Source organism: Bacillus benzoevorans, assembly GCF_014207535.1.
In the GTDB taxonomy this organism is placed as follows: domain Bacteria; phylum Bacillota; class Bacilli; order Bacillales; family Cytobacillaceae; genus Bacillus_BD; species Bacillus_BD benzoevorans.
The window spans coordinates 173,015-230,685 of record NZ_JACHGK010000002.1 but is presented as its reverse complement, the minus strand read 5'-3'; the positions used below and the strand labels follow the sequence as shown (position 1 = coordinate 230,685).

Here is a 57,671-nt window from a genome sequence, read left to right as displayed (position 1 = left end):
TGATGGCTGTCATTGCCGATACAGACCGCCCCGTTACTCCCTGCGGCGCCTGCCGCCAAGTGATAAGCGAATTATGTCCAAGCAGCATGATTGTCATCTGCTCAAATCTTCAGGGCGATGTGGCGCAAACATCAGCAGAAGCTTTATTGCCAGGGGCATTTTCGAAAGCGGATTTAGACTAATTAAGTATTACACTATGAAAAAGGTGTCTGCAAATATTTTCATCGCAGACACCTTTTACTTAGGGCAGCAGATAAAGTACAGCAAAGAAGTGGCAGACTGTCCCGGCGAGGACAAAGACATGCCAAACAGCGTGGTGATGTTTGAATAATTGCCATATATAAAAAACAGCACCGAATGTATAGCAGAGACCGCCAGCTGCCAACAGGATTAAGCCTGTTGGATGAAGACTGGAAACTAAATCATTCCAAACAAAAACAATCAACCAGCCCATCACGACATAAAGCAGCGTAGAAGTATAAAGATATTTTTTTACGAAAAAAGATTTAAATACCGTACCACCAATAGCCAGTCCCCAGACGATACCGAAAAGCGTCCAACTGATCCACCCCTTCACCGCAATAAACAAAAACGGTGTATAGGTTCCGGCGATAAAGAAATAGATCGAGGTATGATCCATAATTTCGAAAAAGTCTTTCGCCCGTCCCGGTTTCAGTGCATGCAGCAAAGTGGACGAGGTATATAAAAGAACCATTGTCACCCCAAATAAAGTAAAGCCGACAATATGCCAGGCATTCCCATACAGTGAGGCAAACACGATTAAAATGACGAGTGCAGCGATACTAAGCAGTGTTCCGATTCCATGAATAATGGAATTCGATAGTTCTTCTTCTTTTGAAAAAACATGGGTATTGGCCAACTCTGTAACCTGCCTTTCGTGTTTCTTGATAGATTTAGAATTTCTCTCAGTAATGAGAAATGTTTTGATTCTGCAAATTTTTTCCATTCTAAAAGGAAGAGCATTTCAACATTATAATCCTTTGCGGGAAGGATGGATAGTGACACTTATCATGAGCCGGATCATGATTTTGGACAGAAAAAATAGTATATAATAGTATAATAATGATTCATGATCTGGAGTGAAAAGGATAAGATGAGTGAGAATTTTGCCAAATGGTATGATCCATTAATGAATCCATTGGAGCAGACTGTTTTTAAAAAAATCCGTCAAGATTTGATTCAGCGGGCTAACGGCAGGGTTATGGAATTAGGTTCGGGCACGGGAATTAACTTTCCGCTCTACAAAGATGTAGAAAACGTAACCGCGATCGAACCAAACCCATATATGATCCAGCGGTCACTGAATAAAAAAGAAAAAGCTTCTGTGCCAATAACAGTTTTGCAGCAGAGCGCCGAGGAACTGCCCTTTTCGGATCATTCATTCGATACCGTTATAGCCACTCTAGTTTTTTGCACGATTCCCAATGTGGAACAGGCGTTGCAGGAAGTACACAGAGTCTGTAAGCCGGGAGGCAAAATCCTTTTATTTGAGCATGTGCTGATGGAGAATCCTGTTTTAGGAAAAATACAGACCCGCTTAACCCCTTATTGGTCGAAAATTTGTGACGGCTGCTGTTTAGACAGGGATACAGTAAGTGTTGTGCGACAGCAAGGTTTTGAAATGGTCGAACTGAAACAATATTACCGCGGACTGTTTATCATGATGGAATTTCAAAATCACTGAAATCGTCGATATAGCTAAACAAACTGCATCATTGAGGTGAAAGGACAATGACCATAGCCGGTTATGCAAAATTTCAAACATATAAGAATCTGCTGCTTTCGCTGCCGCAGATCGATGAAACTGCGCTAAAGAGCGAAGCGTTTTTATTAGATAAAGATGAAAAGAAAAATATTGAAATCTATTATGCTCCGTTTGAACATATAAATGAGCATGCTAAAGTGGTCATCGCCGGTATTACACCAGGACTGCATCAAATGAAAATCTCATACAATACGGTAAAACAGGCGACAGGAGACTTTACAGACGAAGAAATTCTTCATAAGGTGAAGAAAAACTCAAGCTTTGAAGGATCAATGAGAAAAAATCTAATCGGCATGCTCGATGAATTACAATTACAGAACTTTTTGGGGATATTTTCGACAAGTGAGCTTTTTGCTCAGAAAAGTGATTTAGTACATACGACATCAGTGATCACCTATCCAGTATTCAAGGCAGGGAAGAATTATAACGGTTCATCCCCAGACATATTAAAAACAGAACTGCTTAAGAAATATATCGTTGACAACTTTGTCACAGAGTTTCAAAGCTTGGATAATCCTCTGATTATTCCGCTCGGTGTAAATGTGGAAAAAGTGCTTGATTTTCTGGCACAACAGAAAGTGATAAAGGCTGATTCCATCCTGAGCGGATTTCCGCATCCATCCGGCGGTAACGGTCACCGCCATAAACAATTTGCCCATAACAAAAAGGGGATGGCTCTGAAATTGGAGCAATATTTTTCTCAATAATAAGAAATGGAAGATGAATCATGAACTCCTTTTGCTAAACTGGCAAGAGGGGTTCTTCATGTTTATTTATTTTAAAAAAATTAGAAAATTAAAATAAAAAGGTGGAAATTTTTCCTTAATCTGTTATATAATATAAACAATAAAACAAAACGTGTTATATAATAAAAAGGAGATGGTGGTAAATGATGACAAACCGAGAAAGAGATAACATGATCCAGTTTTTAATGAATTACTTCGGTGGGGAATTTAACCAATTAATGGATATGAGTGACCATTCGCTGGAACACACATACAACTTCGCCTACCAAAGGAAAGAAATGGAAAGTGATTTCTAAGGTATTATTCATTCCATCAAGAACCTTCTATAATAAAAAAAGAGTCTGATCCTAATCATAAAATGGATCAGGCTCTTTTTCATGAAGATAATACATAAAATTTTCTAAACGATAAGCAATTAGGTTGCATGAAAAGTTAGAAAGGAAGTAACATACAAAAGTATAGAATAAACAAATAATAGCCATACATATTCTGGTTTAACTATCAGCCAAGACGATCACTAAGAAAGGATGTCAAATTAAACGTTGAAAATACAATCGCCAACTTATATTTTATTAAGTATTCTCTCCTTAGCCGGCTTTAGTTTTATGGCCTACACCATTAGTGTCCATGAAGTGCTAATTTTCGATCGAAGGATTATTTCTATCGTCCAGGGCTGGGAAAACCCAATATTAACCTATATCATGAAGTTCTTTACGACAATTGGTTCATCCAACGTCACGATTGTATTATCTCTCATTATTTTGTTTTTTCTTTTTAAAGTATTGCATCACCGTTCTGAATTATTTGTATTCACGATTGTCATAATTGGCTCTTCTATACTGAATGGATTGTTAAAACAGATATTTCACCGGGCGCGCCCTGAGCTCCATCGAATCATAGATATTGGCGGATATAGTTTTCCAAGTGGACATGCTATGAATGCCTTCACCTTTTACGGCATCTTAACTTTCCTGCTATGGCGTCATATAACAGTAAAACAGGGAAGAATCATCTTAATTTGGAGCAGTTCAATTATGATTTTCATGATTGGCTTAAGCCGTGTCTATTTAGGTGTCCATTACCCAAGTGATATCATTGGCGGCTATTTGGGAAGCGGCTGTTGGCTGGCGCTTTCGATATGGACTTTCCAGCTTTATAAAGAAAAACAATCCCGGCGGCAAATGGTTTGGAATGAATGATGCGTTCCTCAGGTTTTAGCGCAAGATATTTTTGGGGAAATATTTTTACGCTAAAACCTTCTCTGTCTACGATGTTCAACTTTCTCGCATCATCTACATGAAGTTTAAATCCCGTTCCCTCTAATTTTCCACTATTACCATATAGGTTTCACTGGTCCAACTTATTTTCGTATAATAAAGATTTTAAAATCTATCCAAAAAGGTTTCCGTAGACCTAAATTAATTGTATATGATACCATTTATATACTAAAAATGTCGATTAAGGCGGAATGGTGTCGTTTACATGTATTCGAAAGCCTCCGAACAAAGGAGTGTAGGGATTGGGTCTTATTGAATTATTTTTGATTGCCATAGGGGTATCGATGGATGCATTTGCTGCTTCTATCTGCAGGGGCTTATCGTTAAAGAAGTTTAATATTAAAACGGCCGTTATTGTCGGGCTGTATTTTGGAAGTTTTCAGGCTGTTATGCCTTTGCTTGGCTATCTGCTTGGTGTCCAGTTCCAAGATCTCATAGAAGACATTGATCATTGGATTGCCTTTGCCTTGCTGGTGATTATTGGCATTAATTTTATTAGGGAATCACGAAAAGAATGCGCTAACAATGAAGAGAACCATGCCCATATTTTTTCCCCGCTGAGTTTTAAAATCATGTTTGTCCTTGCTTTTTCCACCAGTATTGATGCCCTCGCGGTAGGTGTTAGTTTTGCCTTTCTCAAGGTATATATTGTTCCGGCTATTTTGTTTATTGGTCTTGTAACATTTTTCATGTCTATCATCGGAGTAAAAATAGGGAATACATTCGGCACAAAATTTAAAGCCAGCGCTGAATTCGCCGGCGGCGTTATTTTAATCCTAATCGGGATTCATATTTTGTTAGAACATTTAGGAATCATCCGGTTTTAAAGCGAGATGAAAGAATGGTTTCAAATTTGAACTTCATTCAGCAGAAGAGCCCAACATAGTTGAGGGTAAAGGATTTTAAGAGTATATATATTTATGATAATATTATTATGTTAACCTGTGAATTTGATGTCTGATAGAAGGAGAACATGGTTAAACAGGGGAGTTTGCCATATTGTCCTTCACATAGTGTTAAACTTAAGATTTTTCAATGGCGGACAGCTGTTCAGTATGTCCGCATAAACTTACTGCTAGATGAAGATTAAGCAGCTGCGTGCCCGCTGTTAAATCAAGCGATAGGATTTCTTCAATTCTTTTTAATCGGTAATTAAGTGTATTGATGTGGACATGCAGAGTTTCTGCGGTCCTTTTCGTATTTTTGTTTTTCTCCAAATAAATGTAAAGCGTTTTCAATAATTCCCCATTTCTAGATTCATCGTACTCAATCAGGGGTCCGAGAACCTCATGGATAAATTCATGTACTTCTTCTTCGGAATGTTGCAGAATGAATCTTTGTATACCTAGATCGGAGTAGCTAATTATCCGATTTTCACAACGAAACCGCTGGATATATTTCAGACACTTTTCAGCCTCTTGCAATGAATACTGGACATTCAATAATCCCTGCTTCATCCTGCCAATTCCAAAAGCAGCCTTCACATTCCAATTTCGCTGTTGTATTTCCTGCTGAATCAGCTTCACTTTGCCCTTAATATGGGAAATTAGCCATGCACTTTCGCTTTGGTTTGGATTAGAGAGAAGAACAACGATTTGATTTTGATGTTCAACTGTCATATTTTGTGTCAGACTGTCGGTTAGGCTTTGATGGATAAGCTGAATCATTTTTCGCATAAAACCATCCCTTGAAAGCATTGGATTGGATGTTGGCTGAAACTCAATAATCATAGCAACATAGTTTAGCGAAGGATCGAAGTTAAGACTTTTTGCTTTTTGAATCAAAGCCTCATCTATATGCCCGGAATAAAGCTTCTTAACAAATTCTCCGTTCAGCCGCTGCTGGGTGTCAAATACCGCCTGTTCTTTAAAAAGTTCTAATGAAAGGACCGTGCAGGCATGTTCTAAAGCGGCTATATCCATCCCGTTCATTTTTTTAGCCGAAAGAATCAGCAAAAGTCCAAGGAAATTTGGTCTCGAACCAAGCGGGAAGCAGACTAAATGATAATGAGTACCTTCGATTCTCATTTCTGTTACTTCCAAATTATTTTTGTTCGATTTCACAAATAAACCAGCTTTTTTTCTTACCAGTTTTAAAAGGGCCGAGGAGGGTTCGGCAAGATATGATGCTGCCACTAGTTCTCCTAAATCATCAAATAGAAAGGTATTTTGTCCAATCCATTGGTGGATATTTTGCAGAATAGAATGCAGACCTTCCCCTTGCAGAACAAGATAGGCCAAATTCCTATGAACCTCAATCGAATTTGAAAGCTTTTGTACAGTATCTTCCTTTTCTTTATAAAGGTTGGATCTTTCTAAAGCAACAGCAGCCTGATGGCAGATAGCCTCTAATAGATTCATATCTTCTGCTTTAAAATTTAATGATTGCTGGAAAGAATCCAACGTAAAGACGCCGATACTCTGACCATTTAGAACTATGGGGGAAGAAATAACAGATGAAAAGGAAAAATTCTCCGGAATCGATTGTGTGAGCAGGCTGCCATTTTTCGAAGACAGGGTGGCTAAAGCATCCTTGATTTCTTTTTCGCTGGGAAAAAAGACAGACTTTCCTGCTTGAAATGTCATACCGGTCATAGATTCACCGGGTTTTAAGCGAATTTGCTGAAAGATTTTTGGATAAAAAACACCTTGGGCGGATTGGGCAATCAGAATATCCTTATTTTTATCGTATAACCACAAGGAGCCACCTTCAGCTGCATCCACAACGGAAATCGTTTCACTTAGCATTAATTCAAAAATCGTATTGATATCAAATGACGTATTTAATAGGTTTGATATGTGGATTAATGATTGAAGCTGGCGCCGCGTTAAAGTATCTTCCATATGTATTCTCCTCGCCAATGATTAGTAGAACATCATTTCACAAAAATTTGTCTAAAGAAACAAAAGGTCAGTTGATTCAACAAAGGTCTAATCCATCATATACATATAGAAACGAAATCATTCCTTATAAAATATACTCATAAATAAATTGTATGAAAATTCAGACGAATTTTCAATCCTTCTATTTGTGTAAAAACTACAAACTTAAAGGACATATTTTCATGAATATCCACATAGTATTTTTCAATATTATTGGTAAGATTTATCTAAAGATTCAGAATTCTATAATAAATTAGATTGGATTTTTGCAATCTCTTATAATTCTTGAATGATTTCTGAAGAGAAAGGAATGAATGGAAATGAACTATGAATTAAGTGAAGAACAGTCCATGATCCGTAAAATGATGCGTGAGTTTGCAGAGGGAGAAGTAGCGCCCGGTGCCGATGAAAGAGATCGAACAGGAACGTTTCCACAGGAAATTTTTGAAAAGTTGGCTGAGTTGGGAATTATGGGTCTGCCATTTCCTGAGGAATACGGCGGGGGAGGGTCCGATACGGTCAGCTTTGCCATTACAGTAGAAGAATTAAGCCGGGTATGTGCCTCCACTGGGATTACATATTCTGCCCATATCTCATTAGGAGGAGCACCGATCCACCTGTTTGGTACAGAGCTGCAAAAGGAGAAATATTTAACACCATTATGTACTGGGGAATATTTGGGAGCCTTTGGTTTAACGGAGCCAAATGCGGGATCGGACGCCGGCGGAACGCAGACCACAGCAGTTTTAAATGGTGATCAGTGGACTGTAAACGGTACGAAATGTTTCATTACAAATGCCAGTTTCGCAAAAAATGTCGTGATTACAGCCGTAACAGACCGTTCCAAGGGAACAAACGGAATCAGCGCCTTTATTACTTCTACAGATGATCCGGGTTTTTCTGTTATGAGCAATTATGAAAAAATGGGCCTTCATGCTTCAAATACAACGGAATTAATTCTGGAAAATGTAAGCGTACCCAAGGAAAACCTTTTAGGTGAGGAAGGAAAAGGCTTTAAACAATTTCTCGCTACTCTTGATGGAGGAAGAATTGGGATTGGGGCGATGGCTGTCGGGATGGCACAAGGTGCTTATGAAAAAGCATTGCAATACGCGGGAGAAAGGAAACAATTTGGGCAAAGCTTATCGAAGTTTCAAGCCATTCAATTTAAACTAGCCGATATGGCGATGTACATTGAATTAGCACGAAATATGGTCTATAAAGCGGCCTGGTTAAAGGATAAGGGGCAGCGCTTTAAAAAAGAAGCAGCGATGGCAAAACTGTTTGCTTCTGAAATTTGTATGAAGGTCTGTGACCAAGCTGTACAGATTCATGGCGGATACGGCTATATGAAGGAATATCAGGTGGAAAGATTTTTCCGTGATGCGAAGCTGTTGGAAATCGGTGAAGGAACCTCCGAGGTGCAAAGAATGGTCATTGCGCGTGAAATTGGGTGTAAATAAGGAAGTATTGTCTCAAATAATCTGAATAATTTGAAAGTGATAAAAGGAGGGGATCATTTGTTTAAAAAGATACTAATTGCGAATCGCGGAGAGATAGCATGCCGGGTGATTCGCACATGCAAAGCATTGGGAATCCAAACCGTTGCCATTTATTCAGAAGCCGATAAAGAGGCACTTCATGTAAAAGAAGCCGACGAGTCCTATTACGTTGGCGAAGCAAAGGTCTCCGAGAGCTATCTCAATATGGAAAGGATTATTGAAATCACTCGTCTAACGGGCGCTGAGGCAATTCATCCAGGCTATGGGCTGCTTTCAGAAAATGCAGGGTTTGCCCGACTCTGTAAACAAGAAGGAATTACATTCATCGGTCCATCGCCTGATGTCATTGCCAAAATGGGCAGCAAAATTGAGGCCAGAAAAGTAATGGAACAGGCTGGAGTGCCGGTGGTTCCAGGAATTACGCACCCCTTAGCTGATGCCGAAGAGGCGGCAGCGGTTGCCGAGAAAATTGGTTATCCAATCATGCTGAAAGCATCTGCAGGCGGCGGCGGGATCGGAATGCAGATTGTGCACAATGAGGAAGAAATGCGCAAGGCTTTCGAGGGGAATCAAAAACGGGCGGCAAGTTTTTTCGGAAACGGTGAAATGTTTCTGGAAAGGTTTGTCGAAAACCCAAGGCATATTGAAATTCAAATTCTCGCGGATTCCTATGGCCATACCGTGTACTTATGGGAACGTGAATGCTCCATCCAGCGCCGTCATCAAAAGGTGGTGGAAGAAGCACCTTCGCCATTTTTAGATGAAGATACGCGGAGAAAGATGGGAGAAGCAGCAGTAAAAGCAGCAGAATCCATTGGTTACGAAAATGCGGGAACAATTGAGTTTCTCGTCGATCAAGAGAAAAACTTCTACTTTTTAGAGGTGAACACCCGCTTGCAGGTTGAACATCCGGTGACGGAAGAAATCACAGGCCTGGATTTAGTCGCAGAGCAGCTAAGGATAGCAGCAGGTCAAGCGCTGCCGTTTAACCAATCTGAGATACAACGGAAGGGCCATGCGATTGAGGTACGGATTTATGCGGAAGATCCGAAAACATTCTACCCTTCGCCTGGAAAAATTACGAAATTCGCTTTGCCAACAGGGCCGGGAATCCGTCATGAAACAGGCGTAACAAATGGGACCGTCGTTACTCCTTTCTATGATCCAATGATGGCAAAACTAATCGTAAAAGGGGATACACGTGAAGATACCATTCAGCTGTTAAAGGATGCATTATCCCGCTATGAAGTAGAAGGGATTAAAACAAATATTCCCATGCTCTTAAAAGTAATAGAACATGAGGCTTTCCGTTTTGGCGACACGACAACAAACTTTATAGAAAAGTATCTCCAGGAACAAAACAAAAAAGCAATGAAATAAGGAGGAAGATCAATGAATAATGTAAAAGCGGTGATGGCGGGAAATGTGTGGAAAATTTTGGTGAATGTAGGGGATCTGGTGGAGGATGGCCAGGATATTGCAATATTAGAATCAATGAAAATGGAAATTCCCATTGCCGCAGACTTTGGCGGCGTTGTGAAGGAAGTAAAAGTGAGTGAAGGTGATTTCGTCAATGAAGAAGATATTTTAATCGAATTCGAGTAAGCCAATGGGGTGGTGAAGAGATGAAATGGCCGGCAAATGTTCAGATTAAAGAGGTTGGACCAAGGGATGGTCTGCAAAATGAGAAGGCATTTCTGTCTACTGAAGATAAGATACACTTGATCAATCTCATGTCCCGAACAGGTTTGAACTACATTGAAATCACTTCTTTTGTGAATCCGAAGTGGATCCCGGCACTGTCGGATTCACTCGAGGTGGCAAAAAGGATTGAACGCGTTCCGGGTGTTACCTATGCGGCACTTGTCCCCAACCTACGTGGGTTGGATAAAGCAATAGAAGCGGATATCGAAGAAGTATCAGTCTTTATGTCCTCCAGTGAAACGCATAATCAAAAAAATATCAATAAGTCCATTGGCGATACCTTCCCTGTTCTAAAGGAAGTTGTACAGGAGGCGCAAATGGCTGGTAAAAATGTTCGTGGATATATCTCCACCGTGTTTGGTTGTCCTTATGAGGGCAAGGTCTCCGTTAATAATGTGATTCAAGTTGCCGACAAACTGTTAGAAATGGGGATCAGAGAAATATCACTGGGAGATACGATCGGTGCTGCCAGCCCCAAACAAGTGCAAATTATCCTTGAGAATCTATTAAAACGATATCCTATCGATAAGTTCGCTATGCATTTTCATGATACAAGGGGTACGGCATTAGCCAATGTACTCATGTCTCTTGAAATGGGAATAACCACATTTGATTCCTCTGCCGGAGGATTGGGAGGATGTCCATATGCGCCGGGTGCGTCAGGAAATGTTGCCACGGAAGACTTATTATATATGCTGCATCAAATGGGTATTCAAACCGGAATAAATGAAGAAAAGCAGCTGGAGGCAGCACAATTTATTCAAGAAAGAATAGGAAGAGCATTGCCGAGCCGCAGCCTCCAGGTATTTACCGGCAGACCTGCTCCTACAGTCAATGAGGGAGGGGAATAGAATGGAAAAAACAGTACATTTCAAAGTGATGGACAATGGTATTGCTCTCATTACGTTAAATCGCCCCCATGCAGCGAATGCTTTGTCAACAGAAATGTTGGAAGAATTAATGGCAAAACTCGATACGTGTAAATTTGACCCCTCTATTCGCTGTGTCATCATCACAGGAGCCGGGGGAAAAGTCTTTTGTGCCGGGGCAGACTTAAAAGAACGAGCGGGTATGGATGCGCAAACGGTAAAGAGGACGGTTTCATTGATTCGCGAGTGTATCAATCAAGTGGAAGGCTTGCCGCAGCCGGTGATTGCCGCCGTAAATGGGTCTGCTTTTGGCGGTGGTACGGAATTAGCTTTAGCCTGTGATATTCGTGTCGCAGCAGAAACAGCAAAATTTGGTCTTACAGAAACATCATTGGGTATTATTCCGGGTGCGGGAGGCACGCAGCGGCTGCCACGGCTGGTCGGAAAAGGGCGAGCAAAGGAATTGATTTTTACGGCGAGAAGAATCGATGCCTTGGAAGCACAGGAAATCGGCTTAGCGGAGTATGTGGTAACCTGTGAATCCTTGCTGGAAAAAGCATTTGAATTAGCCGGGCAAATTATCCGCAACGCTCCAATTGCATTGACTCAGGCAAAATTTGCTATAGATAAAGGCTGTGAAGTAGACCTGCAAACCGGGCTTTCGATCGAGCAAAACGCTTATGAGATCACGATTCCGACGAAGGATCGTTTGGAGGGACTGCAGGCATTTAAGGAGAAGCGGGCACCTCATTATAAAGGCGAATAATTAGATTGATAGATTCATAACAAAAACGGGTTTGAATTGGAGGCTGTATCAAATGGATGGAACCGGAATGGGACAAGCTGTCATAAATAGTAAGAAGTACTATCCAAGTGGGGAAAAGCAGCGGGCAACTTCATTAGGAAGCAGTGCTGTCTTTGAGGAACTTCTTTTGCAATCAAAGGAAGATCCAGCCGGCTTTTGGGATAAAGCGGCAAAGGAATTAATGTGGTACGAGCCTTGGCAGGAAACGATGACAGGGCAGCTGCCTGGTTTTAGTTTTTTTAAGGGAGGGATCAGCAACCCCTGCTACAACCTCCTCGACAGGCATATTGAGAATGGTGCTGCAAACCGAACGGCTCTGATCTGGGAAGGAGAAAACGGGGATTCGCAAATGTACACCTATTCCATGCTCTTAGCTGAAGTCAACCGTTTTGCCAATGTTCTAAAGTCATTCGGTGTCGGAAAAGGGGATGCTGTAGCCATCTTCCTGCCAAATTTGGCTGAAGCTTTTATCGCAATCCTGGCCTGCTTCCGCATTGGAGCTGTTTATAATACCATTTTCTCTGGTTTTTCGGAAAAGTCACTAAAGGACCGGCTCGTTAATTTTGAACCAAAAGTGATTGTCACAGCCGATGCCAGCCTTCGCCGCGGAAAAGTGATTCCATTAAAGGAAAAAATAGATGCTGTTGTCGGTGAGATGTCATATGTAAAAGGGGTCATTATCGTCAAGCGTCTTGGCATGAAACTGAAAATGGCACCGGGTAGAGATTATTGGTGGCATGAAATCAGGAAAACCGTTCCGATCACGTGCGAACCGGAGCGGTTGGAAGCAAATGATCCTGGGATTGTTTTCTATACAAGCGGGACGACTGGAAAGCCAAAAGGTGTCGTTCATTCGGGGATGGCATTCGTCGTGCAAAACCATATTTATGCAAAATATCATATGGATCACCATCCTGATGATATTTTCTGGTGCACGGCAGATGTTGGCTGGCTGACGATGCATATTTGGGGTGTAGTCGGCTCATTAGCAAATGGAGTGACAACAGTTGTTTATGAAGGGGCACCAGATTACCCGGAATCGGACCGTTTTTATCAAATTATAGAAAAATACCGGATCAATAAACTGTTCACGGCGCCAACAGCATTGCGGATGCTTAAAAGCCTTGGGGAAAAAAAGCTGGAGGCTTTTGATTTAAGCTGCCTTGATGTGATTTCCCTCGTAGGAGAACCTTTTGATCCGGAGACATGGCATTGGACGTATGAAAAGTTAGGTAGGAAGAATATCTATTTGAATAACACCTGGGGACAGACTGAAACAGCCGGATGTCCTTTAGCCGGTGCTGCCTGGCTGACACCGATGAAGCCGGGGTCCGTTGGCATGGAATTTTTAGGAGCTAAGATGGATATCGTTGATGAAAACGGAAATTCTGTACCGCCGGGTGTATTGGGGAATTTGGTTATCAGAGACCCATTCCCAATGCTGTGCCGGACACTGTGGAGAGAACCGGAACGCTACTATCAGGCGTATTTCAGCCAAGTTGAAGGCTGCTATTATGCAAGTGATCTTGCCTTTAAGGACCAGGATGGATACTTTTGGGTTGTCGGACGCTCGGATGATGCCTTTAATGTTGCCGGTCATCGTTTAAGTACGATGGAAATGGAAAGTGCCGTTCTCGAGTGTAAAGGTGTAGCTGAAACAGCTGTTTTTGGTATCCCTGATCCGATTAAAGGCGAGGTACCCATCGTTTTTGCCAAATTAGCTGATGGTTGTGAAGGCACGGATGAACTGAAAAGGCAAATCAGTCAAAGTATCGTCAACAACATTGGGCAAATCGCCAGACCGCAGCATATCTTGTTTACAAAGGCCTTGCCAAAAACGGTCAGCGGTAAAATCATGCGCCGCTTATTAAAAGAAATTGTCATCAAAGGAACCGTATCAGGCGATATTACTGGTCTGGAGGATCCAACAGTAGTGGAACAAATTAAAAACTTAATAACTTTAAAAAATCAATGAATACGCTTCACTTCGTATAAAAAATGAAATGGACTTCTTAAATGACAATAAGGGGGAGACGGCGATGTCAGTCAAATCGAATTCATTGGAAAAAACGCTTCAGGAGCGTGTGGAGAAAATCAAACAGGGCGGCGATGTGAAATATCATGAAAGCAATGCAGAAAAAGGGAAATTATTTGTCCGCGATCGGCTGAAGTTATTGTTTGACCCTGGTTTTGAATTAGAAGATGCTTTGTTTGCCAATTGCAACAATGAGGATCTCCCGGCTGACGGTGTGATAACGGCAATTGGAAAGATTAACGGTCAGACTGTTTGTGTGATGGCCAATGATTCAACTGTGAAAGCCGGTTCTTGGGGAGCGCGGACAGTAGAAAAGATCCTCCGTATTCAAGAAACGGCTGAAAAACTAAAAGTTCCGATGCTGTACTTAGTCGACTCTGCTGGGGCGAGGATTACGGATCAGATCGAAATGTTTCCCGGACGCAGGGGAGCAGGGCGGATTTTTTATAACCAGGTAAAGCTTTCAGGTAAGGTGCCGCAGATTTGTCTCCTTTTCGGTCCTTCGGCAGCAGGCGGTGCGTATATCCCTGCCTTCTGCGACATTGTTATTATGGTGGACGGGAATGCCTCAATGTATCTTGGATCACCGCGCATGGCGGAAATGGTCATCGGGGAAAAAGTGACTTTGGAGGAAATGGGCGGGGCCCGGATGCATTGTTCCGTTTCCGGCTGCGGGGATGTGCTGGCAAAAAATGATGAAGAGGCGATTACCCTGGCGCGAAATTATCTTTCCTATTTTCCGGCCAATTTTTCAATGAAGCCTTCTGAACAGCAGCCGGCTGCGGCAAAAGCCTTTGAAAAAACATTAGAGGAAATTGTGCCTGTCAATCAGAATGCCCCATTCAATATGCATGATTTTATTCAACGTATTATTGATGAAGAAAGCTTTTTTGAAATAAAAAAGCTGTTCGCTGCTGAACTCATTACCGGCTTAGCGCGGATGAACGGGAAGGTTGTCGGAATCGTTGCCAACCAGCCGCGGGTAAAGGGCGGTGTATTGTTCCATGATACGGCGGATAAGGCGGCGAAGTTCGTAAATCTTTGTGACGCCTTCAATATTCCATTACTGTTTCTCGTCGATGTGCCGGGATTTATGATTGGAACGAAGGTGGAGCGGGCAGGTATTATTCGTCACGGGGCAAAGATGGTCTCAGCTATATCTGAGGCAACTGTCCCGAAAATTTCTGTCATTGTCCGCAAAGCCTATGGGGCTGGTCTGTATGCGATGGCTGGTCCGGCATTTGAACCTGATTGCTGTCTGGCACTGCCGACAGCACAAATAGCCGTTATGGGACCGGAGGCCGCTGTGAATGCCGTTTTCTCTAATAAAATTGCTCAGCTTCCGGAAGAGGAAAAGGCCGCCTTTGTAGCGCAAAAGCGTGAAGAATACCGCCAAGATATCGATATCTACCGCCTGGCCTCAGAAATGATCATTGATGGCATTATTCCGGCAAACTCACTAAGGCAGGAATTAATCAAGCGTTTTGAAGCTTATTCATCAAAGGAACTGCGATTCTCAGAAAGAAAGCATCCGGTATATCCTGTATAAGTTTTGTTCTTACATTGAAACGAAAGGGGCTCATTTTGTGAATAAGGGAAAAATAATAGATTCATTTATAGAAGCGATTGAAGATATCCATGATGGGGCCGTCATTATTGTTGGAGGATTTGGTTTATGCGGAATTCCCGAAAAGGCGATTATGGCTCTCGCAGAACAAGGGACGAAAGATTTAACGATTGTCAGCAATAACTGCGGTGTCGATGATTGGGGACTAGGGATATTACTCGCAAACAAGCAAATTAAGAAAATGATTTCTTCGTATGTTGGCGAAAATAAAATTTTTGAACAGCAATATTTAAGCGGGGAGCTGGAAGTTGAACTCGTGCCACAGGGAACACTTGCAGAGCGGATCCGGGCGGGCGGAGCCGGAATCCCCGGCTTCTATACGGCTACAGGCGTTGGTACAGCCATTGCGGAAGGCAAAGAGCATAAGGTGTTTGAAGGAAAAACCTATATTTTAGAAAAAGGAATCATCGGCGATTTCGCTTTGGTTAAAGCCTGGAAAGCCGACCCTCTTGGCAATCTGGTTTACCGTAAAACAGCCCGTAATTTTAATCCTCTAGCAGCAACGGCCGCTAAGGTTACCATTGCAGAAGTAGAAGAAATAACGGAAAAAGAAGGGCTGGATCCGGATGAAATCCATACACCCAGCATCTATGTGCAAAGACTGCTTTTAGGCGAAGGATATGAGAAAAGAATCGAAAAACGAACTGTTGTGCATGTCTAATGTAAATAGATGTGGGGAGGAGATGTGAAATGAGTAATGCCCGAACTAGAATTGTTAAGCGTGCTGTTCAGGAGATACAAGATGGGATGAATGTGAATTTAGGAATTGGAATCCCGACATTGATCGCCAATGAAATTCCGGCAGATTTCAACGTACTGCTGCAATCGGAAAATGGACTATTAGGGATCGGACCCTACCCGGAAGCAGGTAAGGAAGATCCGGATCTAATCAACGCAGGGAAAGAAACCGTCACGGCGATAGAAGGCGCATCATTTTTTGACAGTGCTGAATCCTTTGCCATGATTCGCGGTGGGCACATCGACTTGGCGATATTAGGAGGTATGGAGGTATCTGAACGGGGAGACCTTGCGAATTGGATGATTCCCGGCAAAATGGTCAAGGGGATGGGCGGTGCGATGGACTTAGTCAATGGGGCGAAACGCGTTGTCGTCATCATGGAGCATGTCAATAAAAAGGGTGAGTCCAAAGTAAAAAAGGAGTGCACTCTTCCTTTGACTGGGAAACAGGTCGTGCATCGCCTCATTACCGATTTGGCCGTATTTGATTTTACCCCGGATGGCATGGTGTTGGTCGAAACTCAAGAAGGGGTAACGGTGGAAGAAGTCAGGCAGCAAACGGAGGCTTCTTTTCAAGTGATTCATGAACTTTTAACAAAATAACGGTGGGGGCATGGAGAAAGTTCCATGCCTCTCTGTTTTGTTTGAGGGACAGAATATAATGATACAATAAAAGGTGAGATCAAGTTGATAGAGAAAGGTGATAAAGTGCCGGACATTTTTTTGAAGAGAATTTATGAACCCTATGATGAATTGGATGGACAGCGGATCCTCATTGACCGGCTGTGGCCAAGAGGAATCCGAAAAGAAGACGCAAGATTAACTAGTTGGGAAAAGGAAATTGCACCAAGCAGCGAACTGAGAAAATGGTTCGGCCATAAGCCGGAGCTTTTTCCAGAGTTTCGTGTGCGGTATCTTGAAGAATTGCACAGTGATAAACAAAAATCACAAAAGCTTGATGAGATTTGCCAGCTGGCAAGGGAGGAGACTGTCACCTTGTTATATGGAGCAAAGGATCCCGTATATAATCATGCCCGAGTCTTGAAGGAAGAGTTAGATTCAAGAATACAATAAGGGACTTAGCATTCAGTCCCTTATTGTAAATATTTGCTTCCTTCTCTGACACTTAATTTTGGCAGGTCATGGGCTTCGATAAATCTTTTCACAGAGTCATGGTTTGTCTTCGAATATTCGCGCAGGATCCAGCCGATGGCTTTTTGAATGAAAAATTCACTGCTCTTATTGTTTTGCAGGATATAGCGGTAAAGCAGTTCTTCATCCGTTTTCTCCTTATATTTCAATTGAAACAGAATGGCCGCTCTTGTCAGCCAAAGGTGATCTCCTTTTGCCCAGCCGTCAATCGTTTCTGGAATCACCTCCGGAAATTTGGCTGCAATTGTTCCTACGGGCTTCGGCGCCAAAGCATCAACCGTATCCCACCACGATTTCGTCATAATCAGCCTCTCGCAGAAAGGAAGATGACTCTTGTCTAATTTTTTCAGTGACCTTTCCATATAATCTAAAGCAGCGTACTGATACTCTCTTTCCTCGAGCTCCCAAAGCTTATCAACGAATTCTTCCTGAAAATCTTGTTTGAGTATTCCGCTTTGTTGATAAAACTCCCTCATTAATTCTCGTCTTCGCGGTGTTTTAATTCCAAGAAAAGGAAAGTTATTCTTCATATACTTTTGCATCGGAAGTGCATTTTCTGCATTCCTGTTTTCTTCAAATAATAGAATTAGTAATTTTATCATAATAAGCTGCTCCTTTTTTGCACCGGATACAATGCAGTTTTGACATACATCTTCATATTATACAGAGTTCATTAAACAAGGAATAGATATGAATGAAAGCGTAATTGAATGGAGTCATGTTTTAAACAGCAACTGTTAATGTGATAGAATAAGAAAACAAACAAGGGGACAGGAGAGATTTATTTTGAAACAGCAATTGATGCAAATCCTACAATATGATTATTGGGCGAACAAAAAATTACTGGATCATATTAAGAGCCTGCAGGAAGAAATTTTTTGCAAGGAAATGAATAGTGTTTTTCCAACATTGGCGGAAACCTTCTATCATATTTTTCGCGGACAAAGAATCTGGATTAAAAGATGTATTCCGGATATCGTTGTGGATGAAAATACTGCCGCATTTGCAGATATCGCAGAGGCACAACGATGTATCCTTGAACTGCATCAAGTTCTGGTAAAGGCAGTTGAGGACTATTTTGATAAAATAGATGTCATTGAATATCGGACGAATACAGGAGCTGTTATGCAGTACCGGTTTCAAGATATTATCTACCATCTTGTGAATCACGGATCCTATCACAGAGGAAATATTGCCTCCATGATTCGCGAATGCGGTTATCAGGGCACTTCGACCGATTATATTGTCTATTTAAGAACAGTGGAATAAAAAATGCGGGACGGTTTTCTTTATATTAAGAAGACCGTCCCTTTTTACCTAGCACATGATTAGTATCCCAGTCTTTCAGAAATAATTTTTCCCGTCAGCAGAAGTTCATTTGCTAAATACTGCACCCGCTGACTTGTAAAACGCTGGCTTGGACCGACAAAATTAATTGCAGCAATGACCTTGCCTGTGTAGTCCTTGATGGGGGCGGAAACCGAGGAAATCCCTACAGTTAATTCATCATGGCTGACCGCATATTTTCTTTCATAAATCCCTGCTAATTCTTTGCGAAACTGCACTGGATCGGTTATGGTGTTCGGTGTGAATTTACGCAGCCCCCTTTCAAGAATCGCTTCCATCACGGTTGTATCACTGTAGGCCAGCAGCAGTTTCCCTGAACTTGTACAATGCGGGTGGTTGTGGAGGCCGGAATAAGAGGAGATTTTTTCGGATTGTTCCGCTTCTACTTTACATAAATACATCACTTCAAGGTTTTCCAGCACCGCAAGATGAGCGGTTTCATTGCATTTTTCAGCCAGCTTTTTAATAAATGGGTAGGCTTCATTATGCAGGTCGATGTTGTTTAGGACAATGGAGCTTAGTTCCAAGAGAGATGCTCCGAGTTCATATTTATTGCTTTCTTCATTTTTTCTCACAAATCCTTCAGAGGCAAGGGTAGCAAGAATTCTGTGTACGCTGCTTTTTCCCATTCCAAGCTCTGCTGCCAGTTCCCTTACGCCTTTCTGCGGCTGATCCATTTTAAAGGAACGTAAAATTTTCAGTGTATTTTTCACGGACGAGAGCAGATGATCCTGTTCCTTTTCCATTTTATTTCCTCGTTTTTTAAAAATTTATAAAAATCAAAAAATAATTCAAAAGTGTCCCTTCTAACGGGACAATCAATAGAGTAAAGATTTTTTCTATACTAGAATTATAGTTAGTTCGGAAAAAGAAGTAAATATTGCAGCTGTAATTAATTGAAAATTCCGTAAAAATAAATAAAGAGGTGAATACAATGGTCAAAGTAAAGGCGGCGATCCTTGGCTCGGGAAATATTGGAACTGATTTAATGTATAAGATGTTAAAAAATGATGGCGCAATGGAACTGGCATTAATGACGGGCATTGATCCGCAGTCTGAAGGACTTGCTCGGGCGCGGGAACTTGGGATACATGCCAGCTATGAGGGGGTTGCAGCGATTTTAGCTGATCCTGAGATTAAAATCGTCTTTGATGCTACAAGCGCTAAAGCTCATATGCAATGTGCCCCTGCTTTAAGAGAAGCGGGGAAATTGGCCATAGACTTGACTCCCGCAGCAGTGGGACCATTTGTTGTCCCAACGGTGAATTTACGTGAGCATCTTGATGCGATGAATGTCAATATGATTTCCTGTGGCGGGCAGGCAACGACACCGCTTGTCTACGCAGTGAATCGCGTTGTACCTGTTCATTATGCGGAGGTCATTACGACTGCCGCAAGCCTTTCCATTGGACCAGGAACTAGACATAATGTCGATGAATTTACGCAGACAACCGCCAATGCGCTGCACATTATAGGCGGGGCGAAAATCTCTCGGGCGATACCTGTTTTCAATCCGGCACAACCACCGGTGAATATGGGGAATACCGTGTATGCAGTGATTAAAGAAGTGTTTGATGAAGAAGCCGTAAAGAAGTCAGTTGAATCGATTGTCGCTGAAATTTCAAGCTATGTACCGGGCTACCGCTTAAAGTGTGCCCCTTTGATTGATTATCGCGATACGCCTTGGGGTCATTTACCAACTGTTGTCATTATGAATGAAGTAGAAGGAGCAGGGGATTTCTTCCCGACTTATGCCGGGAATTTAGATATTATGACTGCTTCAGCATACAGAGTTGGCGAGGTTTACGCCCAACATTTCCTTGGAGCAAAGGAGGAAGTTAAATGAGGAAGATACCCAGATTGACTGATACGACACTTCGGGATGGAGATCATGCCATTAACCACAGCTATACCCCGGAAATGGTACGGGCGATTGTAAAAGATCTAGATGATGCCGGGGTTTCAGTTATTGAAGTCAGCCACGGCTCAGGCTTAAAAGGATCGTGTATTCAGCAAGGATTCTCCGTTCATGCAGAATTCGATTTAATTTCTGCCGCTGTAGAAACAGCGAAACAAGCAAAAATCGCCTCTTTATTTGTTCCGGGAATTGGAACAAGCAAGGAATTGAGGGAGGCAGTAGAGATCGGTATCGATATGATTCGTATCGCCGTTCATTGTACAGAGGCAGATGTTACGGAGCAATATTTCAGGATGGCGAAGGAATTGGGAATTGAGGCAGTCGGTTTCTTGATGATGTCCCATACCCAGCCAGCCAATGTTCTTGTTGAACAGGCGAAGTTGATGGAAGCATACGGGGCGGATTGTGTCTATGTCGTCGATTCCGCAGGCGCAATGGTTCAGACAGCTGTCAGGGAAAAAGTTTCGGCTTTAAAAGATGCGCTTTCGATTGAAGTTGGTTTTCACGGCCATAATAACCTTGGCTTGGCGATTGGAAACACGATCACTGCACTTGAAGCAGGAGCAAATCAAATTGACGGGACTTTAAGAGGATTAGGTGCCGGAGCAGGAAATGCGCCAACAGAAGTATTAGTAGCTGTGTTAAATAAAATGGGCATTGACACGGGGATCAATCTTTCTATCCTAATGGATACAGCAGAAGAGGTGATTGCCCCGCTAATACATTCGCCGATCGTGATTGATCGGGATAACTTATCAAGCGGTTATGCCGGTGTATATAACAGCTTCCTTTTACATGTAAGAAAGGCCGCCGAAAAATTTGGCGTGGGAGCGTCTGAAATTATGGAGGAGCTAGGTAAACGCCAGGCCATTGCCGGACAGGAAGATTGGATTATTGATGTTGCGGTTAAGCTTGCTGAGAAAAAAGTGTAAAAATATTTTGCGAATGGTTTTCAATATTTTTCGAAAATTTAACACTTTACAAATATAAAAAAATGCGAAAGAATGAAATTAGCAACGGTATGAAAGCGTAAATATTTTGGTTCTTCAAAGGGGGAAAGGTAATGATTCAAGAAGCCGCAAGCAGACTGCTGGAAGCAGAAAAGACAAAAATCCCGATCAGCCCTTTAACGGAAACTTATCCTGAGATAACAGTGGATGAAGCCTATTACATTCAATTGGAGCAAATCCGCCGCAAAGTGGAAAAGGGAGCAAGAATCGTCGGGAAAAAGATTGGTGCCACGAGTAAAGCGATCCAAAACTTATTTGGTGTTGACCAGCCGGATTACGGCCATCTGCTGGAGGATATGATTTATGTCGATGGAGACACGATTGCGCTTGATCAATATCTACAGCCAAAAATAGAATGCGAGATTGCCTTTAAATTAAAAAAAGATTTGAAAGGTCCGGGGGTCACCATTCTGGATGTGTTGGATGCAACGGAATATGTGATGCCTGCGATTGAAATCATTGACAGCAGAATAAAAGACTGGCAGATCAAATTTGAAGATACGGTTGCTGACAATGGGTCTTCCGCAAGCGCCGTCATTGGCGGAAAGCCAACAAAGCTTGAAGAGGTGGATTTAGTACATATTGGCATGGTGGTGTATAAAAACGGGGAGTTTCTAGATTCGGCCGCAGGTGCAGCCGTACTTGGCAACCCGCTTCGTGCCATTGTCTGGCTGGCGAACTCTTTAGGAAAATATGATGTTTCCTTAAAAGCGGGAGAAATTGTTCTCGCGGGTGCCTTATCAACAGCGATTCCAATCGAAGCAAATGATACCTTTACCGTCGATTTTGCTCATATTGGCTCCGTTTCCGCATCCTTTACGAAGGAAGGTGCAAAAGAATGATTAAAACCGCTGCGATTGAGGAGATAGCTAAACAGTTATTTTCAGCTGAAAAAGAGAAAAAGTCTGTAGAGAAATTTTTTGATCGTTACCCTGAATTAGATGAAGCCCTTGCTTACCAAGTGCAGGACCGCCTAGTTGAAATGAAGTGTGAAGCAGAAAAGACGAAAAGAGCCGGTCGCAAGCTTGGCTTGACCAGTAAGGCAAAGCAGAGAATGATTGGGGTTCACGAGCCTTCGTACGGAGTGCTGCTTGAAAGCATGCAAATATTTGAGGGGGAACCTGTTTCCATTGCGCCTTTTATCCATGCGAAGGCGGAACCGGAAATTGCGTTTATTTTTAATAAAGATGTAAACGGTCCAAGCGCAACGGTGGCGGATATATTAGCGGCAACGGCATTTGTAGCGCCGGCAATTGAAATCATCGACAGCCGGTTCCACGGTTTTAAATTCACGCTGGCAGATGCGATCGCCGACAATTCCTCTTCATCTAAATTTATTGTAGGTGAACGTTTTTTTAAACCGACGGAAGTAGATTTACGGTTAATGGGCATGGTATTTAAAAAGAACGGAGAAGTCATTTCGACCGGCGCCGGTGCAGCTGTGATGGGGCATCCGGCAAGGGCGATTGCCTGGATGGTGAATAAATTAAGCAAGGTTGGCCAGGGTATTAAAGCAGGGGATATTGTCCTCGCTGGTGCCATGTCTGGTGCTGAAGTCATTGCTGCGGGTGACCATTTCTCGGCTAGCTTTGACGGCATGGGTTCAGTTGAGTTATTTTTCACAGAATAATAAATAAATAAATGTTTAAGGAGATGGGAATTATGCCATTTATTCAAATTAATATTCTAGAAGGTCGTACACCGGAAAAGAAAGAACGTCTGATTCGTGAAGTGTCTGATTTAGTATCTGAAGTATTAGAAGCTCCTATTGAAAGTGTCCGCGTGATGATCAATGAAATGCCGCCGGAGCATTGGGGCATCGCTGGGGATTCGGTTAAGAAACGCAGAGAGGCGAGCAATAAATAACAACGACCGAAGCGAAATAATTTATAAGTTAGGGTGCAGCGGAAAAAGGTTGCACCCTTCATTTGTAAAATATACTTTTTGAAAATTCAATCAAATAGTAAAATGTAGAGGCAACGGTATATAGAAAAGAAAGGATGATCTGTATGAATAAGCTGCCAGCGCATATAACTGATAAATTAACACTTCCTGTTATAACCGCACCCATGTTTCTTGTTTCAGGTCCCGAAATGGTCATGGAGGCGTGTAAAGCCGGAATCATTGGTTCCTTTCCACTCGCGAATGCGCGCACAATAGAAGCTCTCGATCGGTGGATGAGCACGATTACCGAGGGGCTTGCGAGTGCTCGGGAAAATGAACCTGAAAGAAATATTGCACCATGGGCAGTGAATTTGGTTGTTCATCGGACAAATAAACGCTACGAAGAGGATCTGCAATTTATTGAAAAATATCAGCCGCCGATTGTGGTTACCTCTTTAGGGGACCCAAGCAAAGTAGTAAACATCGTTCATAGCTACGGCGGTCTCGTCTTTTCTGACGTCATTAACTTAAAGCACGCAAAAAAGGCGGCAGAAAAAGGAACAGATGGCTTAATCTTGGTTTCAAGCGGTGCCGGCGGTCATGGAGGAACCTTAAACCCATTTGCTTATATCAGTGCAGTGAAAGAGTTCTGGGACGGCATCATAATTCTTGCCGGCGGCATTTCCCATGGGCAGGATATCCTTGCGGCGCAAATTCTTGGGGCAGACCTTGTTTATATGGGCACCCGCTTTATTGCAACGAAGGAAAGTCTGGCGAATCCTGACTATGAACATATGCTCATTCAAGCAGGTGTAGAAGATATCATTTACACTGATTCATTTAGCGGCGTTCATGCCAATTATCTAAAACCCAGTATCGTAAGAGCAGGGCTTGATCCGGAGAAATTGCAGAAGAAGGGAGATTTCAACTGGTCAGAGTCGAAAGAAGGAGCAAAGGCTTGGAAGGATATTTGGTCTGCCGGACATGGCGTCGGTGCCATTAAGAAAATTCAATCCGTTGCCGAGGTCGCAAAAGAATTGCTGCAGGAGTATGAAAGTGCAGTAATACCACATAGAACAAAATAAAACTTTAAACAATAAAGCTTATTGGAAAGATACTTACTCAACAGGCCTTTTATCTTGTTTGGAACATGGGCAGATGAAGGACAAAATCGCAAAGTCATGGAGTAAAAATGTCCTTCATTTTTTAAAAAAGTCAGTCAGACCCGTCTGCGTATCAGTGAGGATAGAGAATACCCCACTGATTGAAGTCAAAGTTCTAAAATATACTTGACAGATCGGATTAATATAATTTAAGATTTAGTTGTACTTGGGAATGTATGACAAAAATGAAAATAACGCCCACTGGACGACCAGAGGCTCATGTCAAATCTTTGCGAAGGGATTTAGACATGGGTCTCTTTTTATTTCATATTCTTGGGGAGGAATTAGAATGGGATTACAATTTGCGTATTGGGCACCAAATGTCAGCGGAGGCCTCGTTATTTCGAAATTGCCGCAAAAGACGGGCTGGTCCTTCGAAGATAATAAACGGTATGCACAAATAGCAGAGGAAAACGGTTTTGACTATGTCTTGCTGCAGACAAGGTTTTTTGCCAGCTATGGTGCTGAAAATCAATTGGAAGCTTCTGCACTTGCTTCGGCTTTAGCTGCTTCAACCAACAAACTCAAAATCATAACAGCTGTACTGCCTGGTCTTTGGCATCCGGGGGTAATGGCAAAAATTATTTCAACGATCGATCATATTAGTAATGGCCGTGCTGCTATTAACATTGTCAGCGGCTGGTTTAAAGGGGAATTTAACGGTTATGGTGAACCATGGCTTGACCATGATGAGCGCTACCGCCGTTCAGAAGAGTTTATTGAAGTTCTCCGCGAGATGTGGACAAAGGAAAGAGCAACCTACCAAGGTGATTTTTATCGATTGAACAATGCACCTTTGAAACCAAAACCAATCCGCCATCCGTTCATTTTTCAAGGCGGCTCATCAAAGGCAGCAAAGGAAATGGCCGGTCGGGCGTCTGATGTCTATTTTACAAATGGCGGCACTTTAGCTGAGATAAAGGAACAAATAGATGAAGTGAGAGCACTGAGAAAGGCAAACGGGAAAAATGAAATTAAATTCGGTGTGAATGGTTTTGTCATTGTCCGCGATACTGAAGAAGAAGCGAAACAAGTGCTGAGAGATATTATTGTCAATGCAGATAAAGAAGCGGTGGAAGGATTTCGAGATTCCGTCCAAGCCGCCGGTGCTTCTTCACCTGAGGGGAAAGGAATGTGGGCAGAATCTGCGTTTGAAGACCTGGTCCAATATAATGACGGTTTCAAAACCGGTTTAATTGGTACAGCCGAACAGGTTGCTGACCGAATCATCGAATTGAAAAAGATTGGTATTGATATTGTCCTTACCGGATACCTTCACTACGAAGAAGACTTAAAAGCTTTTGGTGAAAAAGTGATTCCACTTGTAAGAGAAAAAGAATTGAATTTGAGGGAATCCATCGCCAATATTTAACCTTTATAAAAACTTTTTAAATGCGAAAATATATCTAAAATACGACTTGACAGATTGGATTAATAAGAATAAAATAAGTTTAAATATTTCAAATGCAAAAAAGTGCTGACTAGACAACTAGAGGCGCTCAGTTCTGAGAGGAAGACTAGAACTGGGTGCCTCTTTTTTTTATAAAATTCATCTTAGGAGGGAACATGATGGCACTCCAAAAGCAAAATTTTACAGAAAATGAAAATCAGCAAACCAGCGGAAATAGAAAGTTAAAAGACAGCGAGTATCTGAATTTACCTGATTTGCACTTTTTCCTTTCATGTCAGAACAAATATAAAATAAACAAGGGTGTTTACAATACGATAGATAATTGGTTTTACGAACATGGCGTAGTTCCTATTATTCAGAGACGAATTCACATCCTGGCCTTTTTAGATTTTGTCAACCAAAAAAAAGATTCCATTTCTCATAAATATGTACGATTTGGCAATGGCGGTCTGACTAAAACGTTGAATGAATTCACTGAAGAAATCGAAACAGGGGAATTTAATATTTAGAATCAAAAAAAGCATTCATTTCAAAGATATATTTAACTTCAGATGGAGGTGCATCGACACATGACTGCTGCATTGGATACAAAAAAAGACTACTTGAATGTTGTTCGTCAACTGACAAAAGAGCTTGAGATAACTGCCGTCGAAAGAGATAAAAGGGGAGGCACAGCAAAGACAGAACGAGATTTGATTCGTCAAAGCGGTTTGCTGGCACTTATTACATCCAAATCATTAGGTGGTTATGGTGAAAACTGGAGAACTGTGTTACAGCTTACACGTGAAATCGCAAAAGTAGATGGTTCCATGGCTCACTTATTTGGCTATCACTTTTTATGCTTGAAGTCCGTTCATCTATATGGCTCTCCAGAACTAGCGGCCAAATATGAAAAAGAAACAGTTGATAATAATCTGTTTTGGGGAAATGCATTTAATCCGCGCGATGAAAATGTTGTTGTGCAACAAGTTGGAAATCAATGGGTGGTAAATGGAAAGAAAAGCTTTTGTTCAGGGGCAAAAGACTCGGATAGACTATTGATTTCAGCGAAAAATCTTGAAAAAGAAACGCCTTTTATTGCTGTTATTCCGACTAACCGAAGAGGAATAGTCGTAAAAGATGATTGGGACAGCTTCGGGCAAAGGCAGACCGATAGCGGCACGGTTATTTTTCAAAATGTATTAATCGAAAAGGACGAAGTGCTGGATTTTTATGAACAGGAACAGAAAAGTTTCTTCCCAACTATCCGGACACATACTGCCCAGTCCATTTTAACACATGTTCTATTGGGCGTTTCTGAGGGAGCCTTTGATGCAGCAAAAGAGTATACAAAGACAACCACCCGGCCTTGGATTACTTCAGGAGCGGAAACTGCCGCAAGTGATCCTTATAACCTTCATCACTACGGCGAATTATTTGTTCAGCTGCAAGCAGCATCTGCGCTTGCGGACCGTGCTGCAGAGTCGCTTCAGAATGCTTGGAATAAGGAAAGAGCGATAACGGAAGAGGAACGTGGTGAATGCGGCATAACGGTAGCCGCGGCAAAAGTGATAACGGCCAAAACAGCTTTAGAGGTAACCAGCCGTGTGTTTGAAGTGATGGGTGCCAGAGCAACAGCAGGCAAATATCGTTTTGACCGGTTTTGGCGTAACGTAAGAACACATACATTACATGATCCGATTGATTACAAAATTCGGGATATTGGAAATTGGGTTCTCAATGAACAACTGCCAGAGATTACTCCTTATTCATAAAAAGGGGATTTTATGAAAGGTTTTTACTTTATTAAACGTTAGTAATCTAAATTTACATATAATAAGGGGATGCTAGTAATGGAAATTTTTTGGTTTATACCGACACATGGGGATGGACGCTATTTAGGAACAGCAGATGGAGCGAGGGCAGTCAGTTATTCGTATTGCAAACAAATTGCGCAGGCAGTAGATGAATTAGGCTACAACGGTGTATTAATTCCGACAGGGAAATCTTGCGAAGACTCTTGGATTGTTGCCTCATCATTACTTTCCGTTACCGAAAAATTAAAATTCCTTGTGGCCGTGCGCCCGGGAATTATGAATCCAAGTTTTGCCGCAAGAATGACCGCAACACTTGATCGCTTTTCCAGGGGCAGATTATTAATCAATGTCGTTGCCGGCGGTGATCCGGTAGAGTTAGCCGGGGACGGACAATTCCTCGAACATGATGAACGATATGCACAAACGGACGAATTCCTGCAAATATGGAAGGGATTATTGCAAGGGGAAGAGGTTACGTTCAAAGGCGACTATTTAAGTGTAGAAGGCGGCCAGCTTCTTTATCCGCCAGTGCAAAAACCTTATCCGCCACTATTCTTTGGCGGTTCATCGGATGCCGGTTTAGAAGTGGTAGCGAATCATATCGATGTGTATTTAACATGGGGAGAGCCGCCTGCACAAGTCAAAGAAAAAATTGAAAAGATTAAAAAGCTAGCTGCGGAAAAAGGAAGAACTGTTCGTTTCGGAATTCGCCTTCATGTCATCGTTCGCGAAACAGAGGAAGAAGCTTGGAAAGCAGCTGAAGAATTGATTCAATATGTTGATGATGATTCCATTGCCGCGGCACAAAAGATTTTCTCCCGCATGGATTCAGAAAGCCAAAGATTGATGACGGAGCTTAATAAAGGCGACCGTTCCAGCCTGGAAATTAGTCCAAATCTGTGGGCTGGTGTAGGACTGGTCCGGGGCGGTGCAGGCACTGCACTTGTCGGCAATCCTGATCAAGTGGCCACCCGGATGAAGGAATATGCTGATTTAGGTATCGAAAAATTTGTCTTCTCAGGATATCCGCATTTGGAAGAAGCCTATCGTGTCGCAGAACTGTTATTCCCTAAACTGCCAATTAAGCAGCAAAAGAAAGAGGATGAAGTTGCATTTGTCAGCCCGTTTGGTGAATTGATTGCAAACCAGCATATTCCAGCGAAAAAGACAGCAGCTGTTAAATAATGAATAGGTGAAGAGGACCAAAAAGTCTACCAATCTAGAAATCATTTAATCAATCATAAAAATAAAAAAAGAGAGAAAATATAGAACATGTAAAAGTTGACTGGACGGCCAGAGACACTTTTTAGACTTACCAGGGTGAGTCTGAAATAGTGTCTTTTTTTTATTATTTTTTCAAAATTTATCGATTTGAGGGAAATGAAATGAAGAAAAAAAGAATCTATTTAAATGCTTTTGATATGAATTGTGTAGCCCATCAATCACCGGGATTATGGGTGCATCCAGAAGATCAGTCGCATCGCTATAAAGATATTGAATATTGGGTTGAACTTGCGCAAATTTTGGAAAAGGGCCGATTTGACGGTTTGTTTATTGCAGATGTTATCGGAATTTATGATGTGTACGGGAATGATAAATCAACCACCGTCAAAGAAGCAACGCAAGTTCCGGTAAATGATCCTATTTTGCTAGTTTCAGCTATGGCAAATGCTACTAAGCATTTAGGCTTTGGGATAACGGCATCGACAACATTTGAACATCCCTATCCATTTGCCCGCAGAATGTCTACGCTGGATCATTTAACAAAAGGAAGAGTTGGCTGGAACATTGTTACCTCTTATTTAGAAAGCGGGACAAAAAATATCGAAGTCGGTGATAAATTCGAACATTCGAAACGCTACGATATCGCGGATGAATATTTAGAGGTCCTTTATAAGTTATGGGAAGGCAGCTGGGAAGATGATGCTGTTGTAAGAGATAAGGAGAAAAGAGTTTTCACTGATTCAGATAAAGTACATGAAATCAATCATCATGGTCAATATTTTGATGTTCCTGGTATTCACTTGTGCGAGCCTTCACCGCAAAGAACACCTGTATTGTATCAGGCAGGAGCATCTGAAAAAGGGCGCAAGTTTGCAGGAAAGCATGCGGAATGCACGTTTGTATCAGCGTTTAATAAGGAAGCAGTAGCTGCTTACGTAAAAGACTTAAGAGAACAGGCTTCCTTAAATGGCAGAGATCCTCAGGATATCAAAGTATTTACATTGGTTACACCAATTGTTGGCCGTACAGAAGAAGAAGCACAAGCAAAATATGAAGAGTATGCAAAATATATTAGTTACGAAGGGGCACTTTCCTTAGTGAGCGGTTGGTCAGGAGTTGATTTCTCAGAATATGATCCTGATCAGGAAATTGAATATATCGAAACAAATGCGATTAAATCCGTTCTGGAGCATTTAACTAAAACAGATCCTAATAAAAAATGGACTGTACGCGAACTGGCAAACTTTGCCGGAATAGGCGGGATGGGTCCTGTATTTGTTGGAACACCGGAACAAATTGCTGATACATTTGAAGAGTGGATTGATGATACAGATATCGATGGATTTAACCTAGCCTATGCGATAACGCCAGGAACATTTAAAGATTTTTCCGAACTAGTTGTTCCTGAACTGCAAAAACGCGGTTTGTTCAAAACGGAATATGAAGAAGGAACTCTTCGTGAAAAGCTCTATGGCAAAGGAAAGGCAAAGCTGCCGGAAAATCATGTGGGATCAAGCTATCGAAATCTTGGCCATCAGTTAAAGGTGAATAGCTAAACACTTAACATTCAAAAAGGGCAGGGACAGAGGATGAGTAAAATAAAAGAAAAAACCCCATATTTGAGGGAATTTATCACACTAGATCTGGAAATCTTGCTTAATGAGGCAGTCTTGACTCGGCTTCTGAAAAAATTGAAAGAAAGAGGTAATGACCGTAAATGTCTAAGAAAAATGATCAAATATTTATCCGAAATGAAAGAGATAAGCAGCTTGTCGAGTATGCTAATAAAATTTCAGATGCTGTGAGTAAAACGGCCGCGAAATATGATGAAACTGGAGAATTCCCGTTCGAGCATTTTGATTTGCTGGAAAAAAAAGGCTACTTCAAGCTGGCGCTGCCTCAAGAATATGGCGGTGAAGCACTTTCATTATATGAAATCTTATTGGTACAAGAGAGATTGGCTAGAGGCTCTGGTTCTACCGCATTGGCTGTAGGATGGCATTTGATGACCTTTTTCTCACTAAGTTATACACGGCCATGGAAAGAAACGGTATTTAAAAGATTATGTGAGGATGCCGTACAGCATGGATCATTGCTCAATGTTTTTGCAACTGAAAGGGATGGCGGCAATATTACCAGAGGAAATAAACCAACAACGATAGCAAAGAAAACCCAAGGCGGATATGTGATTTCAGGAAGAAAGGCATTTGCCACTTTGGCTCCATATTTGAAGCATTTTTCCGTTCTCGCCTATATAGAGGATGAAGATAAAACAGCCGAATTTTTAATTGAAAAAGATGAAACGGTGCAAGTCATTCATACTTGGAATACGCTGGGGATGCGAAGCACAGGAAGCCACGATGTAGAAATGACTAACACATTTGTGGCGGATCATGCCCTATTATCATACTCTGACAATCTCTCAAACAGCCGCTTTAATGCAGCAAGTAAAGCCTATACGCTGCAATTGCCAGCGATCTATTTAGGAATTGCTGAAGCAGCGAGAACTTTTATTATCGACTTTGCAGAAAATAAATATTCTCCCAGTCTCGGAAATAAAATATCAGAAGCACCGCATGTGAAACAGAAAATAGGAGAAATTGAGATTCTTCTAAGTTCTTCTAAATTCTTGCTTTATTCTTTAGCAGAAAAATGGGATAACAATGTGAATCTCCGAGAAGAGTTAACAGATGAAGTTTCGATTGCTAAATATACGATCACAAACAATGCTATAAAAATCGTTGAACTCGCGATGTCTATTGCTGGAGGGCATGCCTTGTCGAAAGACTTGCCGCTGGAAAGATATTTCAGAGACGTGCAATGCGGTTTATACAATCCACCGCATAATGATATGATTATCAGTCAAATAGCAGGTTCTGCCCTAAAAAACTATCGGAGCAGTCAAAAAATAACTCAATCAGTATAATAGGAGGTTACTAAAATGGCGAAACCACTTTCGTTTTCAGCGTTTGTCATGAATACACCATCACATATTGTCCATGGGCTATGGCGTGATGAGGCAGGTAATCAGATAAACTATAATGATGTTGAACTATGGGTAAAACTGGCAAAGCAGCTGGAAGAAGGAGGATTTGATGCGATATTTTTCGCAGATGTCATTGGCTTATATGGGAATTACGGCGGAGGCTGGGAATTCCATGCTGAAAATGGTCTGCAAATACCGAGCAACGACCCGATGGTCTTGATGTCTGCGCTCGCGGTGAATACCCAACATCTTGGTCTGGCCTTTACGGCAGCACCGCTGCAAGAACCGCCTTTTAACTTTGCCCGTCGTGTTTCCACTTTGGATCATATCTCCAAAGGTCGAATTGCTTGGAATATGGTGACAAGTTCATCAGAGAATGCTTTCCATAATTTTGGCTACGATGATTTAATCCCACATGATGAACGGTATCGTTGGATAGATGAATATGTAGATGTATTGTATAAACTTTGGGAAGGCTCATGGGATGAAGGTGCCCTTGTACAAGATCGGAAAAGCGGCATTCACGCAGACCCGTCTAAAATCCATAAAATCAATCATATTGGTGAGCACTATAAAGTGGAAGGCCCGCATCTTGTGGCACCATCACCGCAGCGTACGCCAGTGTTGTTCCAGGCAGGTGCTTCTGATGCGGGAAGAGATTTTGCGGCACGTAATGCTGAGGCCACCTTTATCGTGGCACCTGATCCAGAAAATGCCCGGCAACTGATTAATAAAACGAGAAGTCTTGCGCTGCAAAATGGAAGAGAAGCAGATGATATTCGTTTCTATCAAGGTTTGTCCTTCGTCATTGGCGAGACTGAAGCAGAAGCCCGGCAGAAAGCAAATGAGCTAGATCAAAAAATCAATTTAGACATGATGATTGCTCATATGGCCGGCGGTATGGGAATTGACCTTGGGAATGTTGATTTAGATACACCAATTGAAAATATTAAAACGGAAGGAATTAGAAGTACATATGAATGGTTAAAGCAGAGTACACCAGGACGTACTCCTACAGTCAGAGATATTGCCCTTCTAAGAACGAGTGCATCGCGAATTGTTGGAACGCCTGAATCCATTGCCGATCAGCTTGAGATATGGAGCCGGGCAGGAATTGATGGAGTAAACGTTATTAATGCAACGATACCAGGTTCATATGCTGAGTTTATTGATCATGTATTGCCAGTTCTCCGCCGCCGCGGTCTAGCACGTGAGGAACAAGGCAACCTCGAAACATTCCGCAAGAAACTCTTTGGTTCGGATCGAATTAATGAGCGTCATCCAGCGGCAAACTATCGTGGTGCCTTTACTTTGGAGAATACTGTAAAATAATGCTGATTTTTCGAAGGAATTGCCCTCTATCGATTTTAATCCGATTAAATCAATAGGGTTAATGTAATGATCATTAAAAATAATAAATATATTTACTTAATCATTCATCATTTTATCTTATAGGAGGAATCCTCTATGTCTCAACAAAACCAAATTACTTTGGAACAGGCAAAATGCGCCCAACCAATATTTACAGAAGCGGTAAAAGTCGATTCAACTGAACTTGAACAGCTTTTATCTGCCATTGCCAATGATGCAGAGAATCGCAGAAAAAATGATAGTGGGGCGCATCCATTCTATGCAGTTGAATTAATTAAAAAATCCAAACTGGGTGCATTGCGGCTGCCTGTTGAACTGGGTGGGGCAGGGGCTAATATCCGGGAATTATTCCATACTGTGATTCGTTTAGCAGAAGCGGATCCAGATGCTGCCCACAGTCTTCGTTCCCATTTTGGCCAGGTGGAGGAATATCTGCGCAGCCCTGATAAAGGTTTGCGCGGCCGCTGGCTGCAAAGAGTGGCGAAAGGAGACCTGATCGGGAATGCTGTTACTGAGATTTCATCTAATAATGTTGGGAATCTAGTCTACGAAACTACTTTATCTCCTGATGGCGAAGGATACCGTTTAAATGGTACGAAATATTTTAGTACCGGTACGATGTTTTCCGATTGGATATATGTTACTGCCTCAACTCCTGAAGGAAAGCCAGTATCTGCGGTTGTTCCTGTGAATCGTGATGGAATCGTTATAGAAGATGATTGGGACGGAATAGGCCAAAGACTAACAGGAAGCGGTACGACGCATTTCGATCATGTTTATGTTCATAAAGATGAGGTTACGTTTACTGATAGCTCGAAGACCCCATTCAATTCCTATTTACAATTAATACTCCATGCAGTGGTTGCAGGAATTTTGCGGAATGTCGTAACAGATGCCAAAGACTTGGTGCAAAGCCGTAAACGTACGTTTTCCTTTGCGGCATCAGATAAGCCGGCAAATGACCCGCAGCTGCTGCAAATCATTGGAGAATTATCAGCCATTGCTTTCGCTGCAGAATCAATTGTCCTAAATGCTGCAGAAGCATTGGATACAGCAGCAAACTCAGCGGTTGATGGAAAAATTGATTTTGCTCTCAGTCATGAAGCTTCATTAAAAGCGGCGCAGACTAAAGTAGTAGTAGACCAACTGGCCTTAAGAGCATCCTCACTGCTTTTTGAGGTTGGCGGGGCATCAGCCACAAGACAGTCAGCGCATTTTGACCGCCATTGGCGTAATATTCGTACCATTGCTTCCCATAATCCAACGGTCTATAAAGCACGGGCAATCGGGAATTATATTGTAAACGGCACGGAACTGCCGATAGGAGAAGTCTACTTTTAATTTTTAAATATACTCAAGCATGTTTATGGAAAATAGGAAAATGATGAACCTATTTCCTTTATGAATCTATTCTTAATAGGAAGCGGCATTTTACAGATTCATGATAGTAGTGAATCTATTTTTAAAACTAAATAACACTATTGCAACAGTGTGAAAAATGGAATCGGCGATGAAAGATGTTTTTAAACATATGATTAGAAAACTAGTTAAATAAAAAGAGGGGGTTAAAAAAGATGATTTCATTAAAAAACGTCGGCAAGAAATTTTCCACGGCAGATGGTGAGTTTCAAGCGGTATCTTCAGTGTCGCTAGAAATCAATAAGGGTGATGTGTATGGCATGATTGGCTTTAGCGGTGCCGGAAAATCAACTCTTTTACGAATGATCAACCTCCTTGAAAGACCTGATACAGGTTCAGTGTTTGTGAATGGAGTAGATTTAACGAAATTAGCAAAAAAAGATCTATTAAAACAAAGACTCTCGATGGGGATGATATTTCAACATTTTAATTTACTAAGCAACCGAACCGTTTCTGAAAATGTATCTTTTTCATTAGAAATTGCCGGTGTTGCAAAAGCAGAACGGAAAAAGAGAGTGAATGAGTGCCTGGAAATTGTCGGATTGGCTGACAAAGCAAATGCTTATCCAGCCAAATTAAGCGGCGGTCAAAAACAGCGTGTCGCGATCGCAAGAGCTTTAGCGACTCAGCCAAGCGTATTACTTTGTGATGAACCTACTTCGGCATTAGACCCGCAGACAACAGAAAGCATTCTGAAATTTTTGCAAGAAATTAATGAGAATCTGGGAATCACCATTATTATTGTTACTCATGAGATGGAAGTGATTAAGTCGATTTGCCATAAAGTCTCTGTAATGGAAGATGGCAGAGTCGTAGAAACCATTAATTTAGCTGATTCGCAATTTAAGCCGAAATCAAATATTGCCCAATTTTTATTTAAGAAAGAACTGGAATTACAAAAGGAAGAAGGTATTGTCAATGTTAGATAATGTGATTGCCGTTTGGCCAGAAATCCTGACTGCTCTGGGACAGACTTTTTATATGATGATCATTACCCTTTCTGTTGCTGTTGCGGTGGGTACTCCATTGGGGACATTATTGTATATAATCCGTCCGGGTTCCGTTAATAGTGCGCCGAAGCTATATGCAGTTATCGATGGAATCATTAACCTGATTCGTTCCTTTCCATTTCTCATTTTATTGATTGCCATTATCCCTTTTACACGGTTCATTGTGGGAACTGCTATCGGTACAACTGCAGTCGTGGTTCCATTGGCAATAAGTGCCATACCTGAATTTGCACGACTCATTGAATTAACCCTGCTGGAAGTAAATCGAGGAGTAGTGGAAGCTGCCGAATCGATGGGAGCCAATACACGGCAAATCATTTGGAAAGTCCTATACTCCGAAGCCAGATCAGGAATAGCCAATGCACTTACGATTATTAGCGTATCTTTTCTTTCGTTTTCTACTGTTGCCGGTTTAGTTGGCGGCGGAGGGATTGGCGACTTTGCCATTCGCTATGGCTACTACCGCTACCAGGTAGATATTATGGCGGCGACCGTTATCTTAATCATTATTATCGTCCAAATTCTGCAAATGACAGGTAACTTTGCCGTCAGGAAACTTAATAAAAGACTGTAAAAGTCATTTGAAACACTAATTATTAGCTGTTATATAAATCAGGGGGAAATGACCAGATGAAGAAATTATTATTACTACTATTAGTATCCATTTTAGCCATAACCGCAGCAGCTTGCGGAAAAGAGAAGGCTGCAGGCAGTGAAGAAGATGAAGAGATTTCAATCGTTGTCTTCGATGACCCTGTTTTTAAGAAGATTGCTGAAATTGCCGTTGAAGAAGTAAAGAAGCAAGGATATACGCTAAAACCCATTTATATGAATGATATCGTTCAGCCAAATAAGATCGTTGACAATAAAGAAGCTTTTGCCAATTATTTTCAACATGTTGCTTATTTAAATCAATTTAATGAAGACCAAGGAACAAAAGTCATTCCTGCTTTCCATACATTTATTGATCCAGCAGGTCTTTATTCAAAAAAACATAAATCTTTAAAAGAAATACCTGAAGGAGGTACGATTGCCATTCCGCTTGACCCTGCCAATAATGGACGCGCCCTGTTTATGCTGCAAAAAGAGGGACTGCTTAAATTAAAAGAAGGGGTTGAAGTCGTACACACCTCTGTTAATGACATTATTGAAAATCCATTACATCTGAAATTTAAAGAAGTAGATCAGCAGATGCTTGGCCGCACCATTGATGATGTGGATGCTGGATTTATGTTCACGGCTATTGCCATTTCCAGCGGATTAAACCCCGACGATGCATTAGTGCTGGAGGATGAAAAGGATGACATTGAACCTTATTCACTTGTTGTCGGCATTCATCCGGACAATAAAGACTCAGAAAAAAATGAAATATTGAGAAAAGCATTCCAAAATGACAGAGTAAAAAAGGTGTTGAAAGAAAATTATCCACTTGTTATTACTGCCTGGTAAGCACCCATATATCAGGATTTACTTTGTATGAAAATAAAACCAAGTATTCCAATTAGATAGATAAATATAATAGTTAAAATGTATATAAAAGTAAGTGGAGGAATGACAAATGAGCAGTGTCATAACAGAAAGCAATGTTTATTCAAGGGACTATATTCAGGTGATCAGAGACAGAATCAAACCGATTGTGGAAAATGTGATAAAGCCTAATGCTGAAATTATTGATAAAGAAGGCAGGTTTCCAAAAGAAAATTTACTGGCACTTGCCAAAGAAGGCTGGAATTCTGTCACTTTACCTGAAAAATGGGGCGGGTTAGGGCTAGGTTATGTTGGCCTGTCTGTGGCGGCCGAAGAAATTGGCAAGGCAGATGCGTCAACCGCCCTTGTCTATGCCATGCATGTAGCTGCGTCTCAAGTAATTCATCTATTTGGCAATGATGATCAGAAAGAACGCTGGTTGCTGCCAATACGTGAGGGGGCGATAGGTACATTTTCGATTAGTGAAAAAGCAACAGGCGGACATGTATGGTATAACCTGAGCCAGGCAGAAAAAGAGGGCGAGAACTATATTATCAACGCAGAAAAATCATTTACCACAAGCGGCGGACAGTCTGATTTCTATGTGCTGCAAACCCGTACTGCAGGCAGTACAGATCCAAGTGCTCACAGCTTCTTTATTGTAGATGGTCATCATGACGGGATCACTGCGAAACCATGGAATGCATTAGGTGTACGAGGCAATCATAGTGGTCCGCTAAAGTTTGAAAATGTAAAGGTAAGTCATCGTGATCTGATAGATGCCAAGGGTGGAGATATTTCAAATGACGGGGCAAATCCGGGACTTACTGGATTGACAGCTGTGTGGCTCGGTGTTGCACAGGGTGCGCTGGATGCTGCCGTCGCCTATGTGAAAAAGACCGTTCATAAAGATTTTAATCATAGTCTGGCAGATTATCAGGTGATTAGACAGAAATTAGCAGAGGTTCAAATTCAAATTAGTGGATTACGTTCATGGCAATACGATTTAGCTAGGCAGCAGGATGAGTTAGTAAAAGAACGAAAACCATTAAGTTTACTAGGTTCCGAGATCACTCAGCTAAAGGTTCAGGCAACAGAACTGGCAGATTTTGCAGCAAGAACCGCCATGGATGTTGCGGGTGGATACGGTTATATCAATGGAGTATTTGAACGGATTTACCGCGATGCAAGAGGAGGTATCCCAATGGCTCCTTCCAATAACCTTGCTCGTGAACATATCGGCAAAGGATTAGTTGGTTTACCGCTAGAGCTTTGGGAATTAGGAAAATAAATTATATTTCAAAAATATGCATGAAAATGCGGCTGTCGCGAAACGAGGTATTCGCTCCTTTCCTGACAGCCTTAGATCAAGAAATAACAAGGGAGTGGATCCAAAATGGCAATGGCTCTTAATCGTAATCCTGAAAAAGAATCTGTTACAGTTTCAAATAAAATTGAAGCTAAATCTGTTTATTTTGATTATGGTGGTTTAGAAATTTTACGCGATATTAATTTAACCATTAAAGAAGGAGAATTTGTTGTATTTATGGGTCCAAGTGGTTCTGGAAAAAGTACCTTATTGCGGTTGTTAATCGGCTTAGCCCATCCGCAAAAGGGTGAAATCTTGGTGAACAATCAATTCATTGATAAATCATTGCCAGACAGTTCCGTTGTATTTCAGGACTATGCATTATTTCCTTGGTTAACTGCCGAAGAAAATATCGTCCTGGCATTAAAACAAAAATTAAAACATACCAAAACAAAAAAAGAACTAATCCATTTAGCACACAGTTATTTGGAATTAGTGCAGTTAGGTCATGCTGTCAAAAAATATCCCGGGGAAATGTCCGGGGGGATGAGACAGCGAGCCGCCATTGCGAGAGCCCTTGCTTTGGGTTCAGATTTAATGTTTATGGATGAACCATTTGGTGCTTTGGATCCAGTGACTAGAATTAATCTACAGGATTTAATTCTGCAAGTAAATCGTGATCAAAAGCGGACCGTTGTATTTGTTACACATGATGCGGAAGAAGCGATATTCCTGGCAGATCGAATTGTCATGTTTACTCCGGGACCACCGGGAAAAATTGCAGAAATCATTGATGTTCCTTTTCCAAAGCCAAGGAACCGACAAAGGTTATTACAAAGTTATGAATTTACTCATTTCAGAGATCATATTTTTGGCATCATGAATAAAGGCGTTTTAGAAAAATTAGAAGAAAATGACGGTGTAAATATAAACGGAGCAGGTATATAAGAACATTAGGGATTAGCAGGGGGAAGCAGAATGAGAACAAGAAAATGGTTAGCCGGAATTGGATTATCAGCAATGTTAGCCATAACTGCATGCAGCGGACAGGAAAAAACAGCGACTGATGAAGCAGCAGCAACAAAGGATAGCGGACCAACATCAGAATTAAAAGTAGGCTATAACACAATCTATGGAGCACCTTTAGCCGATCTGGCAATTGATCAGGGATTCTTTGAAGATGAGAATTTAAAAGTAGAGATGGTTGCATTCCAAAGCGCACCCGATGGATTGAATGCCTTACAGGCTGGGAAAATTGATATCGGATTAACCTTTGGTTCAACTGCTCCAATGAACTTTATTTCTAAAGGATCAGATTTTCGGATGATTGGCGGGCATATGGAAGGCGGACATCCGGTTGTGGTAAAAAAAGAAGATAAAGACAAATATAACTCGATAGAAGATTTCAAAGGTAAAAAAATAGCTACGATACCGTTGCATACTCTCGATGTTTACTTTAAATCAGAACTGGCAAAAGCAGGAATTGATATTGAAAAGGACGTTACATTTGTGGAATTTAAAAGTATCGGTGCCATATTAGAAGCCGTGAAAACTGGAAAAGTAGACGCCGGGCTGTCTGGTACAGCGCATCTAACAAAAACATTAAAATTAGGTCTAACGCCAGCACTTTGGATTAATGACATAAACGGAAGTGCGGTCTGCTGCCGGGTTACGGTAAGAGGTGAGATTTCCGATGAAGACGCTGTAGCCTATAAAAAGTTTTTGAAAGGTCTAATTAGAGCTGAGCGTACAAAATTTGAAACCCCTGAAAAGAATTTAGAGGCATCATTGGATAGGTTTAAAAACTTACCTGAAGAAACCGTTGATGAAATTGTAAATGAACCGCATTTACATAACACAGCTGATCCGAATAAAAAAGAAACGCTGGCAGTGTGGGAACGAATGAAGGCAATCGGATACGTTGATGAAGTAGGAAAGCAAATTGATATGAACGACTACTTAAATGTTACATTTTATGAACAAGCTTTAAATGAACTCATTGAAGAAAATCCAAATGATGAATATTATCAAAAACAGCTGGAAAGATTCAAAAAGCAAAATTTATAACTGGGAGGAAGGTATGGATAGGTTTTTAAAATTTTATGTTTATACTCTAGTAATCGCTATTGTTCTTATTGGGTTATGGGTGTATATAACAAATTTTACCCAGTGGTTGGATCCAGTCATCTTTCCATCTCCAGAAATTGTTTTGATGGCATTTTTTAAGGGGATGAAAGAATTGCTCCAAGGTTTTGTAAGCTCAATGGGGCTGTTAGTTCCATCTTTAGTTTTGTCTATTGTTTTGGGTATTGCAGGAGGTTTGTATTTTGGCATGCAACATCGATTTAGAGCGATATTTGAGCCGTTTTTTCAGACTTTCAGCCCGCTGCCGCCAACCTTATTTATTCCATATGCGATAGCATTGTTTCCGACTTTTAAATCAGCTTCTATTTTTATTTTATTTATCACAACCTTTTGGCCGATTTTCCTCGGTACCATTCAAGGTGTTTTACTAATCGACAAGCATTACTGGGATAATGCCAAAACGATTGGTCTGAAAGGAAGAGATTTAATTTTCAGGGTCATCCTGCCTGCAAGTTCTCCATTTATTTTGAATGGTGTAGGGATATCGCTGGGATTCTCATTTATCGTATTAATGATGGCTGAAATGTTTGGCGCTGATTCAGGGATGGGGCGATTTATCCAGTATTATACAGATTTCACCCAATATGACTATGTTTTAGCGGGTATTATTTTTAATAGTATCGTCATTCTCGCTATCATGATCATTTTCGAAAAAGTCAAAAAACGTCTGCTATTTTGGACTAATTTAAGACGAGAAAACAGTTAAACAGCTTAATTAATAATAATTATTTTCTAAAAGGGAGAGGAATTAGTATGACGAAACCATTATCATTTTCTGCTTTTGTAATGAACACTGCTTCCCACATTATTCACGGTCTTTGGAGAGATAAGGAAGGGCACCAGTTAGACTTTCATGATGTTGAACTTTGGGTTTCTTTAGCAAAACGACTTGAGGAAGGCGGGTTTGATGCGCTCTTTTTTGCTGATGTCATTGGACTATACGGCAATCACCGAGGGGGATGGGAGTATCATGCCGAAAATGGATTGCAAATACCGAGCAACGACCCGATGGTATTGATGTCTGCCTTAGCTGTGAACACAAAACATCTTGGATTGGCCTTTACGGCAGCCCCTGTACAGGAACATCCTTTTAATTTTGCGCGCCGTGTATCCACACTCGATCATATATCCAAAGGACGTATTGCCTGGAATATGGTGACGGGTTTTCAGGCAAATGCTTTCCGTAACTTTGGCTTTGATAGCATTGTCTCCCATGATGAGCGTTATGAATGGGCAGGGGAATATGTAGATGTTGCCTATAAGCTCTGGGAGGGCTCATGGGATGAAGGGGCATTATTGCAGGACCGGGTAAGCGGCATCCATGCAGATATAGAAAAGATCCATAAAATCAACCATGAAGGCACGAGGTATAAGGTGGAGGGACCACATCTTGTTGCACCATCACCGCAGCGCACACCTGTATTATTCCAAGCAGGTTCATCGACTGCCGGAAGAAATTTTGCTGCACGAAATGCAGAGGCAATCTTTATTGTAACACCGGATCCGGAAAGCGCACGAAAATTGATTGAAGATACCCGTCAATTGGCGATACAATACGGCAGGAATGGTGACGATGTCCGCTTTTATCAAGGCTTATCCTTTGTCATTGGCGAAACAGAGGAAGAAGCCCGAGAAAAAGAAATTGAACTGGAAAAGAAGATAGATTTAGATATGATGATTGCTCATCTCGCCGGGGGAATTGGAATTGATTTGGGCGGACTAAGCTTAGATACTCCACTTGCAGAAATTGAAACAGATGGTACGAGAAGTTTAATCGATTGGGTAAAACAAAGTACACCAGGCAGAACACCCACCGTTGAAGACCTTGCCAGACTTCAGGGGAAAACAACAAGAATTGTTGGAACACCAGAAACGATTGCCGATCAGCTCGAGCGCTGGAGTGCAGCAGGTGTTGATGGCATTAATGTTATAAATGCGACGATACCAGGATCCTATGTAGAGTTTATTGATCATGTAATGCCTGTCCTGCGCCGGCGCGGTTTAGCCCGAAATGGACAGGGAGAGGCAGTTACATTACGGAAAAAACTGTTTGGCAGCGACCTTCTGAATGAACGTCATCCTGCCGCTCAATATCGTGGAGCCTTTGCCCTTGAAGCATCTGTTAAAAAATAAGCTTTGAAAATATATCGCTTAATAGATCTTAGTTAAAACTCCTTGGCAGAATCTGATGGAAATCAGTATGACCTGCTAAAGGAGTTTTTTTGTGAAATATTTTATTTTATTTTATTTTATTTTATTTTATTTATTTATTAAACCTATAAAATATAGTTGACAGGTAGGGATTGTAAACATTATTATTAAAAATAACTTAACAATTATTTTTAATATTTCAAATAACTTAACAATTATTGCAACGGATGTATAACAGGAGGAACACACAATGAAAAAGTTAATCGTATTTGCCTTTATTGGCTTTTTGGCGCAGTTAATTGATGGCGCATTAGGGATGGCTTATGGCGTAACATCTTCTTCTTTATTATTGGCATTTAGCATTGCACCCGCAGTAGCATCAGCTTCCGTCCATTTATCTGAAGTAGTGACAACAGCGGCATCTGGAGTAGCTCATATCAAATTCGGAAATGTGGATAAAGGAATGGTCATGAAATTAATTATTCCCGGTTCGATTGGAGCTTTCTTAGGAGCAACCTTCTTAAGCAACATCCCGGGAGAATTGGCAAAACCGTATGTATCAATCTTTCTATTATTACTAGGTATCTATGTTTTGATTCGCTTTCTATTCAAATACAAACCAATGGCGGGTAAGAATAAATCGACATTAACCCGGAAACAATCCATCCCGCTAGGATTCATTGCCGGCTTTATGGACGCAACGGGAGGCGGAGGCTGGGGACCGATTGCCACACCGGTTCTGTTAAGCAAAAATGAGATGAGTGTCAGAAAAGTGGTTGGTACGGTTGATACAAGTGAATTTGCCATCGCCCTTTCAGCGTCCGTCGGCTTCTTTATTTCATTAGGCTGGTCTGAAGTGAATTGGTTCTGGGTTACGGCGTTAATCATCGGGGGCATTATCGCTGCACCTATTGCGGCATGGCTTGTGCGAAAAGTTCATCCACAGTTAATGGGTGTTTTGGTGGGAGGATTTATTATCTTTGTCAATGCAAGAACATTATTTACTACTTGGATGGATAATACGAATATTTATCCTTATTTGTACGGCATTATTTTGCTGGTGTGGTTGTCTGCCGTTATTTTCACGGCTGGAAATATTCTTAAAAAGAAAACTTCCACTGTTTTTTCTAATCAAAAGGTAGAAAATCTCATTGATTAAACTTCTCTGAAAAAGAACTACTCCTCCTGAAAAATCGTTCATCCACATAAAAAACTCTCCATTTACATCATAAAACGAATGTAAAGGAGAGTTTTTTATCATTAATAGTTATCTTGCGCGGCTAAGGGGGCGGGACCATATTGGTTTTCACCCTCATCTCCAGGATCACAAAAGTAAACAATTAAAATAATTGTGCCAATCACCGGGATAAGACTGATCAGAACCCACCAGCCACTTTTCCCAATATCGTGTAATCGGCGGACAGAAACGGCTAATGAAGGCAATAACACTGCCAGTCCGTAGAGACCTGTCAAAACTCCAGGCAAAAAAATCAATGATTCAATGATCGATAGAACAAGACAGACAATAAAATGAATAAGGACAAACATCCAATATTCCTTCCTTCTTGCTCTCCCTTCAAAACCAACATAATTTTTTAATACCGCCAAATACCATTCCATGAAGCTCCCCCTTTTAAAGTGCAATTCTGTTTTTGAAAAAGAAATCCTGGCACTTTTGGGCTGCGACATCTGCTTAGACAATATTAATGATAATAAGAACACCTAGCTTACTTTGTACACAGTCCATTATATGACTTGTTTTTTTGAATAATTCCTAACAGAAAAATAGCTTTAAAAGGAAAAGTGTAAAAATCAAAAAAATATATTTTGTTACAGCCTACATAGTTTCATAAGAATTGCATATACTGTACCATAACAGGTGGACGAAATGATATCTGTATTATAGAAAAGGGGCGGTTAGCATGTTGTATAATCCAGTTGAATTTTTCAAAACGGTACCGCAAAAGGAATGTGCTGAATGCGGGCAAATGATCGAAGAGCAGGCTGAATCCTATCTCATGGAATGTGACCACTGCTTAGCAAAAAGAGAAGAATAGCTCATGTAAACAGGGGAGAAGGCTTCCCTGTTTTTTGTGTGTTGTCTGATTTAAATAAATACTATACTGCCATGAAGAAGTACAAAACGAATCCGTTTTGTTTATGCTAAAATAAATGATACAAACTTTCACATACATAAAGGATGATACAGATGTTTCATTTAGCTCCCTTTTTGCTGGAAAAAGTGGGGATTATTTTTATGGCAGCTTACATATTATCGCAGATGCGGCCCATTCGGCAAATTGTGCAGCACGAACATAATCGAAGAGAAAAAGTGATGCTGACGATTCTTTTCGGTTCGTTTGGCATCATTAGCAACTATACAGGGATTGAGATTGATCATAATTATGTGGCGCCATCGGAATGGCTGCTGAAGTTGGACCGGGAAAGTGCACTTGCTAATACCAGGGTCATGGGAATCGCTATTGGCGGACTCCTTGGCGGTCCGATGGTTGGTTTTGGTGCAGGGGTTATGGCAGGGGTGCACCGCTTTTCACTTGGCGGGTTTACTGCCCTTTCCTGTGGAATATCCACTATATTTGCTGGTATTGCCGCAGGATATTTAGGTAAAGTCCGAAAAAGAAAAGGCAAGAAAATTACCGCGTCTTTTGCGGCCGTAACTGGAATGACATTAGAAACGGTGCAAATGCTGATTATCCTCATAGCAGCTAAACCATTTTCTTTAGCTCTGAATCTCGTCCAAATCATAGGCTTACCCATGATTTTGGTCAATGGACTCGGGACTTTGCTCTTTATGTTCATTTTTCAGTCGATTTTGAAAGAAAATGTGCGGACACAGGCAAGTTCGACCAATCTGGCTTTTAAAATTGCTGATTTAACTCTGCCATTTTTTCGCGAAGGATTTCACTCTCAATCATGTAAAGAGATAGCGAAGATCATTCTTAAACTGACAGCTGCGGACGCCGTGTCTATTACAGATACGCACCAGGTTTTAGCGCATGTTGGTGTGGCTTCTGAACATCACATAACCGGCAGCAAACCTGTGACTGGATTGACAGAAAAGGTTCTAACATATGGAAAAATCATTGTTGCCAACAACAAAGCAGAAATTCATTGTTCTGAACCCGGCTGTCCGCTTGAAGCAGCCATTGTTCTGCCGTTAATGATAAAGAATGAAGTAGTCGGGACATTAAAAATGTACTACACGGATCCGGATAAATTGGATCAACTGCAGCAGGAGCTTGCTGAAGGTTTAGCCAAGCTGTTTTCAGAACAATTGGAGCTTTCAGAGGCTTACCGCCAGACAAAATTATTGAAGGATGCCGAGATTAAAGCCCTGCAGGCACAAATCCATCCCCATTTTTTATTTAATAGTCTGAACACGATTTCTTCTCTTTGCCGTACCAATCCGGACAAGGCGCGCAAATTACTGCTGCAGTTAAGTTCTTTTTTTCGCAGTAATCTGCAGGGAGCACGGCAGACGCATGTTTCTTTAGAAAAGGAATTAGAAAACGTAAATGCTTATTTATCCATTGTCCAGACAAGGTTTCCTGGAAAATATAGCGTCGATTTCCAGATTGAGCCTCATTTAGAAAATACATTGCTTCCACCTTTTATTCTGCAGCCGCTGGTGGAAAATGCTATTAACTATGCCTTTCCAAAAAGTAAAGATAAAGGGGAAATTACGATTAGAATTTTTTTGAAAAGGCAGCAGCTGCAAATCATAGTAAGTGACAATGGAAAAGGAATAGAAAAGGATCAATTAAAACAATTGGGAACAAAAATCATTCCATCAAAAAAAGGAAGCGGCTCGGCTCTTTATAATATCAACCAGCGGTTAAAGGGGTTATACAGCGGTCAGGCAAGTCTTTCGATCGATAGTAAAGAAAATGACGGAACGACGATCACGATATCCATGCCATTTGATAGTAAAGGGGTAATTCAAGGAAATGTTGAAGGTCTATATAGTGGACGATGAACCATTAGCAAGAGATGAATTAAGATATCTGCTCAATCAAAGTAAACAAGTCACGGTTTTAGGAGAAAGTGATTGTATAGAGGATGCTGTAAAAGAGATCACAGAATTCCAGCCTGATTTAGTATTCCTCGATATTGAATTGGAGGAAGGAACGGGCATCGAACTCGCCGGACAATTAAAAGATCTGGAACATCCTCCGGCTATTGTCTTTGCCACCGCTTATGATGAATATGCTTTGCAGGCGTTTGAAGCTGATGCTGTTGACTATATTTTAAAACCTTTTGAAGAGGAACGAATTCTGCATACACTTGAGAAAATAGACAAGCTAGGAAAAATCGGGAAAGAGGATGTACTTGTAGTTCCGCCATTACGAAATGATCACAATGGAAAAATGGCCTTTTCAGTAGAGGAAAAAATTGTTCTTATTCCATATACGGATATTCTCTTTGTTGAATCTAGTGAAGGAAAATGTATCATTCATACCCTTAAACAGGAATATAAAGTCAGTGAACCGCTAGTTGAGGTTGAAAAAAGGATGAATTTCCGCCCATTTTTACGGGTTCACCGCAGTTATGTCGTTAATTTAGAGCATATCGATGAAATTGAACCTTGGTTTAACTCGACCTATAATTTAATGATGAATGACGGATCAAAGGTCCCTGTCAGCAGAACCTATATAAAGGATTTAAAAAAGGTGATCGGATTCTGAAAGGGTTTGCATTCCAGCTTTCACATTCTGCGTTTCATCCCTCTATTTTTGCATTTTAGCGGAAATTCCTCCGCGAATAAACTTTTATTTGTATCATAGAGACAAATAAGAGGGGAGGAAATAGAAATGAATGCGGTTACAATCGTTATTGGGACGCTGTGTATTTTAGCCATAGCCTATCGTTTATATGGGACGTTTATGGCGGTAAAAGTGTTGAAAATTGATGAATCAAAACCAACACCTGCACATGTGCTTGAGGATGGACAGAACTATGTTCCGACAAATAAATGGGTCACATTTGGTCACCATTTTGCCGCTATTGCTGCAGCCGGACCGTTAGTCGGACCGATTCTTGCGGCTCAGTTTGGCTATCTGCCAGGATTAGTATGGCTCCTAATCGGCGCTGTTATTGGTGGTGCCGTGCATGATATGGTTGTCTTATTTGCATCCATGCGCAGAAAGGGGAAATCACTCTCAGAAGTCGCAAAAGAAGAACTGGGTCCTGTCGCTGGATTCTGTACCGGTTTAGCCATGTTATTTATTATTATTATTACAATGGCAGGATTATCATTAGTCGTACTGGGAGCATTGGAAAAGAATCCGTGGGGAACCTTTGCCGTTGGGATGACGATCCCAATTGCGATGGCTGTAGGTCTTTATCATAAAAAAACAGGCAACTTAAAGCTGGCGACAACAGTTGGTTTTATTGCCATTATGGTTTGTGTCGCTGTCGGACCTTATCTGCCGGGGACATGGTTAGGCGATTTATTAACATTAGAAAAAAGCACTTTAGCACTTATTCTTCCTATTTACGCCTTTTTCGCCGCAACCTTACCTGTTTGGTTGCTCTTGGCACCTCGTGATTATTTAAGTACGTTTATGAAAATCGGTGTATTTGGTGCCTTAATTATTGGTGTATTTATTGTCAATCCGGTCGTGCAATTCCCGGCATTTACAGAATTCATTAATGGCGGGGGCCCAATCGTAGCTGGTCCGGTTTGGCCGTTTATTTCGATTACGATTGCCTGCGGGGCAATTTCAGGATTCCATGCATTTATTGGTTCTGGTACAACACCGAAGATGATTGACCATTGGAAAGACATTAAACCGGTAGCATTTGGTTCGATGCTTGTTGAATGTGTCGTAGGGATTATGGCTCTGATTGCGGCTGTGTCAATGCAGCCGGCCGATTATTTTGCCATTAATTCAACACCGGAAAAGTTTGAGGCATTAGGGATGCAAACAGTCTATTTAGATCAATTAGAGGAAGACGTACAAATGGATCTGAACGGCAGAACAGGCGGTGCTGTTACACTGGCTGCGGGGATGACTTATATCTTTTCTGAGTTTCCATTCTTTGAAAAAATGGCCTCCTATTTCTATCAATTTGTTATTCTTTTTGAAGCGGTCTTTATCTTAACCGCAATAGATTCGGGAACGAGGGTTGCCCGTTATCTGATACAGGACTTCTTTGGTGATATTATTAAGCCGTTAAAACGGACCGATTCACTGCCTGCCAATGTGATTGCCAGCGCGATTGCCTGCTTTGTTTGGGGATATCTGCTATTCTCCGGGGACATCAGTTCTGTCTGGGCATTGTTTGGCGTTTCCAATCAGTTAATGGCTTCCATTGGGTTGATTATTGGCGCAACTGTTATTCTTAAGATTGCAAACAAACGCTGGTATATGCTGACTTGTCTCGTACCGCTAGCCTATCTTTACGTAACCGTTATGTATGCCGGATACTGGATGGTAACAAATGTATACCTAAATTCGGGCAATGCTGGCTATAATGTAATAAATGGTGTGATTTCAATCATTATGCTTGTCTTAGGTGTAGTCATTATGGCTGCAGCGATTTATAAATGGGTCGGATTTATGAAAGTTCCTCAAAATGAACTTGTCATTCGTTCAGAAAAGGAAATAGATGGAGCAGCCTAATAAAAGAGGTAAAGCAGAGGAAAAAACGTCCTCTTGCTTTACCTCTTTTTTATTGTGGGAATGGTAAGAGAAAAGCAAGAATCTTGACTTCAATAGATAGAACATATATAGTTACCTAGGTAACCATTTTGGACGGAGGAGATTTTTTGTCACAGTCATTTTTTCACCAGAATTTGCAATTTGCCAGGCTTTTCACCAAAAAATTAAATGAACAACTGACAGCAATAGGACTCTTTCATTCACAATGGCTGATCGTTTATTATTTAAAGCAATCTGGACCGAGTACATTAGTGGAGATCAGCCAATATATCAACGTTGAGAAACCCACAGTGTCACGGACCGTGGATAGGCTGGAAAAGTCAGAGCTGATCGAGAAAATTCCTAGTAAAGATAGGCGGGAGCGGAGGATTCAATTAACAGAAAAAGGAAAACAGGTATACCAGGAAGCGATACTCGTTGTGGAAGCATTTGAACAAACGCTGCTGGAACAAATACCGCAGGCTGATATGGAAATAACGTTCCGCACAATCAAACACTTCAGAAAAAAACTTACATAAAGGGGAATGGTAATGGAACAAAAAGTAAAATTATGGACAAAAGACTTTATCATGGTCTCTTTATCTAATTTTTTATTATTTATCTCATTTTATATGCTGATGGTTACATTAGCTGTTTATTCAATTGATAAGTTTCATGCCTCGCAAAGTGAAGCGGGTCTGGCTTCAAGTATTTTTGTACTCGGGGCGGTTCTGGTGAGACCTATCGCGGGAAGAATGATGGGTACGGTTGGAAAAAAGAAGCTTTTGCTGATGGGTTTAATCTTATTTCTAGTCATGATGCTTTCGTATTTTCCAGTCAACAGTTTACCGCTTCTATTTTTCATTCGTTTTATTCATGGCTTTGCTTTCGGCATTTCGACAACCGCAACAGGAACGATTGCAGCGGATATTATTCCAGCAGTACGCCGCGGTGAAGGAATGGGCTACTTTGCCACAAGCATGAACCTGGCAATGGCTATCGGTCCGTTTTTAGGCTTAGTTATCAGCCGCTATTTTGCGGATAGCATGATTTTTGTCGTGACAACTGCATTTTCATTCATCGCTGTTCTTGCTACGATATTTATTCACATACCAAAAGTGAATATCGTTCCAAATGAAGAAACAGTAAAAAGCGGTCTGCATCTTCGTTACTTTTTTGAAAAAAGCACGATTCCAATTGCTGTTCTTGTGGCATTATTTGGTTTTGTTTATTCAAGTATTTTATCCTTTCTATCGGCATATGCTGCAGAAATTGACCTGGCCGGCGCCGCAAGCTTTTTCTTTGTCATGTATGCCGTCTTTCTCTTAATCTCCCGGCCATTCACAGGGAAATTATTTGATTTAAAAGGGGAAAATAGTGTCATTTACCCATCAATTCTGTTGTTCGGGACCGGATTACTGCTTCTCAGTCAGGCTGAACATGGAATCATCCTTCTGATAGCCGGAGCGGTCATTGGCGTTGGCTTTGGAACCTTCCAATCAAGTGCTCAGACCGTTGCCGTCAATGAAGCATCTAACCATAGGATAGGATTAGCCACTTCAACCTTCTTTGTCTTCTACGATTTTGGAGTAGGAGTCGGACCCTTTCTATTAGGCTTTATTTTGCCGATTATCGGATTCAGGGGACTTTATATAACTATGTCTATGATTGTTTTTGTAGGTATTTTGGTTTATTATATGGTGCATGGTAAAAAAGCCGCCGAACGCCATAAATCATTGAGCGATGTTAAGGAATATCAAGCGGGAAGATAATCCCTTTTTATACTCATAAATTATGAAGCATGGAGTAACCAATCTCCATGCTTCTTTTGATCCCATTCATCCTTTGCTATATGTCCGTTCAAAATATACTAGTACAAAATTCTTTGATGAGATAAAATACAACTAGGTAATTTGTTCTAATAAACTAAAAAAGTGCTATTTTTCATTGGCAATAAAACGTTATGCTCTAAGCAGGATAGGAGATGTTCCGGTGTTTAAAACAAAAAAATCGAAAGATCTAAATAAATGGCTTGGTCGCGCAGATGCTGAGGAAGTGGTATTTTCTATTTCTGATCAGGCTATTGTCCATCAATGCCGTGCTATTGGTCTTACGGAAAAGGATCTAAAAATAGGGAAAATTGTCCAGCCAGTTATCAAGGAGCATTTGCCGTCTATTACATCTGAATTTTTTCAATCTATGTCCAATATCCCTGAATACGTCACGATTGTGACTCAATATTCCAATGCAGAACGATGGATGGAAATGCACGGTCATTTTCTGATCCAAATGTTTAATGGTCATTTAGATGACGCATATCTTACACAACTGCAAAAAATTGCGTCAGGACATCAGGAAATCGGTGTAATGCCGCAATGGTATGTCGCAAGTTTTCAATCTCTGCTGCAAAGCATACAGACCATTATTTTTGCGGAAACCCCAGAAAAAGAGGAGTATTTTGTCGTGGCAAAAAGTGTCTCTAAGGTGCTGAATTTTCATCAGCAGGTTATTCTGGAAGAGCTGGAAAAGGCCGGAATTTTAGCCAAACAGCAGGAATATCAACAGATTAAAGACGAGTTGAAAGAGAAGATTTTTGCCACCAGTCACTCACTTGTTTTATCAATGGAGGAAACAAGTGCAAGTGTTGAGGAATTGATTCAAAAAAGCATGAAGGTAAGTGAGCAGGGAAAACAGACTGCATCTAAAACAAAGACCAGTCAAGAGCTCGCGGAAAATGGGCAAGATCAATTAAGTTCATTAGAGCAGCAAATCGAATGCATTCATCAAAGCATGGTATCCATGAATGGAAATGTAGAAGCATTAAACCAATTATCGATCGAGATTAGACAGGTGGTCGAGATTGTCGAGGGGATATCCGATCAAACGAATTTATTAGCCTTAAATGCAACGATTGAAGCGGCGCGTGCCGGTGAACATGGAAAAGGATTTGCCGTTGTTGCTGAGGAAGTTAGAAAACTGTCTGATCAGACACAGAAATCAGTCAAAGCGATACGTTCATTTACTGAACAAATAACAGAGCAAAAGGAACAGGTCATTAGCGGAATCCAAGAAGTTGATCATTTAGTCGGGGAAGGCTTAAAAAAATCGGAGCTGACAAGTGAAGCCTTTCAGCGAATTGTCACGGCAACAAATGAGAACCTAACTACGGTTCAGCAGGTAGAAAATGATCTGCAACATCTTGTCCATATTATTAAAGAAATTGGAGCAGCTACACAAAAAATCGTGCAATCTACGGAAGACTTAAATCAGGCAGCTCATTTAGCTTAAACTTAGATAGGCTATGAATACGCGAAATAATGATAGTTTGTAAAAAACAAATTAGTACTTTACACATCGGATTAATTTGAGTAAAATTAAGGAAATTATATTATTCTTTCAAAGCTGATTGGACATCCAAAGGCTCCTGATCGCATAAGCGGACAGGAGCTTATTTATTATTAAACGAAATTAATGGAAAGCTTAAAAAAATGTAATATTACACAATGATATTTTATTTACTATATTCAGAATGTAGTGATGATGTTAATAAAATTTAGAAAGAGATTTGTGAAAAAGAATAAAAATTTTTGAGTATAATTCATACTTATATAATGTGGATTATCGGATTTAAATTCAATTCTAACTTTAGTAAAAAATATAAGTGAGGAGGATGTATTTATGAGATCGATGATGATTATTGGGGGCGACCATCTTGGTCAAATTACAAAGAAACTTGAAGGGGAAGGCTTTAAAGAAGTTATCCATGTTAGCGGGCGTAAAGCACAGATGGTAAAAAGAGATATCCCGCAGAAAGTGGATATAATTTTAGTTTTAACAGATTTTATCAATCACAATCTCTCAGGGGTAATCAAACGGAAGGCACAAGAACAAGGCATCCCCATCCGTTTTTCAAAACGTTCCTGGAGTTCAATCTATCATGAGTTACATAAAAAGGAGCATGTTTAAGGAGGAATAATCGACTAATTCTTCGAGCAAGGAAGTTGAGTTCTAGGTCAAAAATAGCATAGGATAAGGGGGAAGAATGATTTCGAAAGGAGTATGTTACATGAGTCATAATCAAATTCTTGGGGTACAAAAGTTAGACTTTCAATGGCAAAATGAAGATCCGTTTTTAATTACGATGTTTCATAAAGATATATATCCTCCAGGCAATGAAGATCAAGGACCGAGTGTCTCTCTTGAAGGAAGAAGACTTGGAGAGGACTTCACGCTGCGTGATGGTTTTCGTATGTATCATGGGAAAACAGTCCCGGGGTTTCCCGTGCATCCCCATAGAGGCTTTGAAACCGTTACGATTGTTTTAGAAGGATTTGTTGATCACTTTGATTCTAATGGTTCTGTTGGCCGTTATGGCAATGGAGATGTGCAATGGCTCACGACTGGAAAAGGGTGTCAGCATACAGAAATGTTTCCCTTAGTTCACCAGGATAAGAATAATCCGCTTGAGCTTTTTCAAATCTGGCTCAATCTTCCGGCAAAAAATAAATTTGCCGATCCGGATTATAAGATGCTGTGGGCAGAGGACATTCCGGTTATTCAATCTGCAGCTGAAAATGGACGAAAAACGAACGTCAAGCTGATTGCAGGCAGTTGGGCAGGGAAAAACAGCTTAGAACCCTGCAAGGCCTCTTGGGCAAAGGATCGGGAACATCATGTTGGAATCTATTTGATTGAAATGGAGCCTGAAGCTATGGTGTCACTTCCAGCTGTTTCTAGTACATTAAAGCGAAATCTTTACTATTTTAATGGGGATGAAATTCAAATAGATGACAGCTGGATTCCATCTTCTCATCGGATTAAACTTGTGGGTGATCAAGAGATTCATATTACAAATGGAGCAAAGAACAGCCGCATCCTTGTCCTGGAAGGTGAACCGATCGGGGAATCTGTTGTTCAATATGGACCTTTTGTGATGACAACCGAACAGGAAGTTCGCGATGCCTTTCATGAATATCAGCAAACACAATTTGGCGGATGGCCGTGGGACCGTCCTGATCCAGTAAATGAACGAACCTCCGGAAGATTTACGAAATACGCTGATGGTACAATAGAAAAAAGGTGATCCTCTAAAATAATAATGAAAAGCTGACAAGATGTACGCCGTTTTAGCCGCGGCATCATTGTCAGCTTTTTTTCTGATCTTTCGTGAACTATTCATTGATGTTGACCAATATACCTTCCCTGAAGCAGTTTATCTTGTTAAAAAATTCTCAGTGAAATATGGTTTTGATTCGGAATCGAAGGCAACGCCAACACCAAGTGATTCAAAATCCGAATGCAAATTGTTTTCTCTATGGCCAAGGGAATTCATTAAACCCTCGTGGGCAAAGATACTGCTCGTTTGTCCGGCTGCGAGATTTTCTCCGGCAGCCCGGAAGTTGATATGGTCCTCTTCCATGCGGTCAAATGGCGATTTACCTTCAAGATTCGTGTGGTCAAAATAATGATTCTTTGCCATGTCGCTGCTATGGTCCCGAGCCGTTTCCTGCACCTGCTCGTCCCATGTTAAAAATGGAAGTCCATGTACGACACGAGCGGCATTGGTCAAATCAAACAATTGCCATTCAAATCCTTCTTTTAAGGCTGTGCTGGCTTCAGGATAAAAAGAATCCTTCTGCTCTTCGAGACTGCTAGAGATGATTTGTATGGCTGTCACGGTGTTGTTTTCGTGTTTATCGTAAAAGATGGTGATATAGCTGTGATCCATCTGGAATAGATCGTATTCTCCATCATTTTGTGTGCGATATGTGACCAAGCCCTTACGAATTCCGGACATTGGCTCCCCGAGTGCGGCTAAAACGGATTCTTTCGAACTCCCGCGTGCAATTCCTTGTTTAGAAGATATCAAATCTTGATTTGTATACAACCCAGCAACTTTATTCTGCTCATCATATGCTGCCATAAAAAAGTTCTGATAGTGATCATGATACGTATACCAATCTACTCCATACTCATTAAGAGTAGAGCGCTGTGCAATTCCTACAAGCCGTTCAACGTATTCTTTAGAATTTCCAATTTCGATATTATGAACTGAAAATGTATGCGTGAGCGGATGTTCCAGTTTAGTTTTTGCCACTTCTTCAATAGGCTGCTCTTCTTGTTGCATCCCTTTAATGACATTGTGTATATCTTCGAGTACAGTCTCCATGCCCAACTGTATGGTATCGATAGTGGCAGCAACGCTGGGATGTTCGATGATGGTCAGGATCTTCGTTTTGAATTGTTCAAATGCAGATTTGTTGGCTGTATCCTTCAGGTTGTTCCCGAAGAGATTCCAGACAAAAGCGAGGAGCATGACTAAAAATAATACCTTAAATAAAAATTTCATTGGGCACCTCCAAGCCTACTCTACCTTCGTTTTCCGAACTTTATTGAAATCATACGCCGTAACTGATATTTTGCATAACTTTACCCATCTTCATAATGGAGAAAGTCCATTTCAATGATATACTTTTATACAAACAATAGAAAGTTGGAAGCATTGAAAGGAAATAATTTATGAAATGGAGATGAAAGTTTAGATTCATTTTGTTCCATAGTCATTTAGAAGCCGGTGCCTGTTTCATAACAGATACCGGCTTTTTTTGCTAAAAGGGACAGCATTCATTCAAAAAACCGCCAAAATAGGACAAGTTTTCAAAAAAATTTTAAAAAAACAGTGGAAATTTTTTTTGAACTGTTATATTATATGTTTAACAAATAAAAGTTGTACTATAACAACAATACCAGGCTGTTAATCTTATAAAATTTTCAAGAAAAGAGGAATGTCACATGAATAAAACAGAAGTTATCGCTCGCAGAATTTTAGGATGGAAATTAAACCGTTGGGATAGATGGTATGATTTTGAAACAGGTGAATTCATTTACGATTGTGATTTTCAACCGGAACAAAATCTGGATCATGCTATGCGCATTGTTGATAGATTAGAAGAATTCGGATTTACATATGAAGCAAAGAGTCAATCTGAAGTTTACTTCAATAATGTAGCGGGTACTGGCAGAAATTTAGCGGAAGCGATTACAAATGCTGCTTACAGTGTGGCAGACAACAGCACTGTTCCGGAAGAATGGATGCATTATCAAATCATCTAATAACGGCATAAAAAAGACCAGCTCTTATGAAAGAGCCGGTCTTTTTTTATGTAGTTTGCTTTCATCCGGGTCATTAGAGAAAAAACAAGCGACCCCCTGTTGAAGAACTTTCACAAGGGGTCGCTTGTTTACACAGCTACAAGTGCGTAGGAAGGATTATGGAAATTAATCACCTCAGTAAGAATTTTGCAGCCGTGAATATTCTTAAATGCCTCTTTTGCTTCCTTCTCTGAGTTGAACTCAAACATAGTTGAAAGATTTCCTTTTAAATAGACGGTGATTACCCACATCATTAAAAAATTTCCTCCCTAGAATTTATATATTTCTCCCTGCTGATGAAAAACAGGTTTGACAAAAGTTATTATGCACAATTTATTAGTGCTTGAAAATAGTTTCTACAAAAGAAGTCACAACATTACAAAATTTTTAAGTTTTTTATTCCTTAAGCAGAAATAATAAGGATTAATTAAGAAGAAATGATAACTAAAGCAAATCATTTTTTTGTTTGTGAAAAAATTGGCAAAGGTAATTTTAAATAATGTTTTTGAATGGATGGAATTATCAAAATATCTCAATCTTTTCATAGTCATTAGTATTTTTAGAGAATTTTTATTATAAAACGAACTATTATCATAGTATAAGATGTTTTTCCTAAAAAAGAAGGATAACAAGGAGAAAACCCTGTGATAATAGCATTATAAAAGCAGAGAAATGGAAGGGCTATTAAAAAATATTATTCCAATAGTCTGATGGAATTTTCTCAATACTTTTACTTTTATTTACCATATTTTATTCAAATATAGACTATGGTACGATCATATCGACTTTGGAATGAATAGATATTTATACCTAGTACAAGGGGATTTAGGTTATTGTCACCGTACATTCCAAGCACATGAAAAATTCACAATATGAGGTGTGTATGATGGAAGCGAATCGTTATGTGCATGGCGAAAATATGAAACTCCTCAAGGAAATTTACAATCTCAAAACAAAACAAAATGATATGTACATTCAAAGTGGTCCTAACAGCTCAGATTACATCAATCTTTCCATTCAATTAAATGTACTTGAGAAGAAATATATGGAAGAGAAACTATCTATGTACCAGGAAGAACTGGTTAATACGAGAACACCGCATGAGAATTTGCAGCCAAAG

58 protein-coding genes and 1 pseudogene (2 of these 59 running past the window's edge) are annotated in these 57,671 nt (G+C 40.8%); 52 read left to right on the top strand and 7 right to left on the bottom strand.

Going from position 1 to position 57,671, the window contains the following annotated elements:
- Positions 1-182, top strand: the end of a protein-coding gene (locus tag HNR53_RS04405; protein WP_184523229.1) for a cytidine deaminase. Its footprint begins 214 nt before the window's first position; only the last 182 of its 396 coding nucleotides appear in the window; the start codon falls outside the window, past its left edge; it ends in the stop codon at positions 180-182.
- 59 nt (positions 183-241) lie between these two features.
- Here HNR53_RS04405 and trhA read toward each other — a convergent pair whose 3' ends face one another.
- Positions 242-880, bottom strand: a complete 639-nt coding sequence (trhA, locus tag HNR53_RS04400; RefSeq protein ID WP_184523227.1) for a PAQR family membrane homeostasis protein TrhA — start codon at positions 878-880, stop codon at positions 242-244.
- Between the two features lie 234 nt (positions 881-1,114).
- On the opposite strand from trhA, the gene HNR53_RS04395 reads away from it, so the two are divergent.
- The 5 genes from HNR53_RS04395 to HNR53_RS04375 all read left to right on the top strand — a co-directional run bounded on the left by HNR53_RS04395 (position 1,115) and on the right by HNR53_RS04375 (position 4,636).
- Complete coding sequence (locus HNR53_RS04395; RefSeq protein WP_184523225.1) at positions 1,115-1,705, top strand: class I SAM-dependent methyltransferase; 591 nt, start codon at positions 1,115-1,117, stop codon at positions 1,703-1,705.
- 47 nt (positions 1,706-1,752) lie between these two features.
- Positions 1,753-2,493 carry a hypothetical protein gene (locus HNR53_RS04390; protein WP_184523223.1) on the top strand — a complete coding sequence of 247 codons (741 nt, stop codon included), beginning with the start codon at positions 1,753-1,755 and terminating at the stop codon, positions 2,491-2,493.
- A 182-nt stretch (positions 2,494-2,675) separates the two neighbouring features.
- A complete protein-coding gene (locus tag HNR53_RS04385; RefSeq protein WP_184523221.1) occupies positions 2,676-2,828 on the top strand; it encodes a BH0509 family protein in 153 nt (50 codons plus the stop codon).
- Positions 2,829-3,074: 246 nt separating this feature from the next.
- Positions 3,075-3,731 carry a phosphatase PAP2 family protein gene (locus tag HNR53_RS04380; protein WP_246439281.1) on the top strand — a complete coding sequence of 219 codons (657 nt, stop codon included), beginning with the start codon at positions 3,075-3,077 and terminating at the stop codon, positions 3,729-3,731.
- A 320-nt stretch (positions 3,732-4,051) separates the two neighbouring features.
- Positions 4,052-4,636, top strand: coding sequence for a manganese efflux pump MntP (locus tag HNR53_RS04375; RefSeq protein WP_184523219.1), 585 nt, complete (start codon positions 4,052-4,054; stop codon positions 4,634-4,636).
- 195 nt (positions 4,637-4,831) lie between these two features.
- Here HNR53_RS04375 and HNR53_RS04370 read toward each other — a convergent pair whose 3' ends face one another.
- Positions 4,832-6,652 (bottom strand): helix-turn-helix domain-containing protein, encoded by a 1,821-nt coding sequence (locus HNR53_RS04370; RefSeq protein ID WP_184523217.1) that lies wholly within the window; start codon positions 6,650-6,652, stop codon positions 4,832-4,834.
- A gap of 359 nt (positions 6,653-7,011) precedes the next feature.
- Between HNR53_RS04370 and HNR53_RS04365 the strand changes: the two genes are divergently transcribed.
- The 10 genes from HNR53_RS04365 to HNR53_RS04320 all read left to right on the top strand — a co-directional run bounded on the left by HNR53_RS04365 (position 7,012) and on the right by HNR53_RS04320 (position 17,045).
- Entirely contained in the window at positions 7,012-8,154 is a 1,143-nt protein-coding gene (locus HNR53_RS04365; protein WP_184523705.1) for an acyl-CoA dehydrogenase, read from the top strand.
- Between the two features lie 57 nt (positions 8,155-8,211).
- Entirely contained in the window at positions 8,212-9,573 is a 1,362-nt protein-coding gene (gene accC, locus HNR53_RS04360) for an acetyl-CoA carboxylase biotin carboxylase subunit (protein ID WP_184523215.1), read from the top strand.
- A 12-nt stretch (positions 9,574-9,585) separates the two neighbouring features.
- The gene (locus HNR53_RS23135; protein WP_184523213.1) at positions 9,586-9,798 is read left to right on the top strand and encodes an acetyl-CoA carboxylase biotin carboxyl carrier protein subunit; all 213 of its coding nucleotides are present in this window, start codon (positions 9,586-9,588) and stop codon (positions 9,796-9,798) included.
- A 20-nt stretch (positions 9,799-9,818) separates the two neighbouring features.
- Positions 9,819-10,748 (top strand): hydroxymethylglutaryl-CoA lyase, encoded by a 930-nt coding sequence (locus tag HNR53_RS04350; RefSeq protein ID WP_184523212.1) that lies wholly within the window; start codon positions 9,819-9,821, stop codon positions 10,746-10,748.
- A gap of 1 nt (position 10,749) precedes the next feature.
- The gene (locus HNR53_RS04345; RefSeq protein ID WP_184523210.1) at positions 10,750-11,532 is read left to right on the top strand and encodes an enoyl-CoA hydratase; all 783 of its coding nucleotides are present in this window, start codon (positions 10,750-10,752) and stop codon (positions 11,530-11,532) included.
- A gap of 52 nt (positions 11,533-11,584) precedes the next feature.
- On the top strand, positions 11,585-13,546 hold the full coding sequence (locus tag HNR53_RS04340; protein WP_184523208.1) for an acetate--CoA ligase: 1,962 nt from the start codon (positions 11,585-11,587) through the stop codon (positions 13,544-13,546).
- Positions 13,547-13,610: 64 nt separating this feature from the next.
- On the top strand, positions 13,611-15,155 hold the full coding sequence (locus HNR53_RS04335) for an acyl-CoA carboxylase subunit beta (protein ID WP_184523206.1): 1,545 nt from the start codon (positions 13,611-13,613) through the stop codon (positions 15,153-15,155).
- A 37-nt stretch (positions 15,156-15,192) separates the two neighbouring features.
- Complete coding sequence (locus tag HNR53_RS04330) at positions 15,193-15,894, top strand: 3-oxoacid CoA-transferase subunit A (protein ID WP_184523204.1); 702 nt, start codon at positions 15,193-15,195, stop codon at positions 15,892-15,894.
- 29 nt (positions 15,895-15,923) lie between these two features.
- Positions 15,924-16,574: a CoA transferase subunit B gene (locus tag HNR53_RS04325; RefSeq protein ID WP_184523201.1), complete on the top strand. Its 651-nt coding sequence runs from the start codon at positions 15,924-15,926 to the stop codon at positions 16,572-16,574.
- Positions 16,575-16,658: 84 nt separating this feature from the next.
- A complete protein-coding gene (locus HNR53_RS04320) occupies positions 16,659-17,045 on the top strand; it encodes a DUF488 domain-containing protein (RefSeq protein WP_221452215.1) in 387 nt (128 codons plus the stop codon).
- A gap of 20 nt (positions 17,046-17,065) precedes the next feature.
- On the opposite strand, the gene HNR53_RS04315 is transcribed toward HNR53_RS04320, so the two are convergent.
- Entirely contained in the window at positions 17,066-17,725 is a 660-nt protein-coding gene (locus HNR53_RS04315; protein WP_184523199.1) for a DNA alkylation repair protein, read from the bottom strand.
- A gap of 184 nt (positions 17,726-17,909) precedes the next feature.
- Here HNR53_RS04315 and HNR53_RS04310 point away from each other — a divergent pair, with 184 nt between their 5' ends.
- The gene (locus tag HNR53_RS04310) at positions 17,910-18,392 is read left to right on the top strand and encodes a DinB family protein (protein WP_184523197.1); all 483 of its coding nucleotides are present in this window, start codon (positions 17,910-17,912) and stop codon (positions 18,390-18,392) included.
- A 59-nt stretch (positions 18,393-18,451) separates the two neighbouring features.
- Here HNR53_RS04310 and HNR53_RS04305 read toward each other — a convergent pair whose 3' ends face one another.
- Complete coding sequence (locus HNR53_RS04305) at positions 18,452-19,216, bottom strand: IclR family transcriptional regulator (RefSeq protein WP_184523195.1); 765 nt, start codon at positions 19,214-19,216, stop codon at positions 18,452-18,454.
- Between the two features lie 188 nt (positions 19,217-19,404).
- Between HNR53_RS04305 and HNR53_RS04300 the strand changes: the two genes are divergently transcribed.
- The 23 genes from HNR53_RS04300 (at position 19,405) to HNR53_RS04190 (ending at position 43,893) form a co-directional block, all read left to right on the top strand.
- Positions 19,405-20,316, top strand: coding sequence for an acetaldehyde dehydrogenase (acetylating) (locus HNR53_RS04300; protein WP_184523193.1), 912 nt, complete (start codon positions 19,405-19,407; stop codon positions 20,314-20,316).
- Positions 20,313-21,320 carry a 4-hydroxy-2-oxovalerate aldolase gene (gene dmpG, locus HNR53_RS04295; protein ID WP_184523191.1) on the top strand — a complete coding sequence of 336 codons (1,008 nt, stop codon included), beginning with the start codon at positions 20,313-20,315 and terminating at the stop codon, positions 21,318-21,320. The genes HNR53_RS04300 and dmpG overlap by 4 nt, the downstream gene beginning before the upstream one ends.
- A gap of 131 nt (positions 21,321-21,451) precedes the next feature.
- Positions 21,452-22,240 carry a 2-keto-4-pentenoate hydratase gene (locus HNR53_RS04290; protein WP_184523189.1) on the top strand — a complete coding sequence of 263 codons (789 nt, stop codon included), beginning with the start codon at positions 21,452-21,454 and terminating at the stop codon, positions 22,238-22,240.
- Positions 22,237-23,028 carry a 2-keto-4-pentenoate hydratase gene (locus tag HNR53_RS04285; RefSeq protein ID WP_184523187.1) on the top strand — a complete coding sequence of 264 codons (792 nt, stop codon included), beginning with the start codon at positions 22,237-22,239 and terminating at the stop codon, positions 23,026-23,028. The genes HNR53_RS04290 and HNR53_RS04285 overlap by 4 nt, the downstream gene beginning before the upstream one ends.
- A gap of 32 nt (positions 23,029-23,060) precedes the next feature.
- Positions 23,061-23,264, top strand: a complete 204-nt coding sequence (locus HNR53_RS04280) for a 2-hydroxymuconate tautomerase (protein ID WP_184523184.1) — start codon at positions 23,061-23,063, stop codon at positions 23,262-23,264.
- Positions 23,265-23,407: 143 nt separating this feature from the next.
- Positions 23,408-24,367, top strand: coding sequence for an NAD(P)H-dependent flavin oxidoreductase (locus HNR53_RS04275; RefSeq protein WP_184523182.1), 960 nt, complete (start codon positions 23,408-23,410; stop codon positions 24,365-24,367).
- Positions 24,368-24,734: 367 nt separating this feature from the next.
- Positions 24,735-25,817, top strand: coding sequence for a dimethylsulfone monooxygenase SfnG (gene sfnG, locus HNR53_RS04270; RefSeq protein WP_184523180.1), 1,083 nt, complete (start codon positions 24,735-24,737; stop codon positions 25,815-25,817).
- 194 nt (positions 25,818-26,011) lie between these two features.
- Positions 26,012-26,365: a hypothetical protein gene (locus HNR53_RS04265; RefSeq protein WP_246439279.1), complete on the top strand. Its 354-nt coding sequence runs from the start codon at positions 26,012-26,014 to the stop codon at positions 26,363-26,365.
- A gap of 60 nt (positions 26,366-26,425) precedes the next feature.
- Entirely contained in the window at positions 26,426-27,610 is a 1,185-nt protein-coding gene (locus HNR53_RS04260) for an acyl-CoA dehydrogenase family protein (RefSeq protein WP_184523177.1), read from the top strand.
- 78 nt (positions 27,611-27,688) lie between these two features.
- Complete coding sequence (gene ssuD / locus HNR53_RS04255; protein WP_184523175.1) at positions 27,689-28,837, top strand: FMNH2-dependent alkanesulfonate monooxygenase; 1,149 nt, start codon at positions 27,689-27,691, stop codon at positions 28,835-28,837.
- A 200-nt stretch (positions 28,838-29,037) separates the two neighbouring features.
- Positions 29,038-30,432, top strand: coding sequence for an LLM class flavin-dependent oxidoreductase (locus HNR53_RS04250; protein ID WP_184523173.1), 1,395 nt, complete (start codon positions 29,038-29,040; stop codon positions 30,430-30,432).
- A gap of 161 nt (positions 30,433-30,593) precedes the next feature.
- Positions 30,594-31,802 carry an acyl-CoA dehydrogenase family protein gene (locus tag HNR53_RS04245; RefSeq protein ID WP_184523171.1) on the top strand — a complete coding sequence of 403 codons (1,209 nt, stop codon included), beginning with the start codon at positions 30,594-30,596 and terminating at the stop codon, positions 31,800-31,802.
- 15 nt (positions 31,803-31,817) lie between these two features.
- The gene (locus tag HNR53_RS04240) at positions 31,818-33,194 is read left to right on the top strand and encodes an LLM class flavin-dependent oxidoreductase (RefSeq protein ID WP_184523169.1); all 1,377 of its coding nucleotides are present in this window, start codon (positions 31,818-31,820) and stop codon (positions 33,192-33,194) included.
- A gap of 135 nt (positions 33,195-33,329) precedes the next feature.
- Positions 33,330-34,574, top strand: coding sequence for an acyl-CoA dehydrogenase family protein (locus HNR53_RS04235; RefSeq protein ID WP_184523167.1), 1,245 nt, complete (start codon positions 33,330-33,332; stop codon positions 34,572-34,574).
- A 233-nt stretch (positions 34,575-34,807) separates the two neighbouring features.
- Positions 34,808-35,581, top strand: coding sequence for a methionine ABC transporter ATP-binding protein (locus tag HNR53_RS04230; RefSeq protein WP_184523164.1), 774 nt, complete (start codon positions 34,808-34,810; stop codon positions 35,579-35,581).
- Positions 35,571-36,236, top strand: coding sequence for a methionine ABC transporter permease (locus HNR53_RS04225; protein ID WP_184523162.1), 666 nt, complete (start codon positions 35,571-35,573; stop codon positions 36,234-36,236). The genes HNR53_RS04230 and HNR53_RS04225 overlap by 11 nt, the downstream gene beginning before the upstream one ends.
- A 56-nt stretch (positions 36,237-36,292) precedes the next feature.
- Positions 36,293-37,111, top strand: a complete 819-nt coding sequence (locus tag HNR53_RS04220; protein WP_184523160.1) for a MetQ/NlpA family ABC transporter substrate-binding protein — start codon at positions 36,293-36,295, stop codon at positions 37,109-37,111.
- Positions 37,112-37,220: 109 nt separating this feature from the next.
- Positions 37,221-38,420 carry an acyl-CoA dehydrogenase family protein gene (locus HNR53_RS04215; protein ID WP_184523158.1) on the top strand — a complete coding sequence of 400 codons (1,200 nt, stop codon included), beginning with the start codon at positions 37,221-37,223 and terminating at the stop codon, positions 38,418-38,420.
- 105 nt (positions 38,421-38,525) lie between these two features.
- Positions 38,526-39,386, top strand: a complete 861-nt coding sequence (locus HNR53_RS04210) for an ABC transporter ATP-binding protein (RefSeq protein ID WP_184523156.1) — start codon at positions 38,526-38,528, stop codon at positions 39,384-39,386.
- 30 nt (positions 39,387-39,416) lie between these two features.
- Entirely contained in the window at positions 39,417-40,505 is a 1,089-nt protein-coding gene (locus HNR53_RS04205; protein ID WP_184523154.1) for an ABC transporter substrate-binding protein, read from the top strand.
- Between the two features lie 13 nt (positions 40,506-40,518).
- Positions 40,519-41,289: an ABC transporter permease gene (locus HNR53_RS04200; RefSeq protein WP_184523152.1), complete on the top strand. Its 771-nt coding sequence runs from the start codon at positions 40,519-40,521 to the stop codon at positions 41,287-41,289.
- Between the two features lie 47 nt (positions 41,290-41,336).
- Positions 41,337-42,716, top strand: coding sequence for an NtaA/DmoA family FMN-dependent monooxygenase (locus tag HNR53_RS04195; protein ID WP_184523150.1), 1,380 nt, complete (start codon positions 41,337-41,339; stop codon positions 42,714-42,716).
- Positions 42,717-42,984: 268 nt separating this feature from the next.
- Positions 42,985-43,893 (top strand): sulfite exporter TauE/SafE family protein, encoded by a 909-nt coding sequence (locus tag HNR53_RS04190; RefSeq protein WP_184523147.1) that lies wholly within the window; start codon positions 42,985-42,987, stop codon positions 43,891-43,893.
- A gap of 101 nt (positions 43,894-43,994) precedes the next feature.
- Here HNR53_RS04190 and HNR53_RS04185 read toward each other — a convergent pair whose 3' ends face one another.
- Positions 43,995-44,354 (bottom strand): DUF805 domain-containing protein, encoded by a 360-nt coding sequence (locus tag HNR53_RS04185; RefSeq protein ID WP_184523145.1) that lies wholly within the window; start codon positions 44,352-44,354, stop codon positions 43,995-43,997.
- Between the two features lie 302 nt (positions 44,355-44,656).
- Between HNR53_RS04185 and yhfH the strand changes: the two genes are divergently transcribed.
- From yhfH to HNR53_RS04140, 10 genes and pseudogenes are all read left to right on the top strand, one after another.
- Positions 44,657-44,791 (top strand): protein YhfH, encoded by a 135-nt coding sequence (gene yhfH, locus HNR53_RS04180; protein WP_184523143.1) that lies wholly within the window; start codon positions 44,657-44,659, stop codon positions 44,789-44,791.
- 152 nt (positions 44,792-44,943) lie between these two features.
- The gene (locus HNR53_RS04175; RefSeq protein WP_184523141.1) at positions 44,944-46,731 is read left to right on the top strand and encodes a sensor histidine kinase; all 1,788 of its coding nucleotides are present in this window, start codon (positions 44,944-44,946) and stop codon (positions 46,729-46,731) included.
- Positions 46,703-47,440: a LytR/AlgR family response regulator transcription factor gene (locus HNR53_RS04170; protein WP_184523139.1), complete on the top strand. Its 738-nt coding sequence runs from the start codon at positions 46,703-46,705 to the stop codon at positions 47,438-47,440. Before HNR53_RS04175 ends, HNR53_RS04170 begins: the two co-directional genes overlap by 29 nt.
- A gap of 126 nt (positions 47,441-47,566) precedes the next feature.
- The gene (locus HNR53_RS04165) at positions 47,567-49,381 is read left to right on the top strand and encodes a carbon starvation CstA family protein (protein ID WP_184523137.1); all 1,815 of its coding nucleotides are present in this window, start codon (positions 47,567-47,569) and stop codon (positions 49,379-49,381) included.
- Between the two features lie 146 nt (positions 49,382-49,527).
- On the top strand, positions 49,528-49,938 hold the full coding sequence (locus tag HNR53_RS04160; RefSeq protein ID WP_184523135.1) for a MarR family winged helix-turn-helix transcriptional regulator: 411 nt from the start codon (positions 49,528-49,530) through the stop codon (positions 49,936-49,938).
- Between the two features lie 12 nt (positions 49,939-49,950).
- Positions 49,951-51,171 carry an MFS transporter gene (locus HNR53_RS04155; protein ID WP_184523133.1) on the top strand — a complete coding sequence of 407 codons (1,221 nt, stop codon included), beginning with the start codon at positions 49,951-49,953 and terminating at the stop codon, positions 51,169-51,171.
- 220 nt (positions 51,172-51,391) lie between these two features.
- Positions 51,392-51,919: pseudogene (locus HNR53_RS23630) on the top strand (protoglobin domain-containing protein); the annotation flags it as partial.
- Positions 51,920-52,021: 102 nt separating this feature from the next.
- On the top strand, positions 52,022-52,687 hold the full coding sequence (locus HNR53_RS23625; protein WP_425488697.1) for a methyl-accepting chemotaxis protein: 666 nt from the start codon (positions 52,022-52,024) through the stop codon (positions 52,685-52,687).
- Between the two features lie 390 nt (positions 52,688-53,077).
- Entirely contained in the window at positions 53,078-53,365 is a 288-nt protein-coding gene (locus HNR53_RS04145) for a DUF2325 domain-containing protein (RefSeq protein WP_184523129.1), read from the top strand.
- Positions 53,366-53,465: 100 nt separating this feature from the next.
- Positions 53,466-54,482 (top strand): pirin family protein, encoded by a 1,017-nt coding sequence (locus tag HNR53_RS04140; RefSeq protein WP_184523127.1) that lies wholly within the window; start codon positions 53,466-53,468, stop codon positions 54,480-54,482.
- A 129-nt stretch (positions 54,483-54,611) separates the two neighbouring features.
- On the opposite strand, the gene HNR53_RS04135 is transcribed toward HNR53_RS04140, so the two are convergent.
- A complete protein-coding gene (locus HNR53_RS04135; protein WP_184523125.1) occupies positions 54,612-55,748 on the bottom strand; it encodes a CAP domain-containing protein in 1,137 nt (378 codons plus the stop codon).
- Positions 55,749-56,191: 443 nt separating this feature from the next.
- Here HNR53_RS04135 and HNR53_RS04130 point away from each other — a divergent pair, with 443 nt between their 5' ends.
- Positions 56,192-56,512, top strand: a complete 321-nt coding sequence (locus HNR53_RS04130) for a BC1872 family protein (protein ID WP_184523122.1) — start codon at positions 56,192-56,194, stop codon at positions 56,510-56,512.
- A gap of 128 nt (positions 56,513-56,640) precedes the next feature.
- Here the strand turns inward: HNR53_RS04130 and HNR53_RS04125 are convergent, their stop codons facing one another.
- Positions 56,641-56,805 (bottom strand): hypothetical protein, encoded by a 165-nt coding sequence (locus tag HNR53_RS04125; protein ID WP_184523747.1) that lies wholly within the window; start codon positions 56,803-56,805, stop codon positions 56,641-56,643.
- A 629-nt stretch (positions 56,806-57,434) separates the two neighbouring features.
- Between HNR53_RS04125 and HNR53_RS04120 the strand changes: the two genes are divergently transcribed.
- Positions 57,435-57,671, top strand: partial view of a hypothetical protein gene (locus HNR53_RS04120; protein ID WP_184523120.1) — the 5' portion only. Its footprint extends 84 nt past the window's final position; 237 of the gene's 321 nt are visible here — the first part of the coding sequence; the start codon lies at positions 57,435-57,437; the stop codon falls past the right edge of the window.

Bases quoted from the DNA above. Each gene is read 5' to 3' on its own strand.
- HNR53_RS04365 (WP_184523705.1), top strand. From the start codon at position 7,012: ATGAACTATGAATTAAGTGAAGAACAGTCCATGATCCGTAAAATGATG.
- HNR53_RS04200 (WP_184523152.1), top strand. From the start codon at position 40,519: ATGGATAGGTTTTTAAAATTTTATGTTTATACTCTAGTAATCGCTATT.
- HNR53_RS04195 (WP_184523150.1), top strand. From the start codon at position 41,337: ATGACGAAACCATTATCATTTTCTGCTTTTGTAATGAACACTGCTTCC.
- HNR53_RS04345 (WP_184523210.1), top strand. From the start codon at position 10,750: ATGGAAAAAACAGTACATTTCAAAGTGATGGACAATGGTATTGCTCTC.
- HNR53_RS04260 (WP_184523177.1), top strand. From the start codon at position 26,426: ATGACTGCTGCATTGGATACAAAAAAAGACTACTTGAATGTTGTTCGT.
- yhfH (WP_184523143.1), top strand. From the start codon at position 44,657: ATGTTGTATAATCCAGTTGAATTTTTCAAAACGGTACCGCAAAAGGAA.
- HNR53_RS04220 (WP_184523160.1), top strand. From the start codon at position 36,293: ATGAAGAAATTATTATTACTACTATTAGTATCCATTTTAGCCATAACC.
- HNR53_RS04155 (WP_184523133.1), top strand. From the start codon at position 49,951: ATGGAACAAAAAGTAAAATTATGGACAAAAGACTTTATCATGGTCTCT.
- HNR53_RS04130 (WP_184523122.1), top strand. From the start codon at position 56,192: ATGAATAAAACAGAAGTTATCGCTCGCAGAATTTTAGGATGGAAATTA.
- HNR53_RS04285 (WP_184523187.1), top strand. From the start codon at position 22,237: ATGATTAAAACCGCTGCGATTGAGGAGATAGCTAAACAGTTATTTTCA.
- ssuD (WP_184523175.1), top strand. From the start codon at position 27,689: ATGGAAATTTTTTGGTTTATACCGACACATGGGGATGGACGCTATTTA.
- HNR53_RS04350 (WP_184523212.1), top strand. From the start codon at position 9,819: ATGAAATGGCCGGCAAATGTTCAGATTAAAGAGGTTGGACCAAGGGAT.
- HNR53_RS04240 (WP_184523169.1), top strand. From the start codon at position 31,818: ATGGCGAAACCACTTTCGTTTTCAGCGTTTGTCATGAATACACCATCA.
- HNR53_RS04170 (WP_184523139.1), top strand. From the start codon at position 46,703: ATGTTGAAGGTCTATATAGTGGACGATGAACCATTAGCAAGAGATGAA.
- HNR53_RS04210 (WP_184523156.1), top strand. From the start codon at position 38,526: ATGGCAATGGCTCTTAATCGTAATCCTGAAAAAGAATCTGTTACAGTT.
- HNR53_RS04275 (WP_184523182.1), top strand. From the start codon at position 23,408: ATGAATAAGCTGCCAGCGCATATAACTGATAAATTAACACTTCCTGTT.
- HNR53_RS04175 (WP_184523141.1), top strand. From the start codon at position 44,944: ATGTTTCATTTAGCTCCCTTTTTGCTGGAAAAAGTGGGGATTATTTTT.
- HNR53_RS04335 (WP_184523206.1), top strand. From the start codon at position 13,611: ATGTCAGTCAAATCGAATTCATTGGAAAAAACGCTTCAGGAGCGTGTG.
- HNR53_RS04235 (WP_184523167.1), top strand. From the start codon at position 33,330: ATGTCTCAACAAAACCAAATTACTTTGGAACAGGCAAAATGCGCCCAA.
- HNR53_RS04225 (WP_184523162.1), top strand. From the start codon at position 35,571: ATGTTAGATAATGTGATTGCCGTTTGGCCAGAAATCCTGACTGCTCTG.
- HNR53_RS04300 (WP_184523193.1), top strand. From the start codon at position 19,405: ATGGTCAAAGTAAAGGCGGCGATCCTTGGCTCGGGAAATATTGGAACT.
- HNR53_RS04185 (WP_184523145.1), bottom strand. From the start codon at position 44,354: ATGGAATGGTATTTGGCGGTATTAAAAAATTATGTTGGTTTTGAAGGG.
- HNR53_RS04245 (WP_184523171.1), top strand. From the start codon at position 30,594: ATGTCTAAGAAAAATGATCAAATATTTATCCGAAATGAAAGAGATAAG.
- HNR53_RS04395 (WP_184523225.1), top strand. From the start codon at position 1,115: ATGAGTGAGAATTTTGCCAAATGGTATGATCCATTAATGAATCCATTG.
- HNR53_RS04315 (WP_184523199.1), bottom strand. From the start codon at position 17,725: ATGATAAAATTACTAATTCTATTATTTGAAGAAAACAGGAATGCAGAA.
- HNR53_RS04165 (WP_184523137.1), top strand. From the start codon at position 47,567: ATGAATGCGGTTACAATCGTTATTGGGACGCTGTGTATTTTAGCCATA.
- HNR53_RS04340 (WP_184523208.1), top strand. From the start codon at position 11,585: ATGGATGGAACCGGAATGGGACAAGCTGTCATAAATAGTAAGAAGTAC.
- HNR53_RS04190 (WP_184523147.1), top strand. From the start codon at position 42,985: ATGAAAAAGTTAATCGTATTTGCCTTTATTGGCTTTTTGGCGCAGTTA.
- HNR53_RS04135 (WP_184523125.1), bottom strand. From the start codon at position 55,748: ATGAAATTTTTATTTAAGGTATTATTTTTAGTCATGCTCCTCGCTTTT.
- HNR53_RS04290 (WP_184523189.1), top strand. From the start codon at position 21,452: ATGATTCAAGAAGCCGCAAGCAGACTGCTGGAAGCAGAAAAGACAAAA.
- HNR53_RS04385 (WP_184523221.1), top strand. From the start codon at position 2,676: ATGATGACAAACCGAGAAAGAGATAACATGATCCAGTTTTTAATGAAT.
- HNR53_RS04205 (WP_184523154.1), top strand. From the start codon at position 39,417: ATGAGAACAAGAAAATGGTTAGCCGGAATTGGATTATCAGCAATGTTA.
- HNR53_RS04390 (WP_184523223.1), top strand. From the start codon at position 1,753: ATGACCATAGCCGGTTATGCAAAATTTCAAACATATAAGAATCTGCTG.
- sfnG (WP_184523180.1), top strand. From the start codon at position 24,735: ATGGGATTACAATTTGCGTATTGGGCACCAAATGTCAGCGGAGGCCTC.
- HNR53_RS04305 (WP_184523195.1), bottom strand. From the start codon at position 19,216: ATGGAAAAGGAACAGGATCATCTGCTCTCGTCCGTGAAAAATACACTG.
- HNR53_RS23135 (WP_184523213.1), top strand. From the start codon at position 9,586: ATGAATAATGTAAAAGCGGTGATGGCGGGAAATGTGTGGAAAATTTTG.
- HNR53_RS04215 (WP_184523158.1), top strand. From the start codon at position 37,221: ATGAGCAGTGTCATAACAGAAAGCAATGTTTATTCAAGGGACTATATT.
- HNR53_RS04125 (WP_184523747.1), bottom strand. From the start codon at position 56,805: ATGATGTGGGTAATCACCGTCTATTTAAAAGGAAATCTTTCAACTATG.
- HNR53_RS04230 (WP_184523164.1), top strand. From the start codon at position 34,808: ATGATTTCATTAAAAAACGTCGGCAAGAAATTTTCCACGGCAGATGGT.
- HNR53_RS04140 (WP_184523127.1), top strand. From the start codon at position 53,466: ATGAGTCATAATCAAATTCTTGGGGTACAAAAGTTAGACTTTCAATGG.
- HNR53_RS04370 (WP_184523217.1), bottom strand. From the start codon at position 6,652: ATGGAAGATACTTTAACGCGGCGCCAGCTTCAATCATTAATCCACATA.
- HNR53_RS04145 (WP_184523129.1), top strand. From the start codon at position 53,078: ATGAGATCGATGATGATTATTGGGGGCGACCATCTTGGTCAAATTACA.
- dmpG (WP_184523191.1), top strand. From the start codon at position 20,313: ATGAGGAAGATACCCAGATTGACTGATACGACACTTCGGGATGGAGAT.
- HNR53_RS04250 (WP_184523173.1), top strand. From the start codon at position 29,038: ATGAAGAAAAAAAGAATCTATTTAAATGCTTTTGATATGAATTGTGTA.
- HNR53_RS04265 (WP_246439279.1), top strand. From the start codon at position 26,012: ATGATGGCACTCCAAAAGCAAAATTTTACAGAAAATGAAAATCAGCAA.
- HNR53_RS04280 (WP_184523184.1), top strand. From the start codon at position 23,061: ATGCCATTTATTCAAATTAATATTCTAGAAGGTCGTACACCGGAAAAG.
- HNR53_RS04325 (WP_184523201.1), top strand. From the start codon at position 15,924: ATGAGTAATGCCCGAACTAGAATTGTTAAGCGTGCTGTTCAGGAGATA.
- HNR53_RS23625 (WP_425488697.1), top strand. From the start codon at position 52,022: ATGGAGGAAACAAGTGCAAGTGTTGAGGAATTGATTCAAAAAAGCATG.